Here is a 57,671-nt window from a genome sequence, read left to right on the forward strand (position 1 = left end):
GGGGCATAGAAGACATTCCATTATTACAGTTTGATGGTAAGTCTATGATCATGGATGCGTATTCTGGGCGGCTTTATATTTCGCCTTCGCAAATGTTGGTCAATGAGTACGTTGAAATCAAACGTAAAGACAACATTCTGCATGATAAGTTTGAAGCGGAACATGATTTGCCGCCTATTACACTCGATGGTGAGCGTATAAATTTACTCTTAAATGCTGGGCTTGATCTATCGACCGAGACATTAAGCGCCAGTTATTGCGATGGCGTTGGTCTTTATCGAACTGAGTCTTGGTTTATGCAAAAAGGCCAATTCCCAACACAATCGGAGCAAGAAGTCTGGTATCGCGAGGTGCTATCACGTTATCACCCTGAGCCCGTAGTGATGCGGACTTTAGATATCGGTGGCGACAAAATTCTAGATTACTTTGATATCAAAGAAGAAAACCCATTTTTAGGGTGGCGGGGCATTCGTGTATCGCTGGATCACCCCGAGCTTTTCTTGGATCAAATCAAAGCGATGATCAAAGCAAACGCAGGTCTTGGCAACTTACAGATCATGTTGCCTATGGTGGGTCATAGTGAGGAAATAGATGAAGCGATGGCACTCATTGAGCAGGCTTGTTTTGAGTTGCAAGACGAATGGGCCGATCCTTTTTATACCATCGACCGACCAGAAATCGGCGTGATGCTCGAAGTACCGTCTAGCGTGTACTTGTTACCTGAGTGGTCGAAAAAAATTGATTTTTGCTCTGTGGGCAGTAACGATTTGACGCAGTATTTATTAGCCGTTGATAGAACCAACGCGCAAGTAGCGGATCTTTTTGACCCTTATCACCCCAGTGTATTACGAGTGTTAAACCAGATTGCACAGCAGTGTGAATTACACGAGCTGCCTTTTAGCCTGTGTGGAGAATTAGGCGGTGAGCCTGAGGGAGCAATCTTGCTTATTGCAATGGGGTATCGCCGTTTGAGTATGAATATTTCATCACTGAACAAAGTAAAATGGGTGTTACGTAGACTGAGAGTAACGGATATGGAAGCTTTACTTGAAAATTGTTTAGCACAGCCGTCATCTAAGCAAGTGCGCCGAATTATTAAAGAATTTATGATAGAACATCATTTTGCAGAATTACTCTATACCAGCCACCAAGCAAAGGGTGCTTCTTAAGGCTATTTACGCTACCATTACGGCGCTATAAGAATAAGAGCTTGTTGATGGAAACTATTATACTCATCGTTGTACTTTGCGCTTTGCTCGGCTGTGCAGTTGGCTTTTTGGCAGGTCTACTTGGTATCGGCGGCGGGCTGCTGATAGTCCCTATTTTATCTGTCATCTTGACCAAATTTAATGTTATACCCACAGATCAAGTGGTGTTAGTTGCAATTGCGACGTCTCTCGCCTCCATTATTTTCACTTCGACATCTTCAGCCAAAGCACATCATAAAAATGACAATGTTCCATGGCACATTGCTCCATGGGTGATGTTAGGTGTGGCAGTCGGCGCGTTGGGCAGTGGTTTTGCCGCAGTGATGTTGCCTGAAAAACTGGTCAGAATTATTTTTGTGGTTAGTGTTGTAGGCATTGCATTGAAAATGGCGTGGAGCTCCAGAAGACCGCCACAATCAACCAGAGTTATACCGCAAGGACCGATACTTGCGATGCTAACCTCGGTAACGGGGGCGCTGTCTGCAATGATTGGTATCGGCGGGGGAGCATTAATCGTCCCACTACTGACATTTTTCTCTGTTGATATGAAAAAAGCGATAGGATGTGCGTCTGCTAGTGGTATTGTTATCGCTATCTTTGGCTCCTTTGGCTATATCGCCTCTGGCAGCCAACATGTGGATATTGAACATGGATTTTTAGGTTTTGTCTATTTACCGGCTTTGTTTGGTATAGTGGCAACTTCATGGTTTATGGCGCCTATTGGTGCTAAAGCTACGCACCACTTACCAGTCACAACGATTAAGAAAGTGTTTGCGGCGTTACTCATTGTTATCGCTGGCAATATGTTAATGAATTAAGGAAAGGCTATGGCTTTGCAGTTTCCACAGATAGACCCTGTGATTTTTTCCATCGGACCGTTAAGTGTTCGTTGGTATGGATTAATGTATTTAATCGGCTTTATGTTCGCCATGTGGTGGGCTGGGAAAGAAGCAAAAAAACCAAACTCTGGTTGGAATAAAGACCAAGTTGGCGACCTAGTTTTTTACTGTATGCTCGGTGTGATCTTGGGCGGGCGAATTGGTTACGTGTTGTTTTATCAATTCTCTCATTTTATTGAAAACCCGCTTTATTTGTTTAGGGTGGACCAAGGCGGTATGTCTTTCCATGGCGGTGCATTGGGCGTTATCACGGCAATTATCGTGTATGCGCTTAAAAACAAACGTTCGATTTTATCGGTAGGTGACTTTGTCGTTCCTATGGTGCCTGTTGGGCTTTTTGCTGGTCGTATCGGTAACTTCATTAATGGCGAATTATGGGGTCGCGTAACGGATGTTCCCTGGGCATTTATTTTCCCAACGGGCGGACCACAGCCGCGCCACCCATCACAACTTTATGAAGCGTTTTTTGAAGGGTTGGTATTGTTTGTGATGTTGGTATGGTTTAGGAAAAAACCGCGCCCAGCGGGCAGCGTAGCAGGTCTATTTTTAGCCGGTTACGGTGTCTTCCGCTTCTCAATCGAGTATTTCCGTGAACCAGATGCACATATTGGCTTATATGGTGGCTTTATTTCTCAAGGTCAGATCTTATCCCTCCCTATGGTGATTGCAGGCGCTATCCTTATGGTATGGGCATATAAGCGAGAAAGTAGCAACCCATCTAACGAGCAAGTTAAAAGTTAAAGAGTAGCGAACAATGAAGCAATATTTAGAACTGATGCGCCATGTGCGTGATAATGGCACAAAAAAAGAATTTTGTGATAATGAAAATGCTACTCACGCACGAATGGGTGGTCTTTTGCATTGATATATATGGAAATTGTACTATTATTAAAATTACATAATGTGTGAATCGTTATCTACAATTTTTTAAGGGCTGGTTTGGTAGTCCAAAACACACATAAATGCGAACTAATTACTTTGATATAGGGAATAATTTTTAGATGAAATGGCAAACAATGCACAAGTTACGATAACCTGTATCAATAACAAAATATTAAAAAAGCAACTTAATGAATATACACCCCGAAAAACAATATTTAGATTTACTGACCTTGTTACTAGAAACAGGCAGCGAAAGAGTTGATCGAACTGGCGTAGGTACAAAAGCCATTTTTGGGCATACCATGCGATTTGATTTATCTGAAGGCTTTCCTGTATTTACGACAAAACGTGTGTACTGGAAAACAGCATTTAAAGAGATGCTATGGATGCTTTCTGGTGGCCACAATATCAAAGAGTTGGTTGAGCAAAACGTCCATATTTGGAGTGATTGGCCTTACAAAAAATTTATTGATGCTCAGCCCGAAGGTAGTGCAGATAAATCAATTACGATGGAAGAGTTCGAGCAGCGTATCATTGCTAACGATGAGTTTGCTCGGCAATGGGGTGATCTTGGGCCTGTATATGGTAAACAATGGCGTAGATGGAAAACTGAAGATGGTCAAGAAATTGATCAAGTCTCTCAGGTAATTGATTTATTGAAGAACAATCCATCATCGAGGCGCATCATATTTGACGGCTGGAATGTCGGTGAACTTGACCAAATGGCTCTCCCGCCCTGTCATAAGCATTATCAATTTTATGTTGATCCAAATACCAATAAGCTCTCTGGTGGTATGGTGCAACGTTCTTGTGATTCTTATCTTGGGCTTGCATTTAATATTGCAAATCTAGCCTTTATTACCACGCTCCTTGCGGAGCAAACAGGCTATGATGTCGGTGAAATCGTGTGGTTTGGTATGGATGTGCATTTATATATGAACCACATTGAGCAAGCTAAAAAGCAATTATCACGGGAGCCAAAAGCGTTTCCTAAATTAGTTATAAAGCGTAAGCCAGAGTCATTATTTGATTATACCATTGATGATTTCGAACTTGACGGATATGACCCTCACCCTGCAATACCTGCACCAGTAGCGGTATAAGGTGAACTCAATTTATGGCTGGGCTTGAAACATATAACACTCCTGAGAAATTGAAATCATTTCTTCAGGAGTTGCTCAGCCAGAAAGAGTTACCTACACACAAAGGCAAAATAGCTCGCTAATTGAAAAAACATATGGCTTTCAACATTGTTCTTTATCTAACTATCATGGTTTTGATAAATATCAGTGGTGTAAAAATGTTGTTGATGATTTTGAAAAGGATTTGATCGCAAAAGAAGGCGGTAATATTACAGGGATAAATTTTGAATACGGCACTCCAAAGCGATTTAAAAAGCTATTAGATAAGCTTAAAGATGATATTGATAGCTTGCCTGTTGCCCCTCAAGGTGATAGGTCTGGGCGAATATCGTTCCGAGCTTTTGAAAGAAAGTTTAAATTTCCCACGAATTCTCTTGTAGGCAAAACTGAGTCATGGCAGTGGGCACGCGACATGCTCAATGAGTTTGATGACGAGCTTTACGAGAAGGGTGTTACTGGGACTGTTTGGGAGCGAAAAGTTCCTGATATTAGAAAGTATTTAGAAGAGTTAGACAAGAATCAACAGATACCTATCAATGAGCGTGGAAAGTTAAATCGTAAATCAGTAATGACTGAGTTTGTTTAGCGGCTAATCAAAGCACTAGTGTAGCTGAAACACGTGCACCTAAATTAAAAGTGTTGTTCAAAGAATATGATGAACTCATCAGTCAACAAGACTATTCGCAGTATGCAGGAGACAAATACAAGGATGCTTTGTCAGAAATACTCGAAAACAAAGAACTAGTACTGGATTCTTCATCAAGAGTGATCAGTATAAAATGGTTAGCACAAGAGCTAGGTATTGCAAAAAACACCATCAGAACTAGCCCGAACCTAATGAAATTGATCGATGAACGTACAAAAACGCTCCATCACACTCAGCTACGGGGAGTAACTAGACAATCATTCAATGTTTATGGTGCAACTACACTCAATTTAGGCGCAACGCCATATTCTGAAGTGCATGGCAGGGTATATTCTTTTTCTTCTCTCATCGAATTATATAGTCTCGAATTGGCCGAAAAAATTGGCACCGCATTTATTGCAGTCACTAACAAAGCTGCAACAGGCTCAGTAAAAAATAAGTATTCACGTATTCTTCATTTTTTCGAGTGGTTAGCCAATCCAAAAAATATAGACAGGAACGTTGCTGATTCATTACGCGACAATAAAAAAGTTAATCAAGCTGATTTTGGTAGAGCTTGTATGGCATATCGGGCAGCGCTATTACTTGAAAACCCTAGTATTAACTTAAATACATTTATCATTACTCAATTTGGTGACGCAAGAGTTCTTCCCAAATATACATTTCTAACTAGAGGAAAAGCAAATAAAGACAGAAGCCACAGGCAGTCGATACTTGAAGCTAGCATCAAAAAGGATGAGTTAGAGCGAGTAGAGGAAATATTAACAGATGCAGCAAAATATCGCGGCATCGAAATAAGTCAAGGTAAGGATACGAAAGCCTTTCTAGAAACGTTAATGTTTGAAAAAGCTAAAAAGCCTGACCTACCTGATGATCTTTCTGAAGCTATGCTGGAGATCACGGAATCACGATTGTTAGAAATACGAACTCAGGCGAGTAAAATTTTTAAACAGTGGCAAGTGCTGCACAAAGAAGGAGTCGAGTTACTCGATTTGGCAACTGTCGATTGTGATGAATTTCGCTCAATGTTGGAAAAAAGAGTATCGATTAGTTCCTTTCAATGGTCTCAATACATCAAAGACATATTTCCTATCGACAATAAGCAACTTACTCTTGCCAACCTACTTAAAATTATTAAAACAGTTTACAAAGCTTGTCCTCCAAATTTAGCTACCACTAATATGCAAATGTGGAACAAAAAATATCAACTCTTTGGTGGTATTGAACGAGTTGCCTCTTATCTAGTTCCTACCCGCAAGGCTATTAGCTCTGCATTAACATTATATCTCTGTGAAAGCGGAGCTAACGTTGCTGTCGCCCTAACACTACCTAATGATTGTGTTCGTAAATCAGGCGTTGCTCAACATAAAAAGGTAGTCGGTAAAAAGGACAGATCGTTTGGCAAGCCCATTTACGATGAACTGGCGGTCAAAAGCGATAACGTAGAATGTGTAAGTGCTGTTAATGCGCTTGAGTATATTTGTTCAGCGCAACCTGAATCAGATGATGATACGCTGCAATATTATCAAAAAGGGGCTGTTCAACCACTAACAGAGTTTGCTTTTAGAGATGAGTTTAAAGCTATTTGCAATCATTCTAGTTATTTAAAGCAATTTAGACTTGTTCCTTCAATGCTTAGGCCAACGGTTTTGTTGAATGTTCAATTAAAAGATCCTGCAAATCTTGGCGTTGCACAACTTATTGCTCAACATGAATCAGGTGCAACTACAGAAGGCTATACCAATAAACTTCCCCACCGTATTCAAATGGAAAAAGATATGCTGGAGTTCCAGCAAACGATTGAAGTGGTCATGGTTTATGATGATGAAGATGTGCATAAAAAGCTGAACATGACTCAAAAACAATGGAATGAAAAGAAGCAAAAAGTTGAGAAAACAGGCTGGGGTGTTTTTTGTAAAGATAGAGAAATTGTGACCGAATCAGGTGAAAAGCTTAAATGCGGTGAAGTAGAAAACTGCGTTATGTGCAAGCATGACCATATGCTAGTAAGTGCCGATCCGATATCTATTTCTGACATGATTATTTGGAAGACTGCATTAGACAACAGTGAAGCCGCGTTTACTGCCAAGAATATGAATAGGTGGACTGATGTTTGGGTGCCTTGGCAGGCATTGTTCACTGTGGTTTTAGAAGAGAAAATGACGCGAGGTAAGCTTAGCCTTATCAAGAAACAAGCCACTGATATTGCTGATCAGAAAATGAGCGATGGTGACTTTGCAATGCCGGAGCCTTGGTAATGAGCAATTTAGCTTTATTAGATGTTTTTCAGGCTTCTGATGCTGAAGAAAAATTCAATAGTAATAGGGAAAGCTGGCCTTGGCTTAGTAATATTTCTATTGCTGAAAACATAATTGAAATAACAGATACAGCAGGTGAAAATCGCAGTACATCAAGCGTAGAGCTTGATGTTAAATTACTTGATGGCAGTAAGTTAACGGATAAACGAAACAAGGAGTTTTACTACTTAGTAATTGAGTATGTTGAAGTTTTTCGTCTACACAACCCCGTTATAGGCGCTTCAGTTCATGCGCAGCGGATAAGGTCTCTGTTATCGTTTATTTGTTGGTTAAGTCAATACCAAATCAGGTCGTTAGCAAAAGTAACTAAAACTCATCTTGAAAAGTTCGCAAATGATGCTGCTTTTGGCACAGAGTTTTCTCTCAGCATTCCTGAAAAAGTATTCAATGCTATCAAAAAACAATTACTTGAGGGGCGCAAGTTGCCATTCAGGGAAGCCAATACGTTTAGACGAGCTGAAATATATAAGCAGGTTGGTGTTCATGCTTTACCAATAAGAAACTTTACATATACCGCTAGAGTTTTGGATTGGTATGAGAGTCAGTTAAAAAATGGCTTTAAAGGCGCTGAACTAGAAAAGCTTACTGTTCAGGATGTATTAGAAGAATTAGATCTTATTCCGAATGTTGAAAATGCACTTATCAGGTTTCTTGAACAATATTCGACCAAGTAAAGTGTAAGTAAAGTAAAAAATTAAAATTTATCTACTAATGTTTAAGTTCTTATTATTCAATTTGTTAAGTTCTATTTTGGGGGGAGGCTTACTTTGTTAAATTTTTATAAAAATAATTGCTTGATTATGTGATTTTAATGGGTTAGCATCCTCGATACCAAATATTTAAAGGATTAAATAAATTTTACTTATATGTCGTTATTTAGAAAGGAAGCAATAGAGTCACAACACCAGAAATTACATGGAGATGTATTTCTTACTCAGCCCATAAGTTTTTCTTGGGTAACAGCGTTATTAAGCTCAATATTTGTAGTTTTTATATTCTTTTTATTTTCTACTTCATACTCTAGAACAGAAAATGTTTCTGGTCACATCGTTCCCTCAAATGGCTTAATTAAAATAAAAGCAACTTACTCCGGCATATTGAAAGATATTATTGTTGATGAAGGCCAATCTGTTCAATCAGGTGAAACAATAGCTATAGTTTCACGACATAATAATATGTTAGAAGGTGGAAAATTAGCAGAGCAGCTTGTAAATGAACTAGATCAAAAAAGAAAATTGATAGAGCTTCAAAAACGTATTGATGAAAATCAAGAAACTTCAGAGTATAAAAGGTTATCAGCTCAACAGGTTGAATATGAAAATAAAATTTCTTCACTTGAAAAGCAAATTAGCATTCAAAAACAAATTGAAAGCTCTGAAAAAATTCAACTCGAAAATATGAAATTATTGTTTTCTACAAACTCGATCAGCCAAGTTGACTTCGAGTCAAAACATCAAAGCTATTTAGCCAAAAAACAGCATATCAATCTTCTTGAAGAGAGGTTAATAGAAATAGAATCTTATTTAGAGCAGACAAAGTTGAGGAAGTTAGAGCTACCAGACCTTTACAAAAGCAAAATATTAAACTTAAACATTCAGTTAGCGGATATTAATTCACAACGTGCAGAGTTAGATTCGAGTTCAGCATACGTTTTAACTTCACCTGTTTCGGGGAAGGTAGCAGCAATTAATGTTAAAAATGGAATATCTGTTCAATCACAGTTATCAATCGCAACTATTATACCTAAGAATAGTAAATTAGAAGTGGAGCTATTTGTTCCTAGCAAAGCAATCGGTTTTGTTGAGAAAGGGCAAACAGTCCGTATTTTTTATGATGCATTTCCCTTTCAGAAGTTTGGTTCATATACAGCAAAGATCATTAGCGTGACGGAGACAATTTTAACGCCAGATGATCTTTCCTCACAATTTAATGTTCATGAGCCTGTATATAAAGCTAGAGCAGAGCTTGATCATGAATATATTAAAGTAGGAGATAGACAGTTTGACTTAGATGTCGGAATGAGCTTGAGAGCGAACATTGTTTTAGAGAGGAACTCTTTAATTGATTGGATATTATCACCACTAAAAGCTTTATCAAACAGAGCTTAAGTAGTTCGGAGTGATTTAGTGTTATTAAATATATCAGGAAAACTTAGACTTCCAATTATTCGACAAACTGAAGCGGCAGAGTGTGGCCTTGCTTCTTTAGCAATGGTATCAAACTATTATGGCCATAAAGTAGATCTTGCTACGTTACGCAGAAAATATACTACAAGCTTACAGGGAATGACATTAAGAGCTGTAATGGATGTTGCGGTGAAAATGGAATTTACTGTTAGGCCAATAAAAGCTCCGCTAGAATTAATATCTCAGGTCAAATTACCAGCTATCCTTCATTGGGATATGAATCACTTTGTGGTATTAAAATCAGTAAATAGAAATTCAATAACTATTCATGATCCCGCTAAAGGTATAAGAGAGTTTACTAGAGAAGAATTTTCAAAGCATTATACAGGGGTTGCACTGGAACTTTCACCCTCTCAAAGATTTCAAAAAGTATCGGAAATTTCTAGGTTAAGGTTGTCAGATCTTTGGGGGCGCATATTTGGGTTAAAACATAACTTGATTCAGATACTTCTTTTATCCTGTATTATTCAAGCATTTGCACTTGTAACTCCATTTTATCTTCAAGTTGCAGTTGATGAAGTAATAGTCAAATACGATATTGACTTGCTTATCGTTTTGTCAATTGGCTTTGCGGTATTTACCATAATCAATTTTATCAGCAAAACTATGCGTGGCCATGTAATTTTATACTTTGCTAGCATGCTTTCTTTTCAAATGGCCTCTAATCTTTTCAGACATGTTATGCGATTACCCGTTGACTTTTTTGAAAAGAGGCATATAGGAGATATTGTTACTAGGTTTGGTTCTTTGGAGCCTCTAACAAAAATGCTAACAGAAAGCCTCGTTGCAAGTGTGATCGATGGGATTATGGCTGTTACTACAATTATCTTGATGTATTTGTATAGCCCTAAGCTTGCCACAATCGCTGTAATCGCTCTCATTATATACATGATTATTCGCTTAATTTTCTATAAAAGATTTAGAATTGCTCAAGAAGATGCAATAGCCTCCCATGCAAAGGAAAATACGACTTTTATCGAGTCTATAAGGGGTATTACATGTATAAAGCTGTTTGGAGGAGAGGCAAAAAGGGAGTTTTTGTGGCAAAACCATTATGCAGACAAAGTTAACAGTAACGCTAAATATTCTAAAATGAAAATTTGGTTTGATTCAGCTAATACAGGGATTTTTGGTTTAGAGCATATTATATTGGTATTTATAGCTGCAAATTTGGTGATGTCTGGTGACTTTACCGTAGGTATGATTTTTGCCTTTATGGCCTATAAACAAAACTTTACTGAAAAAGCTTCCTCGTTGGTTGAAACATTAATTGAATTCAGGATGCTTTCTCTGCATTTGGAAAGAATTGCAGATTTAGCTCATGCAGAACAGGAAAAATGTTTTGATACGCCTTTAATAGAAAAAATACCGTTGAAAGGGAGGGTATCATTAGAAGCTGTATCATACAGATATAGTGAATCAACCCCTTGGGTTTTTAGAAATATTAACTTATTTATAGAAAGCGGTGATTCAGTTGCCGTAATAGGTCCTTCGGGCGGTGGGAAAACTACTCTTTTTAAGGTTCTCACTGGGTTATTTCAGCCTGATACAGGAGAGGTATGTTTAGATGGTATACCTGTGAAGCAATACGGTCTTTCCTCGTATAGAAGTCAAGTTGGTGTAGTTATGCAGGATGATGAGCTATTTGCGGGTTCAATTGCGGAGAATATATCTTTTTTCGATCAAGAGATTGATATGGAGTTAGTTGTTGAAGCTGCTAAATCAGCATTGATTTATGAAGAAATAATGCAAATGCCAATGAAATTTGAAAGTCTAGTTGGAGATATGGGGGCGGCTCTTTCAGGAGGCCAAAAGCAAAGGGTACTTCTTGCAAGAGCATTATATAGAAAGCCAAAAATTTTGTTTATGGATGAAGGAACTGCACATCTAGATATAATGACAGAGAAACTGGTAAATCAATCAATTTCAAGTATGGGTATTACTAGAATTTTTATCGCACATCGACCTGATACAATTCGCTCAGCTAATAAAGTTTATGAAATCAATAATGGAGATATACGTGAGGTTTCTCCCCAAGAGAGAGTTCTCCTAGGCATCTCTTCACCTAAGACTAAAGAAAAGAGTACTCCTCAAGCTGCGACAGGTTTAACAAAAAAAAGTGTTAAAGAAGGGCTGGGGCATACTAAAGGAATTAATGCGCCATCATTTGTTTAAATGAATAAAGAGGATATTAACATAGAATGACATCTAAAAATATGGAAACAAGCCAAAATATCGACTTGAAGGGCGATATTGAAAAGTTATTAGGACTTACAAAAGTAAATGTATTGGTTCAACATATTTCAGAAGCTTATCTAGTAAAAGGAAAAAAGTCTATTGAAAGTCGTTCAATGGATGCTGACCCAGAGATACTCAATTCGACCCTAGCGAGGTTTGAAGATGAGTTCCGTAAGCATTTACCATCTTTACTGGAAGATGTCGTGAATTTGTATATGAATATTTTTACTGAAGAACAAATTCACAAAGTCCTTTCTTTTTATGAGTCAAGCACAGGGCTTGCTTTTATGGATGGTAGCAACAGGCTTGAATCAGAGCTTCAAGTAGTAACTCAAAACTGGGCGGAGAAAGCTGGTCAAATAGCTTTTTCTGAAGCGGTTTCTCAGATTGATAAAGAACATAAAAATGCTTAAAGAAAAAAATTTGTTGTTTTTATTAACAACAATCAACCCAGTTTTATTGGGTAGCTAATCTGGCGGACTGTTGATATTTACAATGGAATGCTTTAACAAAACTAAAAAGGAAATGTAAAAATGAATGCAATTGCATTAAATAATCTAAAAATTGAAGAAATGTCACTTGAAGAAGCTGAGCAAGTAAATGGTGGTCGTGTAAAAGCTAGAGCTGCTATTGCAGGCTTTGCTGCTGGCGGTTTATTTGGAGCTGCATTGGCTGTTGGAGCAGTATTAGTTATTGAGTATGCTTTAAGCTAAGAGGTCTGTATGCATACAGAGAATCATTTAGATCAAAAGCTTAACAATATTATTGAAAAACTATTCCCTTTTATTGCACATAGGGAGCTAGCTGAAGATGATAAGGTTGTAGTTACTAGCTTTTTGAAAGGCTTTCTGTTTAGCTTTTTAACCGTTTTATGTATTTATTCAATTAAAAAATTTGGAGGATAATATGAAATTATCAATTGTAGAAATGACAGAAAAAGAAGTAGACTTTGTAGCTGGTGGTCCTTTACCAGTGGTTGCCGCAGCTTTTATTAGTGGTGCCAAATGGGGGTTCGCAGGCGTAGTCTCAATTTATGGTATTTATAAAGCAGCTAACTAAATAGCAGCTTTACTTTATCAAGCCCCTTTACTTTGGGGCTTTTTTTGTTTTTATATTGATATAATCTGTTTTAGAAGTTTAATGAATTTTTGTGGCTAGTATCGATGCTAATTTCATTTTATAATTTGGGTTGCAAAGTGTGCGAAACGATTTCAACTTTAACCCCTAATGTCACAAAACCCTTTAACATCGCAAGTTATGCGCTGTTAACGATGATGATTGCACAAGTTTGTGACTTAGAAGTGGGTGATTTCGTACATACTTTCGGCGATGCCCATTTATACCTAAACCATATGGAACAAGTTGAAGAGCAGCTAAGCCGAGCGCCGTTTGCGAAGCCACAAATGCAGATCAACCCTCAAGTAAAAGACATATTTGGTTTTAAGTTTGAAGACTTTGAACTGGTGAACTACGAATGTCACCCGCATATAAAGGCACCAGTCGCGATTTAGGAACATTTATGAAAGCCGTTATTCCAGTGGCGGGTCTTGGCACCCGCATGTTACCAGCAACGAAGGCCATTCCAAAAGAAATGCTGCCAATTGTCGATAAGCCTCTGATCCAGTATGTGGTAGATGAAGCAGCGGCCGCTGGCGTCAAAGAAATTGTCCTGGTAACCCATTCAAGTAAAAACTCAATTGAAAACCACTTTGATAAAAGCTTTGAGTTGGAAGCAACACTGGAAAAACGGGTTAAGCGTCAGCTGCTAGAAGAAGTACAATCTATATGCCCCAAAGGCGTTACGCTGATCCATGTGCGTCAAGGTGAGGCTCGTGGCCTTGGTCATGCCATCAACTGCGCTGCACCTGTGATTGGCGATGAGCCCTTTGTGGTTATGCTGCCCGATGTATTGGTCGATGACGCTGCATGCGATCTAACAAAAGATAATCTTGCTGATATGATCGCGCGTTTTAAAGGGTCAGGTAATAGCCAAGTGATGGTAGAAGCGGTAGCGCCTGAACTCGTCTCCCAGTTTGGTATTGTGGATTTGGGAGGAGCAGCGCTAGTGCAAGGAGAGTCAGGCGCAATGCAGTCTATTGTCGAAAAGCCTGAACAACAAAATGCGCCTTCAAACTTAGCCGTTGTTGGTCGTTACGTACTTAACAAATCTATTTGGCCACTTTTGGCAAAAACACCGTTAGGTGCTGGTGGTGAAATTCAACTGACCGATGCGATTGCTATGTTGATGGAGCGAGAGCAAGTGGATGCATACTCGCTACGTGGAAAAAGCCATGATTGCGGAAGTAAAATTGGCTATTTAAAAGCGATAGTTGAGCATGCGATGCGAAGAGAAGAGTATTCGACTGAGCTTGCTTCTCTTATCGATTCTATTGCAAAAAGTTAAATGTACCGATATTTGCGGTAAAAGCATTTGGTTATTTACCGCGATTTATGTACCATAGCAGAAAATGGATTTTTGTTATAACTTATTGTGAATATTCAGTTTTTTAAACTTATACTACTCGGCTCTGTAATCACCTTAGGTGGCTGTAGTCATTCAGTTCAGCAGCCCTCGCAGTTAAGTGAGCAACAGCTCAAAAGTATTAAGCGATTGAGCTCGTTAGAAGAGGATCTCTCAAACCTGCTGACTTTGTTAGAGTCTCAAGCTAGCGTCGATAATATCCAAGCAGCATCGACTACTGACATAGAGGTTAAGCGTTATTCCGCCAGTAAACAAAAGGCGAATCAAACGACTGGAATTCAACTCAAGTTGTTTCCAATATCCATCAATTCCATGCCTCAAGTTGAGCAACATCAAGCGCTATTAGCGGCAGTAAAGCGAAAGTTTCCTAGTATATTCTCTGAGGCCGAATTTCGAATTCAAGCATTTGAAATGCGGGATTGGGCAACAGTTTCTGGATTAAGATCAACTCAAGAAGCAAAAATCTACTGTAGACTATTTTCTATCCAAAGCATTGATTGTAGGAGATTAATGCTTTAATTTTTACTAAAGTTTTCCCATTTGGGAACGATAAACAATAAGTCACCAAAAAAATGGCATTGCGGTGATGATAAAAATGACTCCTAAAGGAATTTAAAGATGAAAACACTGATTAAATCTGCGCTTGTTGCAAGCTCTATTTCCGCTGCTTTACTTACTTCTTCAGCAATTGCTAAAGATACTGCCCGTCTTGAAGTTAAAGTAGAAGTTAAAAACTTATTTTCAGCGGAAGCTGGTGATCCGCTTGATTTCGGTATCATTCGAGTGCAGGGTGATGCAGCTGATGTCGCGACGATGAAGATTGAAGCGGATCCAACACTGACCGATCCTGAAATTAAGAATACTGGTGACGCAGTAATAAACCTTATTAGTACAGGTGGAGCAGGTTCTATCAATATCACTGATGCAGCGCCAAACACTGAGCTAACGATTACGGTTCCGGCTGCAACTACGGTTGATAGCGTGGGTAATGCCTCTTTTGATTTAAAGGATTTTGAGTTTTATGTGGTAAGCGGTGCACAACCTAATAGTGAAGTGACAAACAACAAGTTTAGGGTTGATGCAAATGGTGCCGCAACGCTTTCCGTTGGTGCGACATTAAGTACGAAAGCACTTTCTGGAACAGATACGTATGGTGGTGGTGTATACACCAGTAAAGTTGATATCGAAATCGCTTACTAAAACATGTGGCGTTACATGGTACTGGCATTGCTTTTTGCCAGTCACTTGGCCAAAGCTCAAGATATATCGGTCGTTAAGAAATTGAGCTTTGGCACTATTGCGATTATTGACCAAAATAGCGCAGGCACTGTGACAATAGAACCTAATGTTAGGCCACAAACCTCAAGCAATATTCTATTCGTAGAGTTTGGTCATGCGGCAGAAATCCTCTTGACCGATTTTCCTCACAATCGCCAAATTAGCGTCCAATCTACCATTTACAACGACTGGTTTGGATATTGGAATCTTGGTGCATCCGATGCCTTCCAATTGACAGAGCTGTATCACGAGAAGGCGATTTACACCGATAGTGTTGGGTCTGGTGAGTTTAAGGTCGGTGGTCAATTGCGCTTTGCTGGCAATGGTAAATCGCTATCGGATGGAGTGCAAACCTTGAACGTTGAAATAACTTTGTCTTACTAAATTATGAATAAATTAATATTAACGCTGCTTTTGTTTTGTTGCTGTAAAGTAAGCGCCAATCTGATGATCACCCCAACACGGGTTGCTTTCGAAGAGCGTCAGAGAATTGAGAGGGTTACAATCATTAATAATGGTGATGTGACCAAATCTTATCGACTTGAATTTCAAGAGAAGCTAGCACTTAAAGAAGGTGGTTATGCCAACTTTGCCGAGCAAAAAATGAACCCTATGGCTGCAAGCCATTTCATTCGTATTTCACCTAGGCAAGTAACACTAGGGCCTGGTGAGCGTCAGGTAATAAAGCTGGCTGTGCGCAGAAAGGCGAATATGGAACAAGGAGAGTATCGCTCACATTTGCTTTTTAGGGAGCTGCCGAATAATAAAGGCAAGCTGCAAGAAGGTATCAATATTGACGTGCTGATGAGCTATAGCATTCCGGTGATGCTACGAGTTGGCGATGCGAACCCGCAAGTACAGCTTGAGGATGTCATTGTAAGCAACGCGAAAAATGGTCGTCAGGCAATTACGGTACTACTTAATCGAACTGGGAAATATAGTAGCTTTGGCGAATTATCCGCTTATTGGCAGGGGAAAAATGACGTTAAACCGGTGCGGATCGGAGTATTAAATAAGTTTGCCGTATATCCAGAGCTTAATCAAAGGAGTGTAGAATTCTCGATAGACCCTGCAATTAAGCTTGGGCCATCAGGCAAGGTCTTAATCAAGTATGTGGGTGATGAGGAGTACACTGACCGCACCTTTGTAGATGATTCGGTATCTTTGTAGTTTAGGGTAAGCGAACGTAATGAGAGCCCCCGCTATTTGGCGCGCGTTACTAATTGGCATACTATGCTATCAACCTGCTATGGCATCGCAGGTTGATACTTTGCAACAGCTATTAGAACGGGTTGAACGAGTAAAAGCAAAACTTGCGATACAGCAAAGTGAGCGGGTGGTCTCTCGGGTTGATGTTGGTACGGAACTGTTTTTATCCGCTTATAAAGGAAATTTATATTTAGGTGAAGTGATCGCGGTGACGTCGGAACAAGGCGTCAATGTGGAACTCTTGAGCTTGTTTTCAGCTTTGGGCTTTGTGGTATCAGAAGATGTATCAGGAACTTTTGATGGCTGGTTCTTCACACCTGAAAACACCTTTAGTCTTAATGCCAAAGCGCATATAGTTGAGAGCAAAGGGCAGCGAACGCAATTGAGTGATAAGGAGGTTCAGGTTATCAATGGTGAGGTATTTCTCGCCGATTATATCGTTGCGACCTTATTCGATGTGAGCCTGTTTACCGATATACAGGATTTATCTCTTACGGTTAAAAGTAGGCAAATTCTGCCAATAGAAGCACAGCAACAGCGATTAGGAAGAGAAGTTGTCAGGTTTGACCGCAATGCCAGCGCAACATTACCGTGGCGACCAAGTCCTTATCAAAGCATCGGTAAACCAGTGCTGGATGCTCAGATAAATGCGCAGGTGACTGAAGACATTAGTCAGACGTCTTATTCCCTTTTTGGTTCGCAAGACATCGCCTATTGGCAAGCTCAGTATTTTATTGCTGGTAGAGAGGGAGATGTGATTAATCGCTCACGATTATCCCTAAACCGTGCTTCTAAAAAAGCCGATGTTTTACCGTTTGGCAACTTTACCAAGGTATCGCTCGGTGATGTACAGAGTGTTCAAGTTGGAGTTGATGCGCTAAATGAAGAAGGGCGAGGAGTGAACTTCAGTAACGCGCCGTTAGATAGCCGCACTAACCGTCAGCGCATTGTCATCTCAGGTCCTGTTCAGGTAGGGTGGGACGTAGAGCTTTATCGAAATGGCTTGCTAATAGGGCAAGAAAATAATGTTCAATCTGGGCGCTATGAGTTTGAAAATATTGATTTACTATTTGGTGAAAATACCTTTGAACTGGTGATGTATGGAGGGCAAGGTCAAGTATCAAAAGAAGTGCAGACCTATTATGTTGAACAGAGCACCGTAAACGAAGGCGAAGGCTTTTTTGCCGTATCAATTACTGAGACGGGCAAAAGTATACTGGGCGACAAGACTGCGGTATCAGGAGCATCAAGCTGGCAAATAAATGGTCGATTTGACTACGGTCTTACTAAAAACTTTGCGGTGTATGCAGGCTTGCAGCATCGTCAAGGTGTAAAAAATAGCGCCTCAGAACAATACTTTTCTACAGGGTTTAACACCAATATTAATAAACGACTATTACTGGATGTTGACTATAATAAGAGCGAAGCGAACCAACGTCTCTCTGCAAATACTCGAACCCGTCTATTTGGCCAGCAGGTAGGTGCTAAATTTGAGCTAAAGGAAGATTTAGAACGGGATGAAAATGCGACCGAGATAAAATTAACGGCGGCGGGAGATTGGTCTCTTTTTGATGCCGCTAAAATTTACTATCGTGCTGAATACTTTCAGCTTAATAGAGCTAATATAGACACCACCGAGCAAGCGTCGCTACTGTTTAGTACGGGGAATTATTGGGGCACTTTCAGTAACCAATTTGTGTGGCAAGCGCAGACAGATCAAGCCAGCGATGTGAGTGGCTACTTGCGCTGGCAGCGAAGGGTTTTTGGGATATATAGTCGTTTTACTACTTGGTATGATATAAAACCTGCTAATGAAATTACAGCTGCTGAGCTAGAGTTGAGCAAAGCGCTAAGTCCTGAGCTTGATCTTGGCATTACCTTATACAAAGACTTTGCTGCGGAATACTATAAAACCGAACTTGGATTGAGCTGGAACCATGATAAGTTTCGGTTGTTAACAGACTTGCAATACGATAACGATGATAACTGGCAACTAGGCCTCTCTGGACAAGTAAGTATTGGAGCAGGCGAAACCGTAGATCAGGTTTTTTTAACTGGCAAACGCTTGTCGCAGTTTGGCTCTTTGATGATTCGTGCTTTTATCGACCAAAATAATAACGGCTATCTTGACGATGGGGAGTTACCGCTGAAGGGGGTAACTATAAAAGCATTGCAAAACTTTGCACAAGGTAAAACTGACGACGACGGTGTGGCTCTATTACCCGCAATGGTTAATTACAAACGAACAGATATTATTGTTGACAAAGAAACGATCCCTGAACCCTTTTTAATTCCCGCTAATGATGGCTTTTCATTCACTCCAAGACCCGGTCATATTGAATATGTTGAAATACCATTTGTAAACTCGTCGGAAGTTGAAGGTATTGTTGAAATCAATGAGGGTACTGAGCGCCGATCTGCAGGGTTCACCACCGTAAGTTTACTTGATGAAATGGGTAACGAAGTCGCGCGCACTCAGACGGCATATGACGGCTACTATGTATTTACTGGTTTGAAGCCTGGGACTTACCGTACAGCAATAAGTGATGCGAAAAGGCTCGCGGTAGCCAGTACTCAACAGATAGAAGTGGAGTTAAGTGCAGAGGGAGACTTACTGCTTGATGTAAATCACGAACTACAACGACAGCGCGCAACCACGCAAGAGTTTGCTGTAGTTGGACGCTTCAAGACATTAACGATATTAAAAGTGTATGCGGCGATTTTGGCTAAGCGTTATCCCGCGTTATTAAGCGGTGGTTTTGGGTATGCGCAACAAGAAGGCGACGCCACTTATTTACTTATATTAAGAGATGACGCCACACAAAATGCGGCAAATATTTGCCAAAATCTACTTCCCTTCAAAGTTTCTTGCACAGTGGAAGTCTTAACTATTTATGAAAGAGAAAACAATGCAATCAATTAAGTGGCACCTCATTATGCTCAGTTTCGTTGCGTTAAGTGGTTGTCAAGCAACTGCGAGCAAGAGTCAACTTGACTCATTACAAATGAAGAAGCAGATATCTTTATTGGAACAGCAGGTAAGCACCTTACAACAAGAAGTAGAGCAGCTCAGAGCGCTAAAACAGCAGGTTGCTAGGTTTGAAGAAGTGCAGGAAGATTTAGATGTTATTGCGATGCAGCTATCAAATTCGCTTGCAAAGCAAAAGCATGCTGAGCTTTTAGCAGAGCAACCCGAGCAAGTGATAGAGCAAAAAACAAAGCCCACCGAGAAACAAAAACAGCCTGTCGAGATAGCTGAATTCGCAATTCAATTGGCCTCTACAACGGAATATACCAAGCTTAGGCAAACCTACGAGCAACTCAAGGATAAGTTACCGCAAGACTTTGCAACAAGCGAAGTGAATATCGAGCAAATAGATATTCAAAATACGAAATATTATCGGCTCAAATTAGGTGCATTTGCAGATAAGGCCTCTGCATATAAAGGTTGCCAGCAACTTAAGCGTGCAGGTTTAAGCTGTTTGGTTAGCCATTACACCAGTCATCGACTTTAAAACTTGGTGCGTATTTTGCATTTTATCCAATAAGTTTATCGTGGGCTTGGTGAAATGAAATATCTAGCACTCATAGTGATTATGTTGTTGGCAGGGTGTACAAACAGCCAACAGGTCGGCAAAAGAGAAGCGACCCAGCAGCAAGAAACCTTACCTGACTTAGATGGGTTTGGCGCTCAGTTAGCCGCGGAACTCGGGCAGTATGTACGGCCGTTCAAGCCGAACTCAACGGTTGCTGTGACAAGTTTTTTTAAGGCTAATCAGCTGGATGATACCGTTGCTGGGCAAGGTTCAGGCTTGAGCGTGGCCTTGCAAGAATCCCTCATGACCCATTTAAGTCAAATGGGGGCAGATGTCGTGGAATATCGACTCAGAAACGCTTTATCTTTACAAAGTTCTGCCGATAGTATGTTAAGTCGAGAATTGAATGTGCTGAATCAGCGCCAGAAAATTGACCTCGTGGTGGTCGGGACAATCGTAGAAAGTCGTGATACCTATTTGGTCAATGCGCGGCTGGTTGATACGTTACATAATCGAGCCGTCTCAGCCGCATCAATCAGCATTCCAAAAGCTGTTATGTGGGGTACGGAGCGTGTCACAAATCGTGACGGTCAGATTATACGGAGCCAATATTAGTGGAGATGAAAGTAATGAAAAAAGTATTAAGTTTGGTTTTGCCGCTTTCATTGATGGTTGGCTGTGCTCAGAGTAACTTTTTTGCGGTGGATAATGCTCAGGCTGAGCCCGTGCGTAATGGCTTTGAAAAATCTTCGATGTATCAAAGTAATCCAAACGGTATGAAACAATTCTCTGTTTCTCAGCAAATGGCTGGTAAAAATGTCACTCACTATGTCCAGTCTATTATGCAAGACATGGTTGCAAACTTGAAACACGTGAATGAGAAAACGCCGGTAGCAGTGACAAGCTTTGTATTTTTAGATAAAGAATTTGATAAAGGTTCCTTGCTGGGTAACCAGTTGGCTGAAAGCTTTATCCATGAGCTTCATGCATTTGGGATCCCTGTTGTGGACTTTAAAACAACAGACTATATCCGGGTGACACCTGAAGGCGATTTCATTTTTAGCCGTGACTTTTTAGAGCTATCTGACGACCATCCTTTTTTGTATGTGCTAGGTGGTACTTTGGTGAATCATCAGGGCGGGGTTATGGTTAATGCCAGAGTGGTTGGGCTTAGAAGTAAAAGTGTCGTGGGTTCTGCTCAAGGCTTTTTACCGCAAAACGTAGTTAACGCCCTACAAGATGGTGCGGCATACGATGGCATTCGTATAGAGCGTGCGAACTAATTCGGAGGCGATGATGAAAAATGTAGTGCTATTCGCGACGACACTTGCATTACTCGGTGGCTGCGAAATGACAAAACAAACGGCTTCCGAACCTACAGAAACGCAGCAATCCGACATGGAAATATTGTATGCCATGATGGAAGAGCAAGAGCGTAATGAAGATTCACAAGCCGCGGTATTGCAAGATATTGGCTTCGTTAGCTATCGTCATCGCAAAGAAATTGCTAACTACGCCAATCAAATTGCGTTGGAACTGTCAGATACTGTATTAGGGCAAAAGCCTGAGTCGATAGCGGTAGCCAGTTTTGTGAACTTTAATGAATCATTAAGGGATTCAAACCAGCTAGGAAACCAATTGGCTGAGTCCTTAATGCATCAAATGCAAAAGCTGGGTTATCAAGCGTTAGACTTTAAAGCATTGGGGAAAATTGAAGTGACATCCAGTGGCGACTTGACTTTTTCGCGTAACGCAAGCCGCTTGAAAAACACGCAATCTCCCAGCCATTTGCTCACAGGCACTATGGTTTACCGTCCACGAGGCGTGGAGGTAAATGCAAGATTGTTAGAGTTTAACACCAACTTAGTGATAGCAAGCACGGTGGTGACCATCCCGTATTTTATCCTTGATGATCAGGCAACCGCTGCAAGGTAGTACTTCAAATAGCGGTTTTTAGAAGAAAATACCGTTTAGGTTTTATTAAACGAAGAACTATCCTACTTCTTATTCACACCTCAAGTGAAGTAACTGATAGCGCAGTAGTGGGTCTTAACTGCTGCGTATTCACCTACTGAACCAGCTCATTTATTACCGCGAATAAATTGACTATTAATCTTTAAAAGTTCATTAAGATCAGTATACTAAAGTGAAGTCACTGAGATGCAGTACAACAGAGAATCGACAACTCCAGACTTTCATGGGTATTAAGTAATGCAGATCCCGCTAGTGAAGGTCAAAAAAAGCGATCGTTATCTGACTTTAGAGATTGTCCCCATAGTTTAATGGATAAAACAAGGCCCTCCTAAGGCTTAGATGTAGGTTCGATTCCTACTGGGGACGCCATTGGTATCACTTTTGCGTGGAATTACCAAAGTAAATGGGCGGCGGAAGCATGATGTAGAGTGTGTAAAGTCGTCGAAAATCTTGTCTGCGTCATAGGTAGTCTTAACCTTACAGTTCAAACTCATTTTCATTTTCTATTTGAATTTCAACCAAATCATTAATTTGCACATTGTGAAGTGGGCGATTACTGATATTTACCGCAATGGCGTTTTGCGCATTCACCTGGATCACTTGCAGTTTATTAATGGTTTTAATTTGATGCATAAATATTTTACCATCGACATTAGTCAGCGGATTACTATGCGCTACGTTAAGGATCTGGCCATTCTCTAAGCCATGCATGCGGCCCAAATTAATAACGACTTGTTCATCATCGATATGTAGGATTTTGCCGTTGGTTGGTAAGCAGGCCACCGCTGCGTTTAAATCAGTTGCGATTTGTGTCAGCGTGGTTTGGATCTCATCAGCATAATCTGTCTGCCAAAAGCGCTCACTGTACACATCAATTAATTTGGTCTTCTTAAACGGCCACACGCCTTGAGTGGCATATTGCTTTTGCCACACCCTTTCATGAGAAAGTGCATCAAACAGCGCAAAGTCTACCTTGAAGCTTCTTAAATATTTATCACTTTGCCAAAATGCGAAGTCGCTATTAAGTTTATCGACACCTGCAATATCAGTAATTTGACTCAGTAATACAAATTGGCTGTTCGTATTTGCCGTAATGGTCTCGATTAGCTGTTCATTATAATCAAACCGCTGGCTGAAAAAGCGGTTAACGTCTATGGTCTGTGCGAAATAGGGAACAGGTTCTAAGCTCAACTTTTGTTCAGACATTGTCTGGTATAGGCGCTCGCTCACCGCTTTATTTATGTCAAAAATTTGACCTAGTGTTGCTTGGTGTTTATTTTTTAACTGACTTTGTGTGACTGCAACCTGTTTGTCGTAAGCACTAGTAGGGCACTGAGCACTCTGTGGGGTAATATCGATATGTAATGTCACCTGCCATGAGTCACCAACTTTTGCTTCAGCAATTACGTTGGCACTTTGGATTTCAGCATTTGAGCGGATCTTAAGTTGATCTTGGGTGAGCACACCATCGGTGACGGTTTGCACACTACTCACCGAAGCGCCAGAAAACAGCAAAGCTTGTGTGATGGCGTCATTTACCGCCTTTCTTTTGGCTTTTTGATGGTCGCCATTTTTAACGTCAGCCATGCCGGTAACTTCAAACCATTCAGCATAAGCTGGATGAACCAAGGTGATACACAACAGTGATAGACTGGTCGCGAATTGCTTTTTCATGTTTAAATGCCCAGATCAAAAACTACTCTTCAACTCAGCAATACCTGTGCCAAATTTTGGCAAGGTTCGTGCATAATCACACATTATGAAAGTTAATTTTATTTCTTGCCAATACTCAATGAAACCACAACAACCCTTGCGAGACCAAGATGTTGGGGAAGTGCTTAATTTTGATTGGTATATATTGTAGCGGAGTGGGGTGAAATGCGTATCACTAATTCTATCAGTTCAGTTGTTATGGTTTGTTCGCTAGCAGGGCTCAGCGGCTGTTCAAGCCTCGTTGATAAGCATATTGAGTATGAAACAGTGCAACCGGAAACTTTTCCTGTTTTACGGGCTGTGGGGTACGCTCCTTTGAGTGCTCAGCCGGGTAAAACTGCGGGTGAGAAGCAGCTAATGGCCATTAAAGTGTCAAAATTAGAAGCCTATCGTGAATTGGCTGAGCAACTGTATGGCCAGAATTTGACATCCACTATTACGGTAAAAGGAGCGGTTGCGCAAAACGACGGTCTTAAGAGCCAAGTAAATGGACTTGTTCGTGGGGCTAAGGTGCTGAAAAGTTACGCAGTTGGTGATACTTACGCGACGGAGTTAGAGCTTGATATGAAACGCGTTTATGATTTGTATATTACTCAAGTCAAGCCGCAGAAAATTAAGAAGATATCTTATAGCTTTAAGTAAGCACTCATCACATATCGCTTACTTAATGCGCTTCACTTCGATTGTTCTTCAATACTAAAATACGACAGGCGTGGCTACGCCTTTAGGTTACGTACCAATTCACTGTCGCTACTTTTCACGCTGCCATCTTGACCATATGTAATCGAAGTTGGTGCGCCAATTAAGATCCCTTTTAGTTCACGTGTGCTTACATTAGCCTGATGAGCCGTTTTAGCATTGATTTCATTTTTGGTTTGGCACTCACTGAGTAGTGCTCGCACTTTAGCAACGAGCGGGGCTACTTCACTGCTTTCAAAGACGTGAGACTCAGTTTTTGACAATTCATTGTCGAGCTTTTGCAGTTTTGAAATGAGAGTTAGCTTTTCACGAGCGATTTCTTTTAAGTTGTCGCCACGCCGAGACGCGAGCTCGTCAAGCTCACGAGCCAGAAGCTGGGTCATCGCTTCTAGCGTCGAGATTTGTTCTGAAAGTTTGTGGTGGCAGAGCCGAACCAAATCATCCATATATTTCGAACTCAAATGCAGCTATGTTTTTGGCTAGTTTTTCCGCGTCAACTTGATACTTGCCTTCTGCAATCGCTTTTTTCAGTTCTTCGACTTTCTTGTCGTCAAAGCCTGATGACTGCTGCGCTTTTTCGTTGACCGTTTTCAGCTGTTGCGCTTGTGGAGTCAGGCTCACTGAATCCGCAGCTGCTTTCGGTGTAGCTGGTGATTTAACTGACGCACTATTAGCATCATTTCTTTGCAATTCAGCCTTCTGTTGCTTAACATTATTAGCAACGGATGTAGACTGATTCTGACCGTTAACTTGATTAACCATGATTGTAGACCCAATAAAATTATACTCTCAGCCTTGTTATCGGCGTTTAATAGTATTACTTTAGCAAATTTTTTATAAATTCACCTCTACTGTTTCCACTTCTATTACTCTAGCACGTAAGGTTTTGCCAGAGCGAGCGTTTTTAATATTAATAAGTTCACCACGGTTGCCATCTTGCTGCGCTTCTCCTTGAGTTTTGATCACAAGCCCACCTGATTTAGCAATAATCGTCACCGTATCGCCTTTGCAGACCATACAAATATGAGCCTGAGTAAAGGCTTGACCTTCTCTGATATTACGTTTGCTTCTACTGCCTATTAGTATCGACTTATCTTCTATATAGGAAACCCTACGAAAACGTTTCGGCTGATACTCTATTTTCACATCGTCATCCTGAATAACACGGCCTTTTTCTAACATGGTCGCGCTAACTAAAATAGGGAAGAGGTGATCGATACGCACGTGGACGTATTGAGTCCAGCTGAGGGTATCGTTGCATCTAATTTGTACTGTCACTTGAGTGTCAAAAGGCGGAGTCATTGCTGTACTATATTGCAACGGCGATTGACAATCCCTTGCTGGAATTCTTGAATCAAGTGGTATAGCAGTTAGTGATAGCTGGCTGTCGGGATCTTGCTCTACATTTGGTTCAACAAATTCTATTGCGCTTTGTTCTAAAGTTTTGTTGTCATATTGCTGACAATAACCATAGTCAACGCCTATAAAATAAGCGAACAAACAAAAAAACTGAATGTAATGGGTTTTTTTTAACAAACTCATGATGTTTCGACTATGCTTATGGGGTGAAACAAGGTATAAAGATTCTGCTTTAATAACTGCACCTAATCAAGGGTGGTAAACCATATCAGAGTCGAAGCAAAGATCGTTCCGATTAGCGGTTTATACAGTAGGAGATTGAAATGGCAGGTATTTTAGACTCGGTTAACCAACGTACACAGCTGGTTGGACAAAACCGTCTCGAGCTATTACTTTTTCGACTTCAAGGTCGACAGCGCTTCGGCATTAACGTTTTCAAAGTCCGAGAAGTGCTTCAATGTCCAGCATTGACAAGCATGCCCAAGTCAAACCCTTTGATTCGAGGGGTTGCTCATATTCGAGGCCAAACAATATCCGTAATTGACATGTCACTTGCGGTTGGTGGGCCTCCTATTCAAGATATTCGCAATTGTTTTATTGTAATTGCGGAATACAACCGTTCAGTTCAAGGCTTTTTAGTCAGTGCGGTAGAACGCATTGTGAATATGAACTGGGAAAAAATAATGCCCCCGCCATCTGGGGCAGGCCGTTATTCCTATTTGACAGCGGTTACAGAAATTGAAAACGAGCTAGTTGAAATATTAGACGTAGAAAAGATCCTCAATGAAATTTGCCCGATCAACACGGAAGTCAGTGCTGACATTGTCTCTGACGGTGAAATGCAAAAAGATTTAGGCGAACGTATTGTCTTTATCGCCGATGACTCCGCGGTTGCTCGTAATCAGGTCAAACGTGCTTTAGAGCCATTAGGTGTTCAGACTGAGCTGGCAAAGAATGGTAAAGAAGCACTTATCAGGCTTCGTGAAATTGCCGAAATGGACTGTCAAAATAATGTCACCGAGCGAGTTGGGCTATTGATTTCTGACGTTGAAATGCCAGAAATGGATGGTTATACGCTAACGGCTGAAATAAAAGCTGATCCAAAATTAGCGCCATTGCATGTGATACTCCATACTTCACTGAGTGGTGTATTTAATCAGGCCATGATTGAGAAGGTTGGCGCTGATGATTTTATTGCTAAGTTTAACCCAGATGAATTAGCTTCAGCGGTTAAAAAATGGGTTCATTGTGATTAAAGCTGGTGGTAGCACTTGGAAAATAAGCATTTAGAGCAAAAAGAGTACGACCAATTTAGAACCTTTTTGGAGCAACAGTGCGGTATTGTACTGGGTGACAATAAATTGTACTTGGTCAAAAGCCGACTCGCTCCTCTGATGGCTCGCTTTGGTGTGGAAACACTATCGTCTTTAGTAGCTAAAACACTCAGTCCCCATGAGCGGCAATTGCGTGCCGCTGTGGTGGATGCGATGACAACGAATGAAACACTTTGGTTTAGGGATACTTATCCGTTCGAGCTAATTAAATCGAAAATCTTACCAGAGTTTAAAGACTTGAGACGTCCAGTTAAGATTTGGTCGGCGGCAAGTTCATCAGGACAAGAGCCATATTCAATTGCGATGTCTGCGAGTGAATATGTGAGTAAAAGCCCAGGCGCGCTGAAAATGGGTGTTCAGATCGTTGGTACAGACATTTCTAACACGATGCTTGATATGTGTAAGAATGCTGAATATGACGCGTTGGCGTTGGCGAGAGGGTTGTCGCCTGAGCGCAGAAAGAAGTTTTTTATGGATAGCGGTAATGGAATGGCTAAGGTAGTTGAACCTATCCGTAAAATGGTCAGCTTTAGGCATTTGAACTTGCTAGATTCTTACGCGTTGATGGGTAAGTTTGATGTTATTTTCTGCCGTAACGTCCTGATCTATTTTTCACCTGAAGTGAAAGCCAAAATCATTTCGCAATTTGCTCAGTCGTTAAACCCGAATGGCTATTTGTTTTTAGGGGCGTCGGAATCGATGGCGGGGTTGAGTGACGACTTTAATATGATCCGTTGTAATCCTGGGATTATCTATCAGAAAAAGACTTAATACTCACATATAGCGGCAGGGATAGTCGCTATAGCTAGTATTTGCAATTTGTAACGTAATTCTAATAACTATCTCCTACCTTTTAGCCTCAAATTGCTTCAGCCAAGTTGTCAATTATTCGAATATTTGCTCTTATTTACGTTACCGACTCAACACTGATTCAAGTTTAATTATTCCAAAAATATAGTTTAATTGTATGAAATTTAAGGGATAAATTTAACCTTAAAACTGGCCTAAAGATTGCTTTGTCATACCTGAGTCAATTTTTTGGAGTCAGATAATGGCAATTAGTTTCGATAAAGCGTTGGGTATACATCAGCATACTATGCTGCTTCGCTCACAACGCGCTGAAATTCTAGCAAGCAATATCGCAAACGCAGACACTCCAGGATACAAAGCTAAAGATATCGACTTTGCTAGTGCTTTGAAAGCGGCAAAGACAATGCAAAGAAGCGGCAATGATATGGTTAGAACAGATGCAAAACACCTCAGTGGTGGTACTAAAATGAGTAACTCATCTGAACTATATCGTTCGCCAAATCAAGCAGATACAGGTGATGGTAACTCAGTAGATATACAAGTGGAACGAAATTTGTATGTACAGAATGCATTAGAGTACCAAGCCAGTTTGCAATTTCTTGGTGGTAAGTTCAGTGGCCTTAAGAAGGCACTCGGCGGACAAGGGGCATAATTATGAGTTTATATAACGTTTTCGATATTGCGGGTTCAGGGATGAGTGCACAGAATGTGCGACTAAATACCACCGCAAGTAATATCTCGAACGCAAACTCAGTGAGTTCTAGTCAAGATAATGTTTATCGCGCTAGACACCCTGTATTTGCCGCTGAACTTTCCAAAGCTTCAGCTTCCCAGAGCAATGTCGCGGGATCGTCAGTTGGAGTAAAAGTATTAGGTGTGGTTGAGAGCGATAAGCCGCTTCAAGTTGAATATAACCCAAACCACCCAAGTGCTGACGCAAATGGCTACATTTATAAACCGAATGTGAATGTGGTAGAGGAGATGGCAAACATGATTTCTGCTTCTCGCTCTTACCAAACCAATGTTCAAGTTGCAGATGCTGCAAAGCAAATGCTTAGTAAAACATTGCAACTAGGCCAGCGCTAAATTGGGAGTAACAGCTGATGAGTAATAATGTAAATGCCACTTCTTCAACGGGTGTAGATTCACTCTACTGGGACAGGCAGAAACAGGCCGAGGAGAAAAAGCCCAGAGATGAGCTATCGCAAGAAGATTTCTTCTCGCTGCTTACTCAACAGCTCTCTTTCCAAGATCCAAGTAAGCCTGCGGACAACGATCAAATGATCGCGCAGATGACAAGTTTTACCATGGCCGAGGGGATCTCAAAGTTAAATGAGAACTTTGACTCGTTAGCTGCATCGATGACTTCTAACTCGGCGCTTCAAGCATCAACGCTGATTGGTAAGAAAGCATTACTCGAATCAACGACGTTAGAACATGGTGACGATGCACTTACAAAAGGTTCTGTGATTGTACAGGAACCAGTTCAGAATCTATCAGTGGGTATCTATGATGAATCTGGAGCGCTTGTAAAGACGCTTGAATTTGGCGAACAAAGTGTGGGCGCTGTGCGATTCGATTGGGATGGTAAAAATAAAGACGGTGAGATGATGCCTCCAGGTGAATACACCATAAAAGCGGAGGGTATGATTGAAGGTGAATATCAAACTTTACCGTCGGCCACATTTAGAAATATAGACAGTGTTAATGTTAATGGTGCTAACGGCATCGTCATTAATACCAAAGAAGGCGCGGTGCGCTTAACTGATATTGCTGAAATAGCATAGTAGTTTTAAAGAATTAACCTTAAGAACTTAGAGGTGAGAGTATGAGTTTCAATATAGCACTGACAGGTATTGCCGCCGCGCAAAAAGACTTGGACGTAACAGCAAATAACATTGCTAACGTGAACACGACGGGTTTTAAAGAGTCTCGCGCAGAATTTGCTGATGTTTACGCGTCTTCGGTTTTTAGCTCTGGCAAAACGAAAAATGGTGATGGTGTACAAACTACTATGGTAGCGCAGCAGTTTCACCAAGGGTCATTAAAGTTCACGCAGAACTCGCTAGACTTGGCGATTGAGGGCGAAGGCTATTTTGCCATGTCAAATTCTCTTCAATCACAGGATTTTACGTATTCTCGAGCTGGTGCATTTAAATTAAATAAAGACAACTTTATCGTGAATGCAAAAGGTGACTACTTGCAAGGCTTCCCTGTTGATCCATCAACGGGTGATACAACGTCTTTGAGTCTAAGCACAACATCGCCAATTCAAATTCCAGATGCATCAGGGTCTCCTCGTGCAACATCGCAAATCTATACCTCGTTTAACCTAGATGCAACGGCGCAGCCACCTACGATTGCATTCGATCCTACGCAAAGTGCATCGTATAACTCAAGAACGGCAATTACGGTATATGACTCACTGGGTGAATCACATACACTGCAGCTATTCTTCAGAAAAACGGCGGATAATGAATGGTCAACTTACGCAACAATGGACGATAAACCTTTTAACCATAATGCGCAGCAAATTGATCCAGCAGCAACACCACCTGTTCCTTATACGCCAGTTAGTGTGTTCCGTTTCGATGCTAGCGGTATTCCATCACAGACGGCTGCCGATCCTTCAGCTACGCCGCTTGTTTTTAACAACAATACTGGCTCGACATTTAACCCCTTAAGTCTTGCTGGACCTCAAGATGCAGTTGACCCAACTATCGGTATGTCAAACTTGTTAGAAAACGGCGCAACCTTCCCGAATGATATTGTTGTTAACTGGCGTGATGAAGCAAACACGGCTCAGAAGTTACCGACACAATATTCATCAGGTCGATTTGAAGTGAAAGCTCTGGAACAAGACGGTGCAACCGTAGGTCGACTAGCTGGTATTGATATTGGTACTGATGGCAAAGTAGTAGCTTCATACACTAACGGTGACTCGACTTTCCTAGGGCAAGTCGCGCTCGTACGCTTCCCGAATTCTCAAGGCCTCCAAGCGATTGGTAATACTGAGTGGAAGAAAAGTCTATCTTCCGGTGAGCCCCTAGCAGGCGAGCCAAACACAGGTACGCTTGGTGGTATTAGTTCATCGGCGTTAGAGCAATCGAACGTCAACCTCACAAACGAGTTAGTTGACCTTATCAGTGCCCAGCGTAACTTCCAAGCGAACTCTCGAGCGCTTGAGGTTAACTCAACATTACAACAAAATATATTACAGATCCGATAATATATTATGCCCTCCAAAGGCTGCTACAAAAGCAGCCTTTTTTATGTCCGTCAAAAACATCTCCTCACTTTGGCACTGTGCTTGCATTAACTAGACTAAGTTTGAATTTTATAGGTCATCGTCATGGATAAAATGGTGTATATCGCAATGTCAGGCGCTAAGCAAAGCTTACGTGGTGTGGCACTTAAGGCGAATAACCTTGCTAATGCCAATACGACTGGCTTCAAAGCAGATTTTGCTCAAGCGCGCTCAATGCAGGCGTTTGGTGAAGGGCTACCTACACGGGTTTTTGCTATGCAAGAACGCCCAGGGACCAATATGACCGGTGGCGCAATCGTTGAAACTGGCCGTGAGCTAGATATTGCAGTAGATGATAAGTCATGGATCAGTGTTGTTGATGCCTCGGGTGAAGAAGCTTACACCAAAGTCGGCACGCTCAATATTCGTAATGACGGTGCGTTAGTCACAGCTCATGGGCGTCAACTTATTGGCGAAGGTGGGCCTATTGTCTTACCTATCCCCGTTGATAAAGTGGTGTTTAGTGACGATGGCTCTATTCAAGTGCGTCCACAAGGCGCTCCCGCTAACTTTCTTGAAGTGGTTGATCGGCTGAAAATTATTGAAGCAGACAATAGCAAGCTACAAAAAGGCAATGACGGCCTTTATAGACCAAAAGAAGATAAGCTAGAAGATGGGATCTGTGGCTTTTGTGAAATATCTCCAACCGCAAAAGTGATGAGTGGCTTCTTAGAGATGTCCAACGTCAATCCCGTTCATGAGATGGTGGATATGATCAACCATCAAAGACAATTTGAAATGCAAATTAAGCTGATGAAAACAGCTGAAGAAATAGATGAGCGACACACTTCGCTCCTACGCATAGTTTAAGAGTGAGGTAGAGATCATGAATCCGGCATTGTGGATAAGTAAAACAGGCTTAGATGCTCAGCAAACTGATATTTCAGTTATTTCGAACAACTTGGCGAACGCCAGTACCGTCGGCTACAAAAAGAGTCGGGCGATATTCGAAGACTTATTATATCAAAACATCAATCAGCCAGGTGGCCGCAGCTCTCAAGATACAGAATTACCGTCTGGTTTGATGCTTGGTGCAGGTGCCAAAGTAGTCGCCAACCAAAAGAACTTTTCTCAAGGTAATATGTTAAGTACCGAAAACTCTTTGGATTGGATGATCCAAGGCCCGGGCTTCTTTGAGATTCAGATGCCAGATGGCACAACTGCGTATTCAAGAAACGGTCAGTTCACGACGGATGAAGAAGGTCGAATTGTTACCTCAGGTGCGGGTTTTCCTGTGTTACCTGAGATGAACGTACCCGACGATGCGCAGTCAATTACTATTTCTCAAGATGGTGAAGTATCGGTGCGCGTTGCAGGACAAGCTGAAAACGTTGTTATCGGACAGTTGACGATCAGTGACTTTATTAATCCATCAGGTCTTGAACCGATTGGACAAAACTTGTACACAGAAACTGCGGTAAGTGGTGCACCAGTACAAGGTAATCCAAGCGTTGAAGGGCTAGGTAAGATTGTGCAAGGCGCACTTGAAACGTCAAACGTTAATGTGACCGAAGAGCTTGTAAATCTAATTGAGACACAACGCGTGTATGAGATGAACTCAAAAGTGATTTCAACGGTAGATCAGATGCTGAGCTACATTAATCAACAGCTGTAATTGGGTAGGGGGTATTATGCGTGCATTATATTTAGCCATCGTAACGGTCGCTGCATTATCTGGATGTAGTACAACACAAAATAAAAATGTGGTGCGTGACGATCCGTATTATGCGCCTATCTATCCCGAGGATAATCAAGCCCAAATGGTGGCAACAGGGTCATTATTTAATACGCAGTTTTCCAATGATCTTTATGCTGACAAAAAAGCGTTAAGAGTCGGCGATATTATTACCATCGTACTCAGAGAAACGACTCAGGCGACCAAAGCTGCAAATTCTGAGCTGGATAAATCCAGTGATTCGAGCTTAGACCCTGTGATTGGTCTTGGTGGCAATGCCATTAATATCGGAAAAGAAGCAATACAGTTTGGTGCTAAATCCAGTTCTTCTTTCTCTGGTGATTCGAAGTCTAATCAGTCAAATAGCTTATTCGGGAATATATCGGTCAATGTAACCCGAGTATTGCCTAACGGTAATTTAGTGATCCGCGGTGAAAAGTGGTTAACCCTCAATACTGGTGAGGAATTTATTCGCTTAGAAGGGTTGGTAAGACCTCAGGATGTGACCGCAGATAACACTGTTGAGTCTAATCGAGTGGCAAATGCCAGAATTCAATATTCAGGTAAAGGTGACCAACAAGAAGTGCAAAGTGCAGGTTGGTTAACGAGTTTCTTTATGAGCGCGCTGATGCCGTTTTAAGGTGCTGAAAATGAACAATATGCTTAAGAATATTTTGCTTATCGGTGCGGCCATTACGTTGGTTGGTTTTTCTTCTTTGGCTTCTGCTGAGCGAGTTAAAGACGTCAGTATGGTTGAAGGTGTTCGTTCAAACCAACTGGTTGGCTACGGCCTAGTTGTAGGCTTGCCTGGTACCGGTGAGCAAACCAGATTTACCGAGCAAAGCTTTAAAGCGATGTTGAATAGCTTTGGGATCACGATGCCCGCAAGCTTAAAGCCAAAAATTAAAAATGTTGCGGCTGTTGCGGTTCACGCAGATCTGCCACCTTTTGTTAAGCCCGGCCAAACCATTGACGTTACCGTTTCATCTATTGGTAGTGCTGGTAGTTTACGAGGCGGTACTTTACTTCAGACCTTTCTAAAAGGGGTTGATGGTAACGTATATGCAATTGCGCAAGGTAGCTTGATTGTCGGTGGTTTGGGCGCTGATGGTGCCGACGGGAGTCGAGTTGTGATCAACACCCCGACAGTAGGGCGTGTGGCAAATGGCGCGACAGTGGAGCGAGCAGTACCAAGTCCGTTTACTCAGGGTGATTACATTACCTTTAACTTGAATAGACCGGATTTTACTACCGCAAAGCGCTTGGCCGACACTATCAATGGTCTTGTTGGACCAAACAGTGCTAAACCTATGGATGCAGCTTCAGTTCGAGTAATTGCACCAAGAGATCCGTCTCAGCGCGTTGCGTATTTATCTACGCTAGAGAATCTTGAATTCAAACCAGCGGATACCGCTGCGAAGATCATCGTTAACTCGCGCACTGGCACTATCGTTATCGGCAAAAATGTCAAGTTGCAGCCTGCGGCAATTACTCATGGCGGCCTTACCGTAACAATTGCTGAGCAGCAAAATGTGTCACAACCTAATGCGCTGGCGAATGGCGAAACAACAGTGACGCAGCAAAGCATTATCGACGTAAATCAGGATGACTCTCGAGCGTTTGTGTTTGACCCAGGCGTGAGTCTTGATGACTTGGTTAGGGCAATTAACCAGGTTGGCGCAGCACCTGGCGATTTAATGGCGATCCTTGAAGCGCTAAAAGAAGCAGGCGCGATAAATGGTCAATTAGTCGTCATTTGATGTTCCATTATTAATCAACTAGTTAGCCCCGCAATTGTGGGGCTTTTTTTTGGCTCGGATTTTGCATTTCTATTTGTATAGTTATTAACGTCAAACAGTGCTGAGTGTATGAACACCGACCAATTGAAAAATCAAAGCTTTTTTGACCTAGGAAACCTTGATTCGATCCGTAAAGAGGCGCTGAAAGGTGCTGGCGATCAAGGTGCCTCAGATCAGGCATTGAAGAAGGCGGCACAACAGTTTGAGTCTATCTTTACGCAAATGTTGTTACAAAGCATGCGTAAAGCGAATGAGGCGCTAGAGGATAAAGACAGTCCATTTAACTCTAGTGGTGTCAAATTTTTTGAAGAAATGCATGATCAGCAACTTTCGATGCACTTATCTGAGCAAGGCAGCTTAGGACTGGCAGATCTGATTGTGCAGCAGTTGTCTCCTAACTCTGAAAAGTATAAGCCTGCCTCAGTAATGAGAGCTGACGGCGATATTTCCTTTAAAAAGCAGGCGACAGCGAGTGAGAGTGTGAATAAACCCGAACCGCAGGTTGTCAATGTAAAGGCAGATGCCTCAAGCGATGAACAAACAGGCTTTGGTTCTCCTGAGGAATTCGTCGACAGAATTTGGGAATACGCTCAAACAGCGGCGAAAAAGTTGGGCTTGAACCCTGCGGTAATGGTTGCACAAGCTGCACTGGAAACCGGTTGGGGTAAACACATCATCAGCAAAAAGGATGGTAGTAGCAGTTTTAATCTATTCAATATTAAAGCGGATAGCCGCTGGAGTGGTGAAAGCGCCAGAAAATCGACACTTGAATTTGAGCAAGGGTTACCGGTGCAAAAGCAAGCCGATTTCCGTGCTTATAAGTCGCTTGAACAAAGCTTTGATGATTATGTCAGTTTCCTAAAAGGTAATCCGAGATACGAGCAAGCCTTAAATAAGGCTGGTGATAGTCACGCCTATTTAAGTGAACTTCAAAATGCAGGCTATGCGACCGATCCGAATTATGCCAACAAAATTAAGTCAGTTTTAAAGCGTATTGATGTATCCGATTTCTTATCCGGTGCGCTAACAAAGGGAGTCAGATGAGATGTCATTTGATCTATTAAATATTGGTGCAGCAGGGGTTAGGGCTAACTCCGAGTTACTACAAACCACCAGTAAAAACATTGCTAACCTAAATACCAAAGGGTATATCCGTGAACGGACTGAGCACGGAACGATGATAGGTGGCATGGTTGGTCGTGGTGAAACGGTGCGTTTGATCAACCAATTTGCGCAGCAGCAATTAAATCGTGATATTTCTAATCAATCTTACTATGAGCAGTTTGTCACTGAGGCAAGCCGCGTTGATACGTTGTTTGCACAAGACTCAAACAGTCTGAGCAAGAGCATCAACTCGATGTTTAATAATTTACAAAGCGCGATTAACTTGCCTTCATCGACAACTAACCGCTCTTTATTTATGACGGGCGCTCAAGGCCTAGTCGATCAAATGGATAGATTGTCAGGTATTGTTGTTGATCAAAACAGTATCGTGAACGAGCAATTGGATATTTTCTCAGAAGAAGCCAATAACCTTGTGCAAAAAATCAGTGAATTGAATAAGCAAGTGGCGAGTAAGTCAGCGCTCAATCTTAACAATGTCGATCACAGCGTGCTTAATGAGCGAGATCAAGCAATTAAAGAGCTTGCTGAGCTCGTAGATATAGAAACACTCGACGGTGAAAATGGCGAGAAGCTCGTATTTTTAGGCACTGGGGATGCGCTTGTGATGCAAGGTGGTGCCTTCAATTTATTCGCGATGAAAGGCAATCCAGATCCTAATCATAAAGAACTAATCCTAGACATTAAAGATAAAAATGTTGTGCAACTCGAGTTAGATAGCGGCAGCTTGAAAGGCAAAATCGGCGGGTTACTGGCATTTAGAGATGAAGTGTTGATCCCGGCACAAAACCAACTAGGTCAAATTGGCCTCGCATTGGCAGATGCTTTTAATCAGCAAAATAGATTGGGAATGGACTTAGATGGCAATATAGGTGGAGATATATTTAAAATACCCACCGTGGGTGGCTTTGCTTACAGCGAAAATACAGGCACCGCAGCGCTTACGGCAACACTTGAGCCAGGGCGCGGCAATGAGTTGCCAGCTACCGATTTTCAAGTTACTTATACCAGTGCAACAACCGTTGAAATAACAGCTGTAGATGCCAAAGGCAATCCTATCGGTACGCCGACGACTGGTAATATTGCTGGTGGAGTCATCACGGGAACGGGAGATTATTTTGGCTTACAGATGAACGTAACTGGTAGTGGTGCAACAGGCGATAGATTTCTTGTGAAATTAAACCAACAGGCTGCAACTGGGTTGGAGCTTGCAACTCAAAGACCAGAAGCTCTCGCATTAGCGTCGCCAATTCGTACTGAAAAATCAGCAGACAATAATGGTACGGCGACCATTTCAGCAGGAGTCGTCACTGATACCGATCCCGCGACCAGTGCATTTGCTGCGGGGACGCCGCCAACGTTGAATGATGGTCCTTATACTTTGACTAAAACAGCCAATGCTAACGAATATACGTTGACCAGTAATTCAGGTACAACGCATACCTTTACGGCTCCAGCGGATGGTAAAGATATTCTGTCTGGAGTGGGAGGAGCAGCACCTGCGCCTTTTGATAACCTTGGCTTCACTTTCGATATTGAGGGTACACCGAATACTGGTGATAGTTTTGAGATCAGCTTTAACACCGGTGGCTTTGATGATAACCGTAATGGTGCAGCGCTCGATGGTCTGAAATCATCGGATTTAGTTAGACAAAATGTAGAGCCTACAGGTAGTACCGAAAGCCATAAAACCTTTAATGAAGCATATGCCGATATTGTCACTGGTGTAGGGGTTATCACTAATCAAGCGAAAACCAATGGCGCGGCATTTGAAGCGCTGGCTAATCAGTCAAGTGCATGGTTTGAGTCTCTATCGGGTGTAAACCTAGATGAAGAGGCGGCCAATTTGTTACGTTTTCAACAGTCTTACTCGGCTTCAGCGCAAGTCATTTCGGCAGCGAGAACTGTGTTCGATACCTTATTAAGTGCAGCGAGGTAATTATGCGTTTATCTCAAAATCAAATTTTTAATTCTAATCTTAATTCTATTTTGCGTAATCAGCAGGACGTGAATAAAGCAACACAGCAGCTGAACACGCAAAAGCGGGTACTGAGTGCCTCCGATGATGCTTCAGCGACTGCTAGAGCCATGCTTTTTGACGACCGGATCCAAGCAAACGATCAGTTTACCAAGAACCTGACTATGTTGTCTTCGAGATTAGATACTCAAGAATCAGTGCTTGAAAATATTAAAACGGCCATTGATAGCGCTTATGCGAAGTCAATACAGGCAGGTAACGGTGGGTTATCTGACGTTGACCGTGAAGCGATTGCTGATGAGCTAGAGTCCATCCAAGATACTATTTTGGATTTAATGAACTCAAAAAGTGAGGATGGTAAGTTTATATTTTCCGGCTACCAAGATAATACGCAAACTTATAGTTTCGATTCAGCCACTGGAAAGTACGTATATAACGGTGACCAAGGACAGCATAAAATAAAAGTTTCTGAAGGGGTTGAAATACGCTCAAGTGATAACGGTTTTGATGTATTTGAAAGTGCAGAGAAGCGACTGAATATTACGTCAAATACAGGTGTGGTTTCTGGTGGAATTACTTCTGCATCGGTTTATGTAGATGAGCAAGCTGTGTTTGATAAGTTTCATAAAGCGAATTACAACGCCGATCCAAGTGCGCCTGCAGGTGCAAACACCTTTGACTTAGTAGTGACAGCGGGTACGCCAAATACTTATCAGCTTGAGCAGGGAGGTACAGTTATTTCAACCGGTACTGCAGAAAGCGGAACTATTAAAGTCGCTGGTATGGAGTTTGACTTCGCTGGTGCTGCACCAGGCCAAATAAGCTTTGATTTAGAAAAGCCCCAGAAGGAAAACATTCTAAATACATTAGAATCTATGATTACGTCATTGAGAGACCCCAGTATTACAGGTGACGATTACAAACAGGTACTTGCAGATGGGTTGACCGGGTTAGAAAACGCTAAGATTAAAGTGTCACAAGGTCAAGCTGGGCTCGGTGGTAGGCTAAATGCGGCAAAGCTGGTTAAAGATTCAAATTCAGATTTAGATATCGATAACAAAGCAAACAAGGCTTCTCTTTTAGAGGTTGATTTCTACTCCGCTATCTCAGAGCTGACTAAGCATGAAACGGCGCTTCAAGCTTCACAAGCAACATTTGGTCGGTTAACTAATCTTACACTACTAGACTATATTCGCTAAAAAGTGGCCTTTACTGGCCACTTTCTCAACAGCCACTCAAAACTTTGATTTTTTATTTAACTATCTAAAAATAAAACACTTTAAGAACTTCCTGATATAAACTCTTAATATGTCAAATTTTTGTAGTATCTATCTCCAAGCCAAGAAAAACGCATAATAATCATCAATATAATTTTTTTTAAAAAAAATACTAAAGGAAATTCTTTGCCGACCGATAACTTAATTAACCAAGCCGGAGAGTGAAAAACATTCAAAGGTTGGAAAAAATCTAAGTTTGAGAGTGAAAGACTCGATTTAAAGTGGGAGAACCATCATGGCACTTTATGTAAATACTAACGTAAGTTCATTGAACGCACAAAGACAATTAATGAATTCTGGTAACTCACTAGATACATCATTCAAGCGTCTATCTTCAGGCCTTCGTATCAACAGCGCTGCTGATGACGCTGCAGGCCTTCAAATTTCTGACCGTTTGAACTCACAAATTAACGGTCTCGATCAAGGCAATAGAAATGCAAACGACGGTATTTCTTTGGCACAAACCGCTGAAGGTGCAATGGAAGAGGTGACGTCGATGTTCCAACGTGTTCGTACGCTTGCACAACAAGCTGCGAATGGCTCAAATACCGATGAAGATCGCTTAGCACTACAAGAAGAGATTCATCAATTAATGGATGAAGTTAATCGTGTTGCTTCAGATACAACGTTTGGTGGAACAAACTTGCTAGATGGCTCATACGCTGCAAGCTTCCAAGTGGGTGCTGATGCAGCTCAAACCATCGACTTCAGTATGAAAACAGTCGGAGGTACGGCAAATACTTTAACTGCAAATGGTGGCTTTACATTATCGGGTATTGCAGGTGTTGCCTCTGCTGTGGGAAGCAGAGCTTTGGTGGGAGCGGCGTCGTCTACAGCAGCAGCAGGTTATGTTGACGCGGATGGAATTACAAAGCTAAACAATTTAGCAGCAGCTGCCGGGGATACAGCATTTACAGCGTCGACAGCAACTTTTGCAACTGTATTCACTGAAACGGGCATATCGGTGTCAACGCAATATAATGCACAGCTGGTGATGGCCGGAATGGATGCGCTTATAGCTGTAGTGGATAAAAAGCGCTCTGAATTAGGTGCGGTTCAAAACCGTTTCCAATCAACGATTCGTAACCAGTCTAATATTTCCGAGAATTTATCGGCTGCAAACTCTCGTATTAAGGACGCTGACTTTGCTAAAGAAACCGCTAGCTTAACTAAAATGCAGATTTTGCAGCAGGCTAGCCAAACAATCCTAAGTCAGGCTAACCAACGTCCGCAGGCGGCTTTAAGTCTTCTAGGATAACGGTTGGAAGGTAAAGGTGCCTAAGCCAAATGGGGTATTTGCTTAGGCACCGGATTGGATGAAAAGCGGAGGTGCTTAAATCCAACAGCGTTCATTAAAGCAATGAACACGTTAATCCAAGCATTTAGTATGCCAACTTTATGCTAAAAAAATGACACTCACTCTCAAATTTTCGAAAGAGGCCAATTGGCCTCTTTTTATTTCCTTACTCTTTGAGCAGAAGGCTCTTCATCCATTAAAAAGCTGCGGCAAGATACCGCAATGCAAGATAGTCGTTCCTCGATAAACAAAGTACCTAATATCTATTTTTAAGTTCCCGATGTTATTTAATCATTTTCTTGGATTCTTGGATTCTTGGATTCTTGGATTCTTGGATTCTTGGATTCTTGGATTCTTGGCCTGTTATTTGCTTACTACTAGTTACAGTAAATTCTGGCGTCAAAGTGGCAATTGGTTGCCTTAGTTGGTTGAATACCCGATGCATAAGTGCCGCTTTGTCATTTAGCTATCTATTAATTAGATAATGATTTGACAAAAAGAGAGTGAGTTATGTCTTTATATGTAAATACCAATGTGAGTTCCTTGAATGCCCAGAGAAATTTAATGAACTCCGGAAATGAGTTGGATACGTCTTTCAAGCGTTTATCTTCAGGTCTTCGGATTAACAGTGCTGCAGACGATGCTGCTGGTCTACAAATTTCTGATCGTTTGCAATCCCAAATACTAGGGCTAGGCCAAGGTAACCGAAATGCTAACGATGGTATCTCTTTAGCTCAAACAGCCGAAGGGGCAATGGAGGAAATGACGAGCATGATGCAAAGAGTGAGAACTCTCTCTCAGCAAGCTGCAAATGGCTCTAATACAGATGAAGATAGAATAGCGCTTCAAGAAGAAATTCGTCAATTAATGGATGAGTTAAATCGAGTGGCATCAGACACCACATTTGGTGGTACAAATTTGCTAGATGGATCTTATGCAGCTAGTTTTCAAGTCGGTGCTGACGCAGCTCAAACAATTGGTTTTAGTATGCAAACCGTGGGAAGTTCTGCGAATTCACTAACTGCAAACGGTGGTTTTACATTATCGGGTATTGCAGGTGTTGCATCTTCAGTGGGTACAAGGGCATTGGTGGGAGCAGCAACGACTGCAGTAGGAGCAGGTTATATTGATGCGGATGGAATTACCAAGCTAAATGAGCTTGCCGCAGCCGCTGGTGATACTGCGTTTACAGCATCGACTGCAACATTTGCGACAATATTTACAGAAACAGGAATATCAGTATCGACACAATATAATGCCCAGTTAGTGATGGCTGGTATGGATGCACTGATTGCTGTGGTGGATAAGAAACGTTCTGAGCTAGGTGCAGTTCAAAACCGCTTTCAATCTACTATTCGAAATCAAGCGAACGTTTCAGAGAATTTGTCAGCCGCAAAATCTCGAATTAAAGATGCTGATTTTGCTTTAGAAACCGCAAAGTTAACTAAGAACCAAATTTTACAACAGGCCAGCCAAACCATTCTAGGTCAAGCAAATCAAAGACCTCAGGCAGCATTAAGCCTATTGCAAGGCTAAAGTTCATAAAAGTAGTTAAATAAAATTACTAATTTTGCTAAAGCTTTCGCTCAATATGACGATAACTGATTTAGAGAACTATAACTCTAGTGCTCTAAATCAGCTAAGTCGCAGGGTAGGGGTATCCCGCGATTTGGCTCAGAAATTGAAAAGCGGAGGCTATAATGGCTTTATATGTAAATACTAATGTGAGTTCACTGAACGCACAAAGACAATTAATGAACTCTGGTAACACACTAGATACTTCGTTTAAGCGCTTGTCATCAGGTTTGCGCATTAATAGTGCGAAAGATGATGCGGCAGGTATGCAAATCGCGAACCGTCTCACTAGTCAGGTGAATGGTCTTGATCAAGGTATCAGGAATGCAAACGATGGGATTTCTTTAGCACAGACCGCTGAAGGTGCGATGGAAGAAGTTACATCTATGTTCCAAAGGGTCCGCACGCTTGCGCAACAAGCTTCTAATGGCTCGAACACTGATGAGGATCGCTTGGCACTTCAAGAAGAAATTCATCAATTAATGGATGAGGTCAATCGGGTTGCATCAGATACTTCGTTTGGTGGCACAAATTTGTTAGATGGCTCTTACGGAGCGAGCTTTCAAGTAGGTGCTGAGGCTGCCCAGACGATTGATTTTAGTATGAAAACCGTTGGAGCTACAACGAACACGTTGACTGCAAATGGTGGATTCACGCTATCTGGTATAGCTGGTATTGCGTCGGCAGTCGGGAGTCGAGCCTTGGTAGGCGCTGCATCCTCTACGGCATCTGCAGGTTATGTTGATGCTGATGGGATCACGAAGTTAAATGAGTTAGCTGCAGCTGCAGGCGACACGGCATTTACAGCATCTACAGCAACATTTGCAACGATATTCACTGAAACAGGGATATCGGTATCGACTCAATATAACGCTCAGCTCGTAATGGCGGGTATGGATGCATTAATTGCTGTTGTTGACAAGAAACGTTCAGAATTAGGTGCGGTACAGAACCGCTTTCAGTCGACAATACGAAATCAGTCTAATATTTCGGAAAACTTGTCGGCTGCTCGCTCTAGGGTTCAAGATACTGATTTTGCTAAAGAAACTGCAAGCTTAACAAAGGCGCAAATACTTCAGCAAGCAAGTCAATCAATCTTAAGTCAAGCAAACCAGCGTCCTCAGGTTGCCCTTTCTCTCTTAGGGTAATCTACCTGGTTTATAAGTCACTTTAAGAGATATTTTTCTTAAAGTGGCTTAAACTATATTAAAGAGGAAAATAGGAGTTGTAATAATGATTGATATGAATTCAACTCAACGACCCGCTGAAACCCTTTCTTCAGACGGCAGTACCTTAAAGCCTAGGCAGCTAAGCAATAAAGAGTTGAAAGACTTTGAATTGATGGCGGAAGAACCAATAGCCGGTAATGTCGAGAGTGGGATAAAGCTCAAGAGCAAGTTAGATTTAGTAAATGAAGTTAAACAGAACTTGGAAAAGCTAAATGAATATCTTCCAGTTACGTCAACTAATTTAGTCTTTGAGTTTGATGAGCAAGGGGAGCCACCTATTATTAAGGTCTTTGATAAAGAAAGCGAAGAAGTGATTCGAGAAATTCCCACTGAGGAGTTTAGAGAAGTTGCTAAAGCTTTAGAAGAGTTTGCCGATAAGTTGTCTAGTAAAGGCTTTTTGTTCAACAAAACAGCGTGACAGAAAGTTTTAAGGTATTGAGGAGTTAATCATGCCATCGATCACATCTGCTGGTGTAGGCTCAGGTCTAGATCTAGAGTCAATTATACAAGCTTCAATTGATGCGGAAAACAGACCTAAAATGCTTAGGTTTGCGGAAAAGCAGGAATCGTTAAAAGTTGAGTTATCATCAATTGGCGAGGTGAAATCAGCTGTATCAAAACTGAACGATATTATTGAAAAGCTTGCGGACAAAGATAATTTTGGTAAACGGGTGGCTAATATCCGCCAGCCGAATGGAGCTGACATAATTAGTGTTACGCCCACTTCAGATATCTCTACAGGTAACTTTAACATTACGGTGCAACAGCTGGCTCAAGGAAGCAGAGCAGTTTCTGCGGATGGTGCTTTTTCGTCTGCTGATGCGGTTGTTAGTGCAAGTGGTGGAACTTTGTCTTTTGCGGCAGGGCCAGATAAAACGTTCGATCTAGGTGTAACAGCTGGAATGACGCTATCGGAGTTGCGTGATGCAATAAATTCTTCAAAGGATAATTTTGGTGTAACTGCAAATATAATAAACACTGGAGACCCCCTGGTCGGTTCTAAACTTGTTCTAACGTCGAACGTAACAGGTGCTGATAACGACCTCGTCATCACGAGTGATACTGCAGAATTAGATGCAATTGAGACTTACGATGAAACACTAAACCCAAGTGGTGGTATGGTTATTGCTGATAACGATAAAGCACAAGATGCAATAATTACAGTGGACGGGCTTAGCGTAAATAGTGACACAAATACCTTCAAAGATGCTGTTCAGGATATGACTATCAAGGCACTAGAAGTAAGCCCTGAAGACTCATCCGGAACAAAGCTGTCCGCAAAACTCAATATAGACTATGATCGGGAATCAGTGACTGCGCTAATCGACGAATTTATTGCCAGCTATAACAATCTAGTTGGAATGATTGGACTTCAAACTCGAGCGAACAAACCGTTAAATGGTGATGCGTCCATGCGTGCATTAAGCGACCAACTAATATCAACACTTGGCACTGAGTTAACTGACGCTGGGCCGTTTGAATCTATTTTTGATATAGGAATCGGCGTTAAAAAAGACTCGTACTTAGAAAAGTCGTCACTTGTCAGAAGTTTGAACGAGGCAATGGATGAAAATTTTGATGATATTGGCGCGGCATTTGCGGGAGAAAATGGTGTAGCCAAAAAACTTGAAGCGCTACTTGGAAATTATATCGATACAGGTGGCATATTGAAAGTGAGAGAAACATCATTAACTACGCAACTTGATGATTTGGAAGATGATGTTATCGATCATAAAGCACGGATGAAAGATTATGAGGATGGTCTACGTCAGCAGTATGCTGGATTAGATGTTTTGCTCGCTCAAATGAAGTCTACTCAATCCTATTTGGGGGCTCAACTAGCAAGCCTTCCGGGTTTTGTAAAATCAGGTTCTTAAGAGTAACTTAACTAGGTGAATTATGTACAACGCAAAGGTAAAAAATTATCAAAAAGAAGCACTGAAAACTCGATTGGCGGGCGCGGACCGGTACGAGGTCATTCAGATGCTTTTTGCTGGCGCGATTGAAAAACTAGTTCGTGCGAAAGTCTCGATTGAAAACAAAAATTTCGAGGCGAAGGCGGAGCATATATCAAAAGCTAGTTCAATCATTGAGGCCCTTAGGGGGTGTTTAGACTTTAATGCTGGTGGAGAAGTCTCAGAAAATTTATACTCACTATATAGTTACATGTTAAATCGATTATTAGATGCTAGCGTTAATAACGACCCAGACATTGTCGATGAGGTAAGTAATCTATTAAAAGAGATTAAATCTGGGTGGGATGCTATCCCTATTGAGGTGAGAGAACAAACTTTATATAGCGACTCGAGTACTAACAATGCTGGATAAGAGTCAGGCTCTGTTAGAATTGCTCCAAAATTTTGAGAGTGCGTTGTCTGGCGGAAATATTGGGCTCGCGCAGTCTATTTTTGATAAGATTGATGCGCTTCTAAAAGCGTTAACAAGCGAAGAGTTGGAAAATTGTCAGCACCAGTTAGTCGACTTTCAGAGTCGGTTGATGGAGTGTATGCAATTTGTTAATGAACAAAAAAATAAAGCAAAAGCTGAGATTATTGGTCTGCAAGGTAAAAAATCTAACGTTGATAAATACAGTAAAGTAAAAGGGTGCATGCCCTAATATCTGCGTTTTCGCAGCGATTAAATAGGATATTTGATCAATTAAGTATAAAGTTGCAATAATATATCGAAGTGTAAAAGTTGAGTAGTTGTAAATATGGATAATATCGAAAATCTCTTGGGTCAAGCCGAAAGTGCATTAGCAAGTCTTAAAGCGCAAAGTGAAAGAGAAGGCGAGTTTGCTGTAGAGGCTAATTTACGATTTGGAAAAAATATTTTAGCTTTCCAGAAGTATTTCCCTGATATTGTTGATATCTTGATAAAGTTTACCCCTCGAGAAGATTTTTGTTTACATGTAACTTCTACTGGTGCTGCTAACTTCTATCCTAAGGGAATTGAAGTCCCGCTCTATAATGATGATCCAGTTTTACAAGCAAATGAGCAAGTCAATAGAAATATTGCTTCACCCAACTTTAGCCGAACAGATTATTTTTCTGCTCCAAATACTCTTAAAGAAGATAAGCGACTACATATAAAATATGTAAAAAAGCTTGCTGACATACTAAGCCAAGTGCAAGCTGACCGTTTGGAAATCCTCACATCTCTGCCAAAAACATACCCTACTTGTATGATGTTTGGAGTAGGCTTGGGATACCACATCGAATTGCTGCTTGATAAATGTCAATTTGATTATATGTATGTATGCGAGCCAGATATTGAGCTCTTTTTTGCAAGCCTATTCTGTATCGATTGGAGTGCTGTAATTGAGAAAATTGATCAACAGGGTGGGTGTCTATTTCTCAATGTGGGAAGTACTTATGCGGAGTTTTTTGAAGATATTCGATTAATTGCTGAAAAGGTTGGTGCCAACTCTATCATCAATAGCTTTTGTTATCAGCATTACCCTTCTAAAGAACTGAATCTGAGCATTAAAGGTTTTTTTGAAAACTACTATCAGCTTCACCAAGGATTTGGCTTTTATAATGATGCAATTACCGGTCTTGCGCATGGAATTATTAATTCGCGAAATAAGTTCCCTTATTTGTTTGCGTCACCAGAAAAGCGGCAAGTGCTAAAGGATAAGTCAGTGTTTGTCGTCGCTAACGGCCCTTCGCTAGACGAGTCTATAGAGTTCATAAAGCAAAACAAAGATGATGCTATTATTATTGCAGCGGGTACGGCACTATATAGCCTTCGAAACGCTGGAATAGCACCTGATTTTCATGTGTTAGTTGAGCGCACCAAGGGAACATACGATGCACAAGTTGACTTTCTCAATGAAGGAGAGGATTACTCCGATCTTAACCTGCTGGCGGTTGACGTTATGTATCCAGACGTATTGAAAATGTATAAATGGGCAGGGCTGGGGAGAAAAGGCCCTGAAGCCGCTAGCGTATTTTTGGCTGTGCAGTCATTAAAAGAGTTTGGTTATGCATCTACAGAGCTACCATTTTGTGCTCCTCTAGTCGCAAATACCGCTTTAGCTTATGCAGCAGCATTTGGTTTTGGTGAGATATACATGTTTGGCATTGATAATGGTTACCATACAAATAGCAAGACACATTCTTCATTAAGCATCTATAAAGATGAACGTATTATTAAATTAGGTTACAAGGCACCTGCAGATGCTAATGTTAAGTTACCAGGTAATGCTGGGGAAATAGTTATGGCAACTAAACTAATGGCGATATCTCATATCATGCAGGAAAAGTTGATAGCTCTGTTTCCTGGGGTTGATTTTTATAACGTTGGTAGTGGGGCAAAAGTTGTAGGAGCACACACACTTTTGACTGACGAGCTGTTCTTGTTAAATAAAACAGAAAATAAAGGTGAATTAGTTGAAGCAATAAAGACAAGCTTTTTTCAAGAGGTTACAGTTGTTCCAAGTGAGGAAACGCTTGGTTGGCAAAGCTTTAAAGAGCTTTGTGATTATTTGATAGAAATTGGGAATAGACCGTATAAAAACCGTGATGAAGCTCATAAGTTGCTACGTGCTCAACAAAACGTTTTGCTCGCATATAAAGATAGCCAATATGCACACTTCTTTCATTTAATTAAAGGTACAATGCTATATTTCCATTGTCCGATGATGACCATGCTTTATTTCTATGAACAAGAAGATAAATCATTGGAGTGGTTTGATAAGACTCTAAAAGTTTGGCAGGAGTTTATTAAAGCTGCACAAGTTGATTTCAACGATAATTGGAATACTAAATGTACTTGGAGCTCTCTCTATCAAGATGAATAGAAATGATTCCCCTTTAAGTTTGATTGGCAGAACATTGCCGCTCTTTTATGAAGATCTAGAAGCCCATGATGATGAGTTGTCAAGAATAGTTAATAATTCACGTTTCTTGATATTGGGAGGCGCGGGTTCCATAGGTCAAGCCGTTGTAAAGGAGCTGTTTAAGCGTGGCTCTAAAGTATTACACGTAGTAGATATTAGTGAGAATAACCTAGTTGAGCTAGTTAGAGATTTACGAAGTAGTTTTGGTTACATCGTAAGTGACTTTAAAACCCTTGCTTTAGATATTGGTTCATTAGAATATGACGCTTTTATTAACTCGAGCAATGGCTATGACTATGTTTTAAACTTATCAGCATTAAAGCATGTACGTAGTGAAGAGGACGTTTTTACTCTAATGCGTATGCTTGATGTGAATATTTTCAATACTATAAAATCCCTCGAGCAGTCAATAGCGTTTGGTGCTAAAAAGTATTTCTGTGTATCAACAGATAAAGCTGCAAACCCTGTCAACTTAATGGGGGCGTCGAAGCGGGTTATGGAGATGTTCTTAACCGACTTTCACAAGGAACTACCTATTTCGACGGCTAGATTTGCGAATGTCGCTTTTTCTGACGGCTCTCTTTTGCATAGTTTCAAACAACGCCTCTTTAAATCCCAACCTATTGTCGCACCTAATGATATTCAACGCTACTTTGTCACGCCAGAAGAGTCTGCAACCCTGTGTTTAATGTCGTGTATATTCGGCCAGACAGGCGATATCTTCTTTCCTAAATTGAACGCTGAAAGTCACTTAGCAAAGTTTTCAGATATAGCTGAGAAGTTTCTACTCTCTCAGGGGTATACACCCTACCTATGTGAAACTGAAGACGAAGCTAGAGAGCTTGCGAGAACATTACCTGCGAAAGGTTTTTGGCCATGTTTATTTAGCGGAAGCACTACAACAGGTGAAAAAGCTATCGAAGAGTTTTACACAGTAGGTGAGATTTTAGATATGACATTGTTTAATGACATCGGAGTCGTTAAATCAAATTTATCAGTGACTTCTCATGAGTTAGTTGCTTTTAAACAAACGATAAAAGGTTTACAAGCTCGAGGTATATGGAAAAAGTCAGATATTGTTAATGCTGTTGTTAAATTACTACCCCAGTTCCAACATAAAGAAACCGGCCTATATTTAGATGGAAAGATGTAATGACTGACTTTGTCAGAGACATTGTTGGGTTCATTCGTGAATATCACAAAACGAACGAGTTTATTCCTCTCCATGCTCCGAAGTTTATTGGTAACGAAAAACACTATGTATGTGAGACACTTGAGTCTACGTTTGTATCTAGTGTTGGGATGTTTGTCACTAGATTCGAAGATGAGCTAAAAATGTTTACGAAAGCGCCAGCCGTTTCAGCAACGGTAAACGGCAGTTCTGCTTTATATATCTCACTTTATATGGCAGGAGTTAGACAAAGTGATCTTGTGATCACTCAACCTATGACCTTTGTAGCAACCTGCAATGCTATTTCGCAATTGGGTGCATCGCCTATATTCGTAGACATTGATGATGAAAGTCTTGGGTTATCACCTTTTGCGTTAGAGGCTTATTTATCTGATTCAGCATATTTAGATGATGCAGGAATATGCAGAGACAAGTCTACTAATAGGGTAATTAAAGCAGTGTTACCAATGCATACGTTCGGCCATCCGGTGAAATTGAAAGAACTTATAACTGTGTGTGAAAAGTGGCATTTACTTTTAATTGAGGATGCAGCGGAGAGTTTAGGTTCTTTGTATAAAGGGCAACATACAGGTACTTTTGGTTTTTTGTCAGCGCTTAGCTTTAATGGTAATAAAACTATAACGACAGGTGGAGGAGGTGCTGTAATCGCTTCTTCAGAGTTGCTTGGAGAGAAAGTTAAGCATTTAACGTCAACCGCAAAAGTCCCTCATGATTATGAATATTATCATGATGAGTTGGGGTTTAACTTTCGTATGCCAAACATAAACGCTGCTCTTGGCTGTGGTCAATTAGAATACTTGGACAAAATTATTTTAGAAAAACGAAATCTTGCTCGGTTGTATCAGGAGTTTTTCAAAAGTAGTGAATTATCCTTCGTCAGTGAACCTGATTATGCCACGTCAAATTATTGGCTTAATGCAGTAATTGCCCCTAGTCCAGAGGCGAGGGATGTTTACATTAATGCACTGAGTGATAAGGGGATTATGACACGACCTGTATGGAGGTTAATGAATACGTTGCCAATGTTCTCAAATTGTTTGAAAGGGGACCTTGCCAGAGCAGAGTACTTTCAAAAAAGAATCATTAACATACCAAGCACACCTAATTTAGTGATCAAATAAGTATGAAAAAAGTTGCAGTGTTAACAACCTCTAGAGCAGAGTTTGGTCTACTTTATGACGTTATCTGCAAAATTGAGGAATGCCAATCTTTATCTCTACAGTTAGTTGTTTCAGGAAGTCATTTAGCTGATGAGCATGGAACTACGATAAATGAAATTATCGATTTGGGTTTATCCATATCTGCACAGCTACCAATCTTGGCTGGGAGTAGTCAGCGTGACAATGTAAACGCTATTGCAAAAGCTGCTAGTGGTTTTTCAGATATTTTGGAAGAGCTCAGACCTCACTTGCTTATAATCATGGGTGACAGGTTTGAACTACTTGGTTTTGCTAATGCGGCACTGATACATCATATCCCAATTGCACACTTTTCTGGGGGAGAGGTTACAACAGGTGCTATAGACGATAGCATTAGACACGCTCTAACAAAAATGTCCTATTTACACTTTACATCAAATTATGAGCATGAACAGCGCGTAATTAGAATGGGTGAGTGCCCTACACGTGTGTTTAATGTTGGTGAACCTGGCTTAACTAAGCTATATCAAAGACCTAAATTTTCGCTTGTAGAGCTAAATAAGAGTTTAAGTAGCACATTCCAAAAAAATCAGTTTTTTTTATTTACATATCATCCAGTTACTACTCAAGGGTTATCTGAAAATGAACATGCTATTGAGTTGATCCTCAAGGCAATAGATAAGTTTTCAGAGTTTCAAGTGCTTATTACTTATCCAAATGCGGACTATGGATACGATGTAATTCTCAAGACGCTGATTAGTTATGCTGAAAACAGGCCAGAGCGAGTTGTATTGGTTCCTTCTTTAGGGTTTGAGCTTTATCATACCGCGCTTTATCACTGTGCATTAGTATTAGGGAACTCCTCAAGTGCATTGATCGAAGCTCCTTCTCTGAAAAAGCCATCTATAAACATAGGAACTAGACAAGATGGAAGGCTCTGTGCAGCGAGTGTCTTACATTGTAGCGAGGAATCGGTTGTGGAAGCTATTGAAGAAGCATTAAGTGAAGAGTTTTTGACAATATGTGCTTCGGCGGAAAATCCGTATGGAGATCCTGAATCTCTAACCAAAATAATGAGAGTGCTCAAACGGTTTAAACCAATTAGCACAGTTAAAAAGGTGTTTTATGATAAAGCCTAATAGAGTTACAGTTATCGCAGAAATAGGTGTAAATCATAATGGGGATATATCACTTGCAAAGAAGCTAATCGATGTTGCCGTAGAAGCTGGAGCTGACGTGGCTAAATTTCAAAGTTTTGTTACAGAGGAAGAGCTTGTTGTTGATACTCCTAAAGCGGGATATCAAAAAAAAACGACGGATGGGGACGAGTCACAATTTGACATGATTAAACGACTAGAGCTATCAAGGCAAGATCATGAAGAGCTTTTGAGCTACTGCCAATGCAAGAATATTACTTTTATGTCTTCCGCTTTTGATTTGGTGAGCATCGACTTACTAATTGAGTTAGGAATGACAACTTTTAAAATTCCGTCAGGTGAGATAACAAATACTCCTTATTTAAGAAAAATAGGCCACCGAAATGCAAAAGTAATACTGTCAACAGGCATGGCTGATTTACGCGAAGTTGAGTTTGCTTTCAATACTTTGGTTGAGTCTGGTACAGAAAAAGAAAACATAACCATTCTGCATTGCACTTCAGAGTACCCAGCCTCTATGGAGAGTGTTAACCTCTTAGCTATGTCAGAGCTTGGTGATAACTTTGGTACAGAGTACGGGTACTCAGATCATACTCAAGGTGCTGAGGTAGCTATTGCTGCCGTTGCTCTAGGAGCTTCAGTAATAGAAAAACACATAACGTTAGATAAAAAAATGGCAGGTCCAGATCATGAGGCTTCAATGGAGCCAAAAGAATTTATTGCTATGGTTAAAGCCATCAGAAATATCGAAACGGCCCTAGGAAGTAAGGTAAAAACTTTATCGAGCGTGGAGTTGGAAAACAAAAGAGTTGTTAGAAAGCGCATTGTTGCTAAATGTGAGATCAAGCGTGGGGATGTATTTTCCATGTCTAACTTGACAACCAAGCGCACAAGCTCAGGAGTAGATGCCCAATTTTGGGATGAGCTTATCGGCAAAGTTGCAACAAAAAATTACTATTATGATCAGTCAATAGAGAGAGAAGAATGACGCATAAAGAGCTGAATCAATTATTTTCTTCTCTACCCAGCAACCTTCGACACCCGATGTTAAGATTTGAGTATGTTGAGGTGATGGCAAATCAATATGATAACGCACAAGCATGCTTTTTCCTCCATAGGGAGGAGGATAGTTTCTTTTACCACCCATTTTTAGTATTTAAAAGCGAGGTAGAAGGGAGAGTTATCAAAGATATTGAGTCTGCTTATGGATTTGGTGGAGCTATAAGCTCCTCTTCTGATATAGGTTTTATTGAGCGTAGTGTTAATGCTTATAGAGAGTACTGTATTGAGAATAACTTCCTAGTTGAATTTATTCGCTATAATTGTTGCTTGAAAAATAGCAAGCTCTATGATGGTCAACTCAATGAGAATAGAGATGTAGTTGTAGTTGATCTAACTCTAGAAGTAATAACCTCGCAAATTCAAGCGAGAACGAGAAGTGTTATTAGAAAAGCGAAGCGCGAAGGTATCAGAGTTATTTGGTCAAAAGATAGAGAGTATGTTGAGGCCTTTATCGAACAATATTACGAAACGATGACACGTTTGAGGGCCAACTCCGACTACTTTTTTCCTAAAAGCGTACTTCGAGAGCTTGTAAGTTTACCATTTTGTGAGCTCGCGATAGCTACTTTTAACGGACAAGTAATTGCTGGAGCAAGTTTTTTTATTGATGGTGATTATATGGAGTACCACCTTTCTGCAAATAATCAATATGGGCAAAAATTAAATGCAACTAAATTGATTATTGAACAAGCGATGCTAAAAGGTAAAGAATACGGAGCCAAGTATTTGCATTTGGGAGGTGGATACACCACTTCAAATGATGATCCACTTTTACGTTTCAAAATGCTTTTCAGCAAAAAGAGAGAAAAATATGTCGTTGGTCATCAAATTCTCGATACAAATGTTTATCAAGAACTCAAACAAAAAATGCTAAAGGCTGGAATTGATCTTGCTAGGTCAAACCGAGTTATTTTTTATCGCTAATATTTACTGATGTGAACGATTTATAATAGGAAAGGGTTATGAGCTGGGATCCAATTTGGGAAAAGATATATAGTGAAAGAAGCTGGGGAAAGTACCCTGCGACCGATGTTGTCCGGTTTATCGCTAGGAACTTTTACTTCTCAGAGAACCGTAAGCAGGTAAAGTTGTTGGATATGGGATGTGGTACAGGTCCTCAGTTGTGGTTTATGGCACGTGAGGGATTTCATGTGACGGGTGTTGATGGTTCAAAAACAGCCGTTCGTATTGCGAATGAAAGGCTTGATGCAGAGGTTCCTGGTTGGAACGGGGAAGTTGTTGAAGGTGATGTTGTAAGTTTAGCTTACGAAAATGAATATTTTGACGCGGTTTTAGATATTGGGGTAACACCGACAACGAGCTTTGAAGTTGCCCAAAGAATATTTAGTGAAGCCAGCCGAGTATTAAAGGTTGGTGGTCTTTTATACAGCCGGTGTTTGGCTAAAGGCTGCTGGGGAGATGATACAGGTGAAGAAGTTGCAAAAAACACCTATTTGGTTTCTGAAGGACCAATGGTTAACCAAGGGGCAATCCGCTTTACTGATAAGTCAGAAATACAGTCTCTATTGCCTAGTGACTTAGAATTAATATCTATTGAAGTAATGAGCTATGGAATGGAAGATAAGCCAGTTAAACAATGGATGATAACTGCCAAAAAATTAGGAAATTAAAATGTCTTGGGATAAAACTTGGGAAGACATATTTAAATCACAGGCTTGGGGGAAATACCCTGGAGAAGATATTGTTCGGTTTGTCGCTAGAAATTATTACAAGTGCGAGGATCGCTGTGCAGTAAAATTACTTGAAATTGGTTGTGGTCCGGGTGCAAATATATGGTTTATGGCACGAGAGGGCTTTAATGTCACTGGTATTGATGGTTCCAAAACAGCTATAGCTCAAGCTAAAGCCCGACTTGATCATGAGGTTCCTGATTGGCAAGGCCACCTTGATATTGGGGATATGACTAAACTACCTTATAGTGACAAACAATTTGATTGTGTGCTGGATATTGAGGCAAGTTCAACAAACTCGTTTGAAAATACACAAAAAATTTATCAAGAAGCTGCAAGAGTATTGAAGCCTAACGGGCTCCTATATATAAGAACGTTTGCTACGGGAACTTGGGGAGACAAAACTGGTGAACAGTTGGCACATAACACTTATATACCACAAGACGGACCTATGGCGGCTAAAGGTTTGACTAGATTTACCGATGAAGAAGATATAGTAAAACTGTTGCCAACTGATATGAAGTTGAGAAATGTTGATTTGCTTCAGTGGGGGCGCGGTGTTGAGATCATTAAGGAGTGGATGATTATTGCACAGAAAGAGGCATAGTTTGGAGTAATTATATGGGCGGTATATGGCAAGCAACTCAATTAAGCGCTTCTGCGCTTATGAGGGATGCGATAAAAATCTTAAATAATTCATCAATTAAACTGGTTACTGTGGTTGATAAGGGGCGGTTGCTTGGAGTGATAACTGATGGTGACATTCGAAGGGCTATATTGGATTTCAAATCCCTAGAAACACCATTGACAGAAATCATGTGTCGTGAGCCGATAACTGCAAATGAGTTTGATAGCAAAGCATTTGTGATGTCATTATTAGAAAAAAATAAGCTCCAACAGATACCTATTGTAGATAAAAATAGGGAACTTAAAAACATCATTACAAAGGATGGTTTGTTAAAAAAATGCGAAATCCCAAACACTGTGTTTTTAATGGCGGGTGGGTTTGGTACTCGTTTAAAGCCATTGACCCAAAGTTGTCCTAAGCCTTTATTGAGAGTTGGGAAAAAGCCGATATTGGAGACCATTCTAGATAGCTTTTGCCTGCATGGTTTCAAGAATTTTTTTATTTCCGTTCATTATAAGGCTGACATGATAAAAGGTCACTTTTCTAATGGTATTAAGTATGGTGTCGATATTGATTATGTGGAGGAAAAAGAGCCGTTAGGAACTGCAGGCGCACTGAGCTTACTACCTGAGCAGGTCGTCCCTGTTGTGATGATGAATGGAGATCTTTTGACAAAAGTTGACTTCTCTGAGCTATTGGCCTATCACCAAGAGGAGGGAGCGGCGATAACCATGTGTGTTAGAGAGCACGAATATCAAATTCCCTATGGTGTGATTAAATCTGAAAATAATGAAGTTGTTCGAATAGTTGAAAAGCCAACAGAAAAGTACTTTGTAAATGCTGGAGTATATGTTGTCTCCCCGAGTGTCATCAATCGCCTTAATTACGGAGAGCGTCTAGATATGCCAGATTTGATTAACTCTTGCTTACAGAGTAATGAAAAAATTTCTATGTTTCCGATACATGAATACTGGTTAGATATTGGACGTATGTCTGACTTTGAGCGTGCGCAATCAGATATCATTAACTTTTTTTAAATATGAAATATGAAATATGACATTCTCGTCTCGGGGTACGGTGCAATAGCACAACGCCACATTAATAACCTAAATAACTTGGGAATAATTAAATCTCTTACAATAGTAAAAAGAGTTATGCTCGAAGACCAACCTAATTATAAGTTCCCTGTCGCTATTTATACTGATTTTAAACAGGCAATTAATGAAAAGCATTTTGATATAGCAATCATTGCTTCTCCAGCCAGCGCACATTCAGACCAGCTACATCAACTAAGCAACTTAAAGATTGGTTGTTTGGTTGAAAAACCGATCACTTTGAATGGTCATCAAGCTCAAGAGTTATATCAGTTTACTAGGTTAAAGAATATGAACTGTATAATTGGGTACGATTTGATTTATACCAAAGGGTTTACTGAGGTAAGTCGCATATTACATTCTGAATGTTTGGGAAAAATTTGGCACATTAATATCTCAGTTGGTCAATTTTTGCCGGACTGGCGGCCGAGTAAAAATTATAAAACTACGGTATCGGCAGTTAAGGCTTTAGGTGGCGGAGCTTTAAGAGAGTTAAGCCATGAGCTAGATTACTTACTGGCATTATTTAACGTATCAAATATTGAATTCTCAGCTCAGTTAGTTAGACATTCTATCTTGACAATGGACTGTGAAAATGAGGCTAATATTTTTGGCGGCTTATCATTGCGAAACCAAGCTGAGAAGGTTAGCTTTTCAATTCACCTTGATATGCTAAAACGCTTTCCAAGTAGGTATCTGTATATTGAAGGCGCAAAAGGGTCATTGACATGGGATTTAATAAGGCAAAAGGTTACTTATAACTCATGTGGAGAAGAGTTGAAAGAAATTGATGTTCGAGAGGATAGCAATCAACCATATGTGAAACTAATACAAACTCTGATATCGCAAAGTGCTAATTCTGTCACTAGTAAGCAAGCCCTGCTCAGGTCTGTTCAGGTTATGAGTTGGATTGATTCTATAGAAGAAGCTGCAAGCAATAAATGTCAAGTATCGTTTAGTTTGAGGGAATTTAATGGATAAAGTTATTGCGTTTACTTTTGCACGTGCGGGTTCAAAGGGTGTACCTAATAAAAATATTAGGCTTTTACATGGAAAGCCTTTACTTCAATACGCCATAGAGTCAGCTCATGCGTGCCAATTAATCGATAAACATTATGTGTCAACTGATGGAGACGCTATAAAGGACATAGCTAAAAGTTTAGGGTGCGAAATCATCCATCGGCCAGAGTCGCTAGCATCGGATTCTGCTAGTGAGTGGCTTGCATGGCAACATGCTGTTCAATATCTTGTTGCGCGGGGAGAAATGTCGAAGAGTGATATTTTCGTTAGTGTACCTTGTACCTCTCCACTAAGAACTTCAGCTGATATCTCTTCTGCAATAGAAGCATTTTTGACCAATACCTGTGATTTGGCTTTAGGCATAACTGAAGCTGATCATAGCCCTTATTTTAATATGGTTAAAATGGACTCTGAAGGAGTAATAGAAACAATTTGTGGTGATGAAACTTTCACACGTAGGCAAGAAGTCCCTGTATCATGGAACATCACAACCATGGTATATGTGACTACTGCTGAATATATTTTACGAGAAAGCGGTGTTATGGACGGTAGAATTCTGGGAGTAAAAATGCCGAAATTAAGAGCTATTGATATTGATACTGAGATCGATTTTGAGTATGCAGAATTTTTATTAAATCGATAAGCCGGAGAGTGAAATTATGAGAAGTATTTC

General features: G+C 40.8%; 60 protein-coding genes, 1 tRNA gene and 3 pseudogenes (2 of these 64 cut by a window edge). 60 read left to right on the forward strand and 4 right to left on the reverse strand.

Features of this window, described 5'->3' with window-relative positions:
- The 26 genes and pseudogenes from ptsP to QSH61_RS06385 all read left to right on the forward strand — a co-directional run.
- Nucleotides 1-1,169, forward strand: the 3' portion of a protein-coding gene (gene ptsP / locus QSH61_RS06260; RefSeq protein ID WP_017218101.1) for a phosphoenolpyruvate--protein phosphotransferase. Its footprint begins 1,120 nt before the window's first position; 1,169 of the gene's 2,289 nt are visible here — the last part of the coding sequence; the start codon falls outside the window, past its left edge; the stop codon is at nt 1,167-1,169.
- Nucleotides 1,170-1,216: 47 nt separating this feature from the next.
- Nucleotides 1,217-2,026 carry a sulfite exporter TauE/SafE family protein gene (locus tag QSH61_RS06265; protein ID WP_010369329.1) on the forward strand — a complete coding sequence of 270 codons (810 nt, stop codon included), beginning with the start codon at nt 1,217-1,219 and terminating at the stop codon, nt 2,024-2,026.
- 9 nt (nt 2,027-2,035) lie between these two features.
- Entirely contained in the window at nt 2,036-2,848 is an 813-nt protein-coding gene (lgt, locus tag QSH61_RS06270; RefSeq protein WP_206471542.1) for a prolipoprotein diacylglyceryl transferase, read from the forward strand.
- A 13-nt stretch (nt 2,849-2,861) separates the two neighbouring features.
- Nucleotides 2,862-2,972 carry a thymidylate synthase gene (locus tag QSH61_RS06275; protein ID WP_248298657.1) on the forward strand — a complete coding sequence of 37 codons (111 nt, stop codon included), beginning with the start codon at nt 2,862-2,864 and terminating at the stop codon, nt 2,970-2,972.
- A 205-nt stretch (nt 2,973-3,177) separates the two neighbouring features.
- Nucleotides 3,178-4,092, forward strand: coding sequence for a thymidylate synthase (gene thyA / locus QSH61_RS06280; RefSeq protein WP_206471543.1), 915 nt, complete (start codon nt 3,178-3,180; stop codon nt 4,090-4,092).
- Between the two features lie 223 nt (nt 4,093-4,315).
- Nucleotides 4,316-4,717, forward strand: coding sequence for a hypothetical protein (locus QSH61_RS06285; protein WP_206471544.1), 402 nt, complete (start codon nt 4,316-4,318; stop codon nt 4,715-4,717).
- Between the two features lie 53 nt (nt 4,718-4,770).
- Nucleotides 4,771-7,035, forward strand: a complete 2,265-nt coding sequence (locus QSH61_RS06290; protein ID WP_206471545.1) for a hypothetical protein — start codon at nt 4,771-4,773, stop codon at nt 7,033-7,035.
- A complete protein-coding gene (locus QSH61_RS06295; RefSeq protein ID WP_206471546.1) occupies nt 7,035-7,769 on the forward strand; it encodes a hypothetical protein in 735 nt (244 codons plus the stop codon). The genes QSH61_RS06290 and QSH61_RS06295 overlap by 1 nt, the downstream gene beginning before the upstream one ends.
- Nucleotides 7,770-7,961: 192 nt before the next feature.
- Nucleotides 7,962-9,203: an HlyD family secretion protein gene (locus tag QSH61_RS06300; RefSeq protein WP_206471547.1), complete on the forward strand. Its 1,242-nt coding sequence runs from the start codon at nt 7,962-7,964 to the stop codon at nt 9,201-9,203.
- 18 nt (nt 9,204-9,221) lie between these two features.
- Nucleotides 9,222-11,456 (forward strand): peptidase domain-containing ABC transporter, encoded by a 2,235-nt coding sequence (locus QSH61_RS06305; protein WP_206471548.1) that lies wholly within the window; start codon nt 9,222-9,224, stop codon nt 11,454-11,456.
- A 26-nt stretch (nt 11,457-11,482) separates the two neighbouring features.
- Nucleotides 11,483-11,932 (forward strand): DUF2059 domain-containing protein, encoded by a 450-nt coding sequence (locus QSH61_RS06310; protein ID WP_206471549.1) that lies wholly within the window; start codon nt 11,483-11,485, stop codon nt 11,930-11,932.
- Nucleotides 11,933-12,052: 120 nt separating this feature from the next.
- Nucleotides 12,053-12,232: a class IIb bacteriocin, lactobin A/cerein 7B family gene (locus tag QSH61_RS06315; protein ID WP_206471550.1), complete on the forward strand. Its 180-nt coding sequence runs from the start codon at nt 12,053-12,055 to the stop codon at nt 12,230-12,232.
- A 9-nt stretch (nt 12,233-12,241) separates the two neighbouring features.
- Nucleotides 12,242-12,424 carry a hypothetical protein gene (locus QSH61_RS06320; protein WP_206471551.1) on the forward strand — a complete coding sequence of 61 codons (183 nt, stop codon included), beginning with the start codon at nt 12,242-12,244 and terminating at the stop codon, nt 12,422-12,424.
- Nucleotide 12,425: 1 nt separating this feature from the next.
- Complete coding sequence (locus tag QSH61_RS06325) at nt 12,426-12,578, forward strand: hypothetical protein (RefSeq protein WP_206471552.1); 153 nt, start codon at nt 12,426-12,428, stop codon at nt 12,576-12,578.
- 179 nt (nt 12,579-12,757) lie between these two features.
- A pseudogene (gene thyA, locus QSH61_RS06330) lies at nt 12,758-13,030 on the forward strand (thymidylate synthase); the annotation flags it as partial.
- A gap of 8 nt (nt 13,031-13,038) precedes the next feature.
- Nucleotides 13,039-13,923, forward strand: a complete 885-nt coding sequence (gene galU / locus QSH61_RS06335) for a UTP--glucose-1-phosphate uridylyltransferase GalU (protein ID WP_102056446.1) — start codon at nt 13,039-13,041, stop codon at nt 13,921-13,923.
- An 87-nt stretch (nt 13,924-14,010) separates the two neighbouring features.
- The gene (locus tag QSH61_RS06340; RefSeq protein WP_206471553.1) at nt 14,011-14,520 is read left to right on the forward strand and encodes a hypothetical protein; all 510 of its coding nucleotides are present in this window, start codon (nt 14,011-14,013) and stop codon (nt 14,518-14,520) included.
- A gap of 99 nt (nt 14,521-14,619) precedes the next feature.
- A complete protein-coding gene (locus QSH61_RS06345) occupies nt 14,620-15,201 on the forward strand; it encodes a DUF4402 domain-containing protein (protein ID WP_010606289.1) in 582 nt (193 codons plus the stop codon).
- A 15-nt stretch (nt 15,202-15,216) separates the two neighbouring features.
- Nucleotides 15,217-15,663, forward strand: a complete 447-nt coding sequence (locus QSH61_RS06350; protein WP_010606290.1) for a DUF4402 domain-containing protein — start codon at nt 15,217-15,219, stop codon at nt 15,661-15,663.
- Between the two features lie 63 nt (nt 15,664-15,726).
- Nucleotides 15,727-16,449, forward strand: a complete 723-nt coding sequence (locus QSH61_RS06355; RefSeq protein WP_017218096.1) for a fimbrial biogenesis chaperone — start codon at nt 15,727-15,729, stop codon at nt 16,447-16,449.
- Between the two features lie 19 nt (nt 16,450-16,468).
- Nucleotides 16,469-19,411: a hypothetical protein gene (locus QSH61_RS06360; protein WP_248298658.1), complete on the forward strand. Its 2,943-nt coding sequence runs from the start codon at nt 16,469-16,471 to the stop codon at nt 19,409-19,411.
- Nucleotides 19,398-20,003 (forward strand): SPOR domain-containing protein, encoded by a 606-nt coding sequence (locus QSH61_RS06365; RefSeq protein ID WP_174168524.1) that lies wholly within the window; start codon nt 19,398-19,400, stop codon nt 20,001-20,003. Before QSH61_RS06360 ends, QSH61_RS06365 begins: the two co-directional genes overlap by 14 nt.
- Nucleotides 20,004-20,057: 54 nt before the next feature.
- Complete coding sequence (locus QSH61_RS06370) at nt 20,058-20,639, forward strand: FlgO family outer membrane protein (RefSeq protein WP_206471554.1); 582 nt, start codon at nt 20,058-20,060, stop codon at nt 20,637-20,639.
- A 14-nt stretch (nt 20,640-20,653) separates the two neighbouring features.
- Entirely contained in the window at nt 20,654-21,307 is a 654-nt protein-coding gene (locus QSH61_RS06375) for a FlgO family outer membrane protein (RefSeq protein WP_017218092.1), read from the forward strand.
- Nucleotides 21,308-21,317: 10 nt separating this feature from the next.
- The gene (locus QSH61_RS06380) at nt 21,318-21,959 is read left to right on the forward strand and encodes a FlgO family outer membrane protein (RefSeq protein WP_248298659.1); all 642 of its coding nucleotides are present in this window, start codon (nt 21,318-21,320) and stop codon (nt 21,957-21,959) included.
- A gap of 333 nt (nt 21,960-22,292) precedes the next feature.
- Nucleotides 22,293-22,367, forward strand: a tRNA-Arg gene (locus QSH61_RS06385).
- Nucleotides 22,368-22,475: 108 nt separating this feature from the next.
- On the opposite strand, the gene QSH61_RS06390 is transcribed toward QSH61_RS06385, so the two are convergent.
- On the reverse strand, nt 22,476-23,672 hold the full coding sequence (locus tag QSH61_RS06390; RefSeq protein WP_206471555.1) for a flagellar assembly protein T N-terminal domain-containing protein: 1,197 nt from the start codon (nt 23,670-23,672) through the stop codon (nt 22,476-22,478).
- A gap of 204 nt (nt 23,673-23,876) precedes the next feature.
- On the opposite strand from QSH61_RS06390, the gene QSH61_RS06395 reads away from it, so the two are divergent.
- Nucleotides 23,877-24,353 carry an LPP20 family lipoprotein gene (locus tag QSH61_RS06395; protein WP_010606298.1) on the forward strand — a complete coding sequence of 159 codons (477 nt, stop codon included), beginning with the start codon at nt 23,877-23,879 and terminating at the stop codon, nt 24,351-24,353.
- Nucleotides 24,354-24,427: 74 nt separating this feature from the next.
- Here QSH61_RS06395 and flgN read toward each other — a convergent pair whose 3' ends face one another.
- From flgN to flgA, 3 genes are all read right to left on the reverse strand, one after another.
- Nucleotides 24,428-24,856 (reverse strand): flagellar protein FlgN, encoded by a 429-nt coding sequence (gene flgN / locus QSH61_RS06400; protein WP_102056453.1) that lies wholly within the window; start codon nt 24,854-24,856, stop codon nt 24,428-24,430.
- Entirely contained in the window at nt 24,849-25,172 is a 324-nt protein-coding gene (gene flgM, locus QSH61_RS06405) for a flagellar biosynthesis anti-sigma factor FlgM (protein WP_010369298.1), read from the reverse strand. The genes flgN and flgM overlap by 8 nt, the downstream gene beginning before the upstream one ends.
- 72 nt (nt 25,173-25,244) lie before the next feature.
- Nucleotides 25,245-25,952, reverse strand: a complete 708-nt coding sequence (gene flgA / locus QSH61_RS06410; RefSeq protein ID WP_010606300.1) for a flagellar basal body P-ring formation chaperone FlgA — start codon at nt 25,950-25,952, stop codon at nt 25,245-25,247.
- Between the two features lie 140 nt (nt 25,953-26,092).
- Here flgA and QSH61_RS06415 point away from each other — a divergent pair, with 140 nt between their 5' ends.
- The 33 genes and pseudogenes from QSH61_RS06415 to QSH61_RS06570 all read left to right on the forward strand — a co-directional run.
- Nucleotides 26,093-27,025 (forward strand): chemotaxis protein CheV, encoded by a 933-nt coding sequence (locus QSH61_RS06415; RefSeq protein WP_010606301.1) that lies wholly within the window; start codon nt 26,093-26,095, stop codon nt 27,023-27,025.
- A 15-nt stretch (nt 27,026-27,040) separates the two neighbouring features.
- A complete protein-coding gene (locus tag QSH61_RS06420; protein ID WP_010369291.1) occupies nt 27,041-27,874 on the forward strand; it encodes a CheR family methyltransferase in 834 nt (277 codons plus the stop codon).
- Between the two features lie 280 nt (nt 27,875-28,154).
- Nucleotides 28,155-28,565 (forward strand): flagellar basal body rod protein FlgB, encoded by a 411-nt coding sequence (gene flgB / locus QSH61_RS06425; protein WP_010369289.1) that lies wholly within the window; start codon nt 28,155-28,157, stop codon nt 28,563-28,565.
- Between the two features lie 2 nt (nt 28,566-28,567).
- Nucleotides 28,568-28,999, forward strand: a complete 432-nt coding sequence (gene flgC, locus QSH61_RS06430; RefSeq protein ID WP_010606302.1) for a flagellar basal body rod protein FlgC — start codon at nt 28,568-28,570, stop codon at nt 28,997-28,999.
- Nucleotides 29,000-29,016: 17 nt separating this feature from the next.
- Nucleotides 29,017-29,700, forward strand: coding sequence for a flagellar hook assembly protein FlgD (locus QSH61_RS06435; RefSeq protein WP_010369284.1), 684 nt, complete (start codon nt 29,017-29,019; stop codon nt 29,698-29,700).
- Nucleotides 29,701-29,741: 41 nt separating this feature from the next.
- On the forward strand, nt 29,742-31,142 hold the full coding sequence (gene flgE, locus QSH61_RS06440) for a flagellar hook protein FlgE (protein ID WP_010606304.1): 1,401 nt from the start codon (nt 29,742-29,744) through the stop codon (nt 31,140-31,142).
- A 123-nt stretch (nt 31,143-31,265) separates the two neighbouring features.
- Nucleotides 31,266-32,030 carry a flagellar basal body rod protein FlgF gene (locus QSH61_RS06445; protein ID WP_095728188.1) on the forward strand — a complete coding sequence of 255 codons (765 nt, stop codon included), beginning with the start codon at nt 31,266-31,268 and terminating at the stop codon, nt 32,028-32,030.
- Between the two features lie 16 nt (nt 32,031-32,046).
- Nucleotides 32,047-32,835, forward strand: coding sequence for a flagellar basal-body rod protein FlgG (gene flgG / locus QSH61_RS06450; protein ID WP_010606305.1), 789 nt, complete (start codon nt 32,047-32,049; stop codon nt 32,833-32,835).
- Nucleotides 32,836-32,851: 16 nt separating this feature from the next.
- On the forward strand, nt 32,852-33,535 hold the full coding sequence (flgH, locus tag QSH61_RS06455; RefSeq protein WP_010606306.1) for a flagellar basal body L-ring protein FlgH: 684 nt from the start codon (nt 32,852-32,854) through the stop codon (nt 33,533-33,535).
- A gap of 19 nt (nt 33,536-33,554) precedes the next feature.
- Nucleotides 33,555-34,655 carry a flagellar basal body P-ring protein FlgI gene (locus QSH61_RS06460; protein WP_010606307.1) on the forward strand — a complete coding sequence of 367 codons (1,101 nt, stop codon included), beginning with the start codon at nt 33,555-33,557 and terminating at the stop codon, nt 34,653-34,655.
- A 108-nt stretch (nt 34,656-34,763) separates the two neighbouring features.
- Nucleotides 34,764-35,738, forward strand: coding sequence for a flagellar assembly peptidoglycan hydrolase FlgJ (gene flgJ / locus QSH61_RS06465; RefSeq protein ID WP_102056457.1), 975 nt, complete (start codon nt 34,764-34,766; stop codon nt 35,736-35,738).
- 1 nt (nt 35,739) lies between these two features.
- Complete coding sequence (gene flgK, locus QSH61_RS06470; RefSeq protein ID WP_206471556.1) at nt 35,740-37,755, forward strand: flagellar hook-associated protein FlgK; 2,016 nt, start codon at nt 35,740-35,742, stop codon at nt 37,753-37,755.
- A gap of 2 nt (nt 37,756-37,757) precedes the next feature.
- Nucleotides 37,758-38,993 carry a flagellar hook-associated protein FlgL gene (gene flgL / locus QSH61_RS06475; protein WP_206471557.1) on the forward strand — a complete coding sequence of 412 codons (1,236 nt, stop codon included), beginning with the start codon at nt 37,758-37,760 and terminating at the stop codon, nt 38,991-38,993.
- Nucleotides 38,994-39,306: 313 nt separating this feature from the next.
- A complete protein-coding gene (locus QSH61_RS06480) occupies nt 39,307-40,329 on the forward strand; it encodes a flagellin N-terminal helical domain-containing protein (RefSeq protein ID WP_206471558.1) in 1,023 nt (340 codons plus the stop codon).
- Between the two features lie 549 nt (nt 40,330-40,878).
- A complete protein-coding gene (locus QSH61_RS06485) occupies nt 40,879-41,904 on the forward strand; it encodes a flagellin N-terminal helical domain-containing protein (protein WP_174168532.1) in 1,026 nt (341 codons plus the stop codon).
- Between the two features lie 164 nt (nt 41,905-42,068).
- A pseudogene (locus QSH61_RS24405) lies at nt 42,069-42,648 on the forward strand (flagellin N-terminal helical domain-containing protein); the annotation flags it as partial.
- A 167-nt stretch (nt 42,649-42,815) separates the two neighbouring features.
- Nucleotides 42,816-43,091, forward strand: a pseudogene (locus QSH61_RS24410) (flagellin); the annotation flags it as partial.
- 85 nt (nt 43,092-43,176) lie between these two features.
- Nucleotides 43,177-43,590 (forward strand): flagellar protein FlaG, encoded by a 414-nt coding sequence (locus QSH61_RS06495; protein WP_206471560.1) that lies wholly within the window; start codon nt 43,177-43,179, stop codon nt 43,588-43,590.
- Nucleotides 43,591-43,621: 31 nt separating this feature from the next.
- Nucleotides 43,622-45,049, forward strand: a complete 1,428-nt coding sequence (fliD, locus tag QSH61_RS06500; protein WP_206471561.1) for a flagellar filament capping protein FliD — start codon at nt 43,622-43,624, stop codon at nt 45,047-45,049.
- A 22-nt stretch (nt 45,050-45,071) separates the two neighbouring features.
- Nucleotides 45,072-45,500 carry a flagellar export chaperone FliS gene (gene fliS, locus QSH61_RS06505; RefSeq protein WP_206471562.1) on the forward strand — a complete coding sequence of 143 codons (429 nt, stop codon included), beginning with the start codon at nt 45,072-45,074 and terminating at the stop codon, nt 45,498-45,500.
- A complete protein-coding gene (locus tag QSH61_RS06510) occupies nt 45,490-45,789 on the forward strand; it encodes a hypothetical protein (protein WP_206471563.1) in 300 nt (99 codons plus the stop codon). Before fliS ends, QSH61_RS06510 begins: the two co-directional genes overlap by 11 nt.
- 96 nt (nt 45,790-45,885) lie before the next feature.
- On the forward strand, nt 45,886-47,976 hold the full coding sequence (locus QSH61_RS06515) for a motility associated factor glycosyltransferase family protein (RefSeq protein ID WP_206471564.1): 2,091 nt from the start codon (nt 45,886-45,888) through the stop codon (nt 47,974-47,976).
- Nucleotides 47,969-49,168 carry a UDP-N-acetylglucosamine 4,6-dehydratase gene (locus QSH61_RS06520; protein WP_206471565.1) on the forward strand — a complete coding sequence of 400 codons (1,200 nt, stop codon included), beginning with the start codon at nt 47,969-47,971 and terminating at the stop codon, nt 49,166-49,168. Before QSH61_RS06515 ends, QSH61_RS06520 begins: the two co-directional genes overlap by 8 nt.
- Complete coding sequence (locus tag QSH61_RS06525) at nt 49,168-50,328, forward strand: LegC family aminotransferase (RefSeq protein WP_206471566.1); 1,161 nt, start codon at nt 49,168-49,170, stop codon at nt 50,326-50,328. The genes QSH61_RS06520 and QSH61_RS06525 overlap by 1 nt, the downstream gene beginning before the upstream one ends.
- 2 nt (nt 50,329-50,330) lie before the next feature.
- Nucleotides 50,331-51,485, forward strand: coding sequence for a UDP-N-acetylglucosamine 2-epimerase (neuC, locus tag QSH61_RS06530; RefSeq protein ID WP_206471567.1), 1,155 nt, complete (start codon nt 50,331-50,333; stop codon nt 51,483-51,485).
- The gene (neuB, locus tag QSH61_RS06535; protein ID WP_206471568.1) at nt 51,472-52,491 is read left to right on the forward strand and encodes an N-acetylneuraminate synthase; all 1,020 of its coding nucleotides are present in this window, start codon (nt 51,472-51,474) and stop codon (nt 52,489-52,491) included. Before neuC ends, neuB begins: the two co-directional genes overlap by 14 nt.
- Nucleotides 52,488-53,489, forward strand: coding sequence for a GNAT family N-acetyltransferase (locus QSH61_RS06540; protein ID WP_206471569.1), 1,002 nt, complete (start codon nt 52,488-52,490; stop codon nt 53,487-53,489). Before neuB ends, QSH61_RS06540 begins: the two co-directional genes overlap by 4 nt.
- A gap of 38 nt (nt 53,490-53,527) precedes the next feature.
- Nucleotides 53,528-54,196 (forward strand): class I SAM-dependent methyltransferase, encoded by a 669-nt coding sequence (locus QSH61_RS06545; RefSeq protein WP_206471570.1) that lies wholly within the window; start codon nt 53,528-53,530, stop codon nt 54,194-54,196.
- Between the two features lies 1 nt (nt 54,197).
- The gene (locus QSH61_RS06550; RefSeq protein WP_206471571.1) at nt 54,198-54,863 is read left to right on the forward strand and encodes a class I SAM-dependent methyltransferase; all 666 of its coding nucleotides are present in this window, start codon (nt 54,198-54,200) and stop codon (nt 54,861-54,863) included.
- A 14-nt stretch (nt 54,864-54,877) separates the two neighbouring features.
- Nucleotides 54,878-55,921 carry a nucleotidyltransferase family protein gene (locus QSH61_RS06555; RefSeq protein ID WP_206471572.1) on the forward strand — a complete coding sequence of 348 codons (1,044 nt, stop codon included), beginning with the start codon at nt 54,878-54,880 and terminating at the stop codon, nt 55,919-55,921.
- A gap of 9 nt (nt 55,922-55,930) precedes the next feature.
- The gene (locus tag QSH61_RS06560; protein ID WP_206471573.1) at nt 55,931-56,959 is read left to right on the forward strand and encodes a Gfo/Idh/MocA family protein; all 1,029 of its coding nucleotides are present in this window, start codon (nt 55,931-55,933) and stop codon (nt 56,957-56,959) included.
- Complete coding sequence (locus QSH61_RS06565; RefSeq protein WP_206471574.1) at nt 56,952-57,641, forward strand: acylneuraminate cytidylyltransferase family protein; 690 nt, start codon at nt 56,952-56,954, stop codon at nt 57,639-57,641. The genes QSH61_RS06560 and QSH61_RS06565 overlap by 8 nt, the downstream gene beginning before the upstream one ends.
- Nucleotides 57,642-57,657: 16 nt before the next feature.
- Nucleotides 57,658-57,671 carry the start of an SDR family oxidoreductase gene (locus tag QSH61_RS06570; protein ID WP_206471575.1) on the forward strand. 796 nt of this gene lie beyond the right edge of the window, so 14 of the gene's 810 nt are visible here — the first part of the coding sequence; its start codon is at nt 57,658-57,660; its stop codon lies off the right edge, out of view.

The organism is Pseudoalteromonas sp. JC3, from assembly GCF_030291895.1.
In the GTDB taxonomy this organism is placed as follows: domain Bacteria; phylum Pseudomonadota; class Gammaproteobacteria; order Enterobacterales; family Alteromonadaceae; genus Pseudoalteromonas.

Coding starts and splice junctions, on each gene's coding strand:
- QSH61_RS06265 (WP_010369329.1), top strand. CDS start 1,217: ATGGAAACTATTATACTCATCGTTGTACTTTGCGCTTTGCTCGGCTGT.
- lgt (WP_206471542.1), top strand. CDS start 2,036: ATGGCTTTGCAGTTTCCACAGATAGACCCTGTGATTTTTTCCATCGGA.
- QSH61_RS06275 (WP_248298657.1), top strand. CDS start 2,862: ATGAAGCAATATTTAGAACTGATGCGCCATGTGCGTGATAATGGCACA.
- thyA (WP_206471543.1), top strand. CDS start 3,178: ATGAATATACACCCCGAAAAACAATATTTAGATTTACTGACCTTGTTA.
- QSH61_RS06295 (WP_206471546.1), top strand. CDS start 7,035: ATGAGCAATTTAGCTTTATTAGATGTTTTTCAGGCTTCTGATGCTGAA.
- QSH61_RS06300 (WP_206471547.1), top strand. CDS start 7,962: ATGTCGTTATTTAGAAAGGAAGCAATAGAGTCACAACACCAGAAATTA.
- QSH61_RS06310 (WP_206471549.1), top strand. CDS start 11,483: ATGACATCTAAAAATATGGAAACAAGCCAAAATATCGACTTGAAGGGC.
- QSH61_RS06315 (WP_206471550.1), top strand. CDS start 12,053: ATGAATGCAATTGCATTAAATAATCTAAAAATTGAAGAAATGTCACTT.
- QSH61_RS06320 (WP_206471551.1), top strand. CDS start 12,242: ATGCATACAGAGAATCATTTAGATCAAAAGCTTAACAATATTATTGAA.
- QSH61_RS06325 (WP_206471552.1), top strand. CDS start 12,426: ATGAAATTATCAATTGTAGAAATGACAGAAAAAGAAGTAGACTTTGTA.
- galU (WP_102056446.1), top strand. CDS start 13,039: ATGAAAGCCGTTATTCCAGTGGCGGGTCTTGGCACCCGCATGTTACCA.
- QSH61_RS06345 (WP_010606289.1), top strand. CDS start 14,620: ATGAAAACACTGATTAAATCTGCGCTTGTTGCAAGCTCTATTTCCGCT.
- QSH61_RS06350 (WP_010606290.1), top strand. CDS start 15,217: ATGGTACTGGCATTGCTTTTTGCCAGTCACTTGGCCAAAGCTCAAGAT.
- QSH61_RS06355 (WP_017218096.1), top strand. CDS start 15,727: ATGATCACCCCAACACGGGTTGCTTTCGAAGAGCGTCAGAGAATTGAG.
- QSH61_RS06360 (WP_248298658.1), top strand. CDS start 16,469: ATGAGAGCCCCCGCTATTTGGCGCGCGTTACTAATTGGCATACTATGC.
- QSH61_RS06365 (WP_174168524.1), top strand. CDS start 19,398: ATGCAATCAATTAAGTGGCACCTCATTATGCTCAGTTTCGTTGCGTTA.
- QSH61_RS06370 (WP_206471554.1), top strand. CDS start 20,058: ATGAAATATCTAGCACTCATAGTGATTATGTTGTTGGCAGGGTGTACA.
- QSH61_RS06375 (WP_017218092.1), top strand. CDS start 20,654: ATGAAAAAAGTATTAAGTTTGGTTTTGCCGCTTTCATTGATGGTTGGC.
- QSH61_RS06380 (WP_248298659.1), top strand. CDS start 21,318: ATGATGAAAAATGTAGTGCTATTCGCGACGACACTTGCATTACTCGGT.
- QSH61_RS06390 (WP_206471555.1), bottom strand. CDS start 23,672: ATGAAAAAGCAATTCGCGACCAGTCTATCACTGTTGTGTATCACCTTG.
- QSH61_RS06395 (WP_010606298.1), top strand. CDS start 23,877: ATGCGTATCACTAATTCTATCAGTTCAGTTGTTATGGTTTGTTCGCTA.
- flgN (WP_102056453.1), bottom strand. CDS start 24,856: ATGGATGATTTGGTTCGGCTCTGCCACCACAAACTTTCAGAACAAATC.
- flgM (WP_010369298.1), bottom strand. CDS start 25,172: ATGGTTAATCAAGTTAACGGTCAGAATCAGTCTACATCCGTTGCTAAT.
- flgA (WP_010606300.1), bottom strand. CDS start 25,952: ATGAGTTTGTTAAAAAAAACCCATTACATTCAGTTTTTTTGTTTGTTC.
- QSH61_RS06415 (WP_010606301.1), top strand. CDS start 26,093: ATGGCAGGTATTTTAGACTCGGTTAACCAACGTACACAGCTGGTTGGA.
- flgB (WP_010369289.1), top strand. CDS start 28,155: ATGGCAATTAGTTTCGATAAAGCGTTGGGTATACATCAGCATACTATG.
- flgC (WP_010606302.1), top strand. CDS start 28,568: ATGAGTTTATATAACGTTTTCGATATTGCGGGTTCAGGGATGAGTGCA.
- QSH61_RS06435 (WP_010369284.1), top strand. CDS start 29,017: ATGAGTAATAATGTAAATGCCACTTCTTCAACGGGTGTAGATTCACTC.
- flgE (WP_010606304.1), top strand. CDS start 29,742: ATGAGTTTCAATATAGCACTGACAGGTATTGCCGCCGCGCAAAAAGAC.
- QSH61_RS06445 (WP_095728188.1), top strand. CDS start 31,266: ATGGATAAAATGGTGTATATCGCAATGTCAGGCGCTAAGCAAAGCTTA.
- flgG (WP_010606305.1), top strand. CDS start 32,047: ATGAATCCGGCATTGTGGATAAGTAAAACAGGCTTAGATGCTCAGCAA.
- flgH (WP_010606306.1), top strand. CDS start 32,852: ATGCGTGCATTATATTTAGCCATCGTAACGGTCGCTGCATTATCTGGA.
- QSH61_RS06460 (WP_010606307.1), top strand. CDS start 33,555: ATGCTTAAGAATATTTTGCTTATCGGTGCGGCCATTACGTTGGTTGGT.
- flgJ (WP_102056457.1), top strand. CDS start 34,764: ATGAACACCGACCAATTGAAAAATCAAAGCTTTTTTGACCTAGGAAAC.
- flgK (WP_206471556.1), top strand. CDS start 35,740: ATGTCATTTGATCTATTAAATATTGGTGCAGCAGGGGTTAGGGCTAAC.
- flgL (WP_206471557.1), top strand. CDS start 37,758: ATGCGTTTATCTCAAAATCAAATTTTTAATTCTAATCTTAATTCTATT.
- QSH61_RS06480 (WP_206471558.1), top strand. CDS start 39,307: ATGGCACTTTATGTAAATACTAACGTAAGTTCATTGAACGCACAAAGA.
- QSH61_RS06485 (WP_174168532.1), top strand. CDS start 40,879: ATGTCTTTATATGTAAATACCAATGTGAGTTCCTTGAATGCCCAGAGA.
- QSH61_RS06495 (WP_206471560.1), top strand. CDS start 43,177: ATGATTGATATGAATTCAACTCAACGACCCGCTGAAACCCTTTCTTCA.
- fliD (WP_206471561.1), top strand. CDS start 43,622: ATGCCATCGATCACATCTGCTGGTGTAGGCTCAGGTCTAGATCTAGAG.
- fliS (WP_206471562.1), top strand. CDS start 45,072: ATGTACAACGCAAAGGTAAAAAATTATCAAAAAGAAGCACTGAAAACT.
- QSH61_RS06510 (WP_206471563.1), top strand. CDS start 45,490: ATGCTGGATAAGAGTCAGGCTCTGTTAGAATTGCTCCAAAATTTTGAG.
- QSH61_RS06515 (WP_206471564.1), top strand. CDS start 45,886: ATGGATAATATCGAAAATCTCTTGGGTCAAGCCGAAAGTGCATTAGCA.
- QSH61_RS06520 (WP_206471565.1), top strand. CDS start 47,969: ATGAATAGAAATGATTCCCCTTTAAGTTTGATTGGCAGAACATTGCCG.
- QSH61_RS06525 (WP_206471566.1), top strand. CDS start 49,168: ATGACTGACTTTGTCAGAGACATTGTTGGGTTCATTCGTGAATATCAC.
- neuC (WP_206471567.1), top strand. CDS start 50,331: ATGAAAAAAGTTGCAGTGTTAACAACCTCTAGAGCAGAGTTTGGTCTA.
- neuB (WP_206471568.1), top strand. CDS start 51,472: ATGATAAAGCCTAATAGAGTTACAGTTATCGCAGAAATAGGTGTAAAT.
- QSH61_RS06540 (WP_206471569.1), top strand. CDS start 52,488: ATGACGCATAAAGAGCTGAATCAATTATTTTCTTCTCTACCCAGCAAC.
- QSH61_RS06545 (WP_206471570.1), top strand. CDS start 53,528: ATGAGCTGGGATCCAATTTGGGAAAAGATATATAGTGAAAGAAGCTGG.
- QSH61_RS06550 (WP_206471571.1), top strand. CDS start 54,198: ATGTCTTGGGATAAAACTTGGGAAGACATATTTAAATCACAGGCTTGG.
- QSH61_RS06555 (WP_206471572.1), top strand. CDS start 54,878: ATGGGCGGTATATGGCAAGCAACTCAATTAAGCGCTTCTGCGCTTATG.
- QSH61_RS06560 (WP_206471573.1), top strand. CDS start 55,931: ATGAAATATGACATTCTCGTCTCGGGGTACGGTGCAATAGCACAACGC.
- QSH61_RS06565 (WP_206471574.1), top strand. CDS start 56,952: ATGGATAAAGTTATTGCGTTTACTTTTGCACGTGCGGGTTCAAAGGGT.